At 49.0% G+C, this 57671-nt stretch carries 54 protein-coding genes (2 of these 54 cut by a window edge); 23 read left to right on the forward strand and 31 right to left on the reverse strand.

The window, feature by feature from the left end; all coding sequences use genetic code 11:
• A protein-coding gene (locus tag NST33_RS29300; protein WP_339306047.1) for an ATP-dependent DNA helicase crosses the window boundary here: on the reverse strand, positions 1–1269 show its 5' portion. Its footprint begins 1044 nt before the window's first position; only the first 1269 of its 2313 coding nucleotides appear in the window; its start codon is at positions 1267–1269; its stop codon lies beyond the left edge, outside the window.
• A 169-nt stretch (positions 1270–1438) separates the two neighbouring features.
• On the opposite strand from NST33_RS29300, the gene NST33_RS29305 reads away from it, so the two are divergent.
• The 4 genes from NST33_RS29305 to NST33_RS29320 all read left to right on the forward strand — a co-directional run bounded on the left by NST33_RS29305 (position 1439) and on the right by NST33_RS29320 (position 4698).
• A complete protein-coding gene (locus tag NST33_RS29305) occupies positions 1439–1651 on the forward strand; it encodes a helix-turn-helix transcriptional regulator (RefSeq protein ID WP_036612923.1) in 213 nt (70 codons plus the stop codon).
• On the forward strand, positions 1641–1955 hold the full coding sequence (locus tag NST33_RS29310) for a hypothetical protein (RefSeq protein ID WP_051449528.1): 315 nt from the start codon (positions 1641–1643) through the stop codon (positions 1953–1955). Before NST33_RS29305 ends, NST33_RS29310 begins: the two co-directional genes overlap by 11 nt.
• 91 nt (positions 1956–2046) lie before the next feature.
• Positions 2047–2544, forward strand: a complete 498-nt coding sequence (locus tag NST33_RS29315) for an antibiotic biosynthesis monooxygenase (RefSeq protein WP_339306049.1) — start codon at positions 2047–2049, stop codon at positions 2542–2544.
• A gap of 171 nt (positions 2545–2715) precedes the next feature.
• Positions 2716–4698: an LTA synthase family protein gene (locus tag NST33_RS29320; RefSeq protein ID WP_339306051.1), complete on the forward strand. Its 1983-nt coding sequence runs from the start codon at positions 2716–2718 to the stop codon at positions 4696–4698.
• 93 nt (positions 4699–4791) lie between these two features.
• Here the strand turns inward: NST33_RS29320 and NST33_RS29325 are convergent, their stop codons facing one another.
• The 5 genes from NST33_RS29325 to NST33_RS29345 form a co-directional block, all read right to left on the reverse strand.
• A complete protein-coding gene (locus NST33_RS29325) occupies positions 4792–5352 on the reverse strand; it encodes a hypothetical protein (protein WP_339306053.1) in 561 nt (186 codons plus the stop codon).
• A 156-nt stretch (positions 5353–5508) separates the two neighbouring features.
• Positions 5509–6180 carry a GNAT family N-acetyltransferase gene (locus NST33_RS29330; RefSeq protein WP_339180273.1) on the reverse strand — a complete coding sequence of 224 codons (672 nt, stop codon included), beginning with the start codon at positions 6178–6180 and terminating at the stop codon, positions 5509–5511.
• 43 nt (positions 6181–6223) lie between these two features.
• Positions 6224–6898, reverse strand: coding sequence for a GNAT family N-acetyltransferase (locus tag NST33_RS29335; RefSeq protein ID WP_339306055.1), 675 nt, complete (start codon positions 6896–6898; stop codon positions 6224–6226).
• Positions 6899–6968: 70 nt separating this feature from the next.
• A complete protein-coding gene (locus NST33_RS29340; protein WP_339306057.1) occupies positions 6969–7826 on the reverse strand; it encodes a carbon-nitrogen hydrolase family protein in 858 nt (285 codons plus the stop codon).
• Positions 7827–7937: 111 nt separating this feature from the next.
• Positions 7938–8822 carry a LysR family transcriptional regulator gene (locus NST33_RS29345; protein WP_047840818.1) on the reverse strand — a complete coding sequence of 295 codons (885 nt, stop codon included), beginning with the start codon at positions 8820–8822 and terminating at the stop codon, positions 7938–7940.
• Positions 8823–8983: 161 nt separating this feature from the next.
• Here NST33_RS29345 and NST33_RS29350 point away from each other — a divergent pair, with 161 nt between their 5' ends.
• The 5 genes from NST33_RS29350 to NST33_RS29370 all read left to right on the forward strand — a co-directional run bounded on the left by NST33_RS29350 (position 8984) and on the right by NST33_RS29370 (position 12393).
• Positions 8984–9355: a CidA/LrgA family holin-like protein gene (locus NST33_RS29350; RefSeq protein WP_017691758.1), complete on the forward strand. Its 372-nt coding sequence runs from the start codon at positions 8984–8986 to the stop codon at positions 9353–9355.
• Entirely contained in the window at positions 9352–10032 is a 681-nt protein-coding gene (locus tag NST33_RS29355; RefSeq protein ID WP_076209664.1) for an LrgB family protein, read from the forward strand. Before NST33_RS29350 ends, NST33_RS29355 begins: the two co-directional genes overlap by 4 nt.
• A gap of 105 nt (positions 10033–10137) precedes the next feature.
• A complete protein-coding gene (locus NST33_RS29360) occupies positions 10138–10656 on the forward strand; it encodes an AbrB/MazE/SpoVT family DNA-binding domain-containing protein (protein WP_047840820.1) in 519 nt (172 codons plus the stop codon).
• Positions 10657–10782: 126 nt separating this feature from the next.
• Complete coding sequence (locus tag NST33_RS29365) at positions 10783–11478, forward strand: Crp/Fnr family transcriptional regulator (protein ID WP_221819718.1); 696 nt, start codon at positions 10783–10785, stop codon at positions 11476–11478.
• A 111-nt stretch (positions 11479–11589) separates the two neighbouring features.
• The gene (locus NST33_RS29370) at positions 11590–12393 is read left to right on the forward strand and encodes a DNA alkylation repair protein (RefSeq protein ID WP_313771429.1); all 804 of its coding nucleotides are present in this window, start codon (positions 11590–11592) and stop codon (positions 12391–12393) included.
• Between the two features lie 93 nt (positions 12394–12486).
• Here the strand turns inward: NST33_RS29370 and NST33_RS29375 are convergent, their stop codons facing one another.
• Positions 12487–12867 carry a DoxX family protein gene (locus NST33_RS29375; RefSeq protein ID WP_221819728.1) on the reverse strand — a complete coding sequence of 127 codons (381 nt, stop codon included), beginning with the start codon at positions 12865–12867 and terminating at the stop codon, positions 12487–12489.
• Between the two features lie 422 nt (positions 12868–13289).
• Here NST33_RS29375 and NST33_RS29380 point away from each other — a divergent pair, with 422 nt between their 5' ends.
• The gene (locus tag NST33_RS29380; protein ID WP_026081419.1) at positions 13290–13589 is read left to right on the forward strand and encodes a helix-turn-helix domain-containing protein; all 300 of its coding nucleotides are present in this window, start codon (positions 13290–13292) and stop codon (positions 13587–13589) included.
• 104 nt (positions 13590–13693) lie between these two features.
• Here the strand turns inward: NST33_RS29380 and NST33_RS29385 are convergent, their stop codons facing one another.
• The 5 genes from NST33_RS29385 to NST33_RS29405 all read right to left on the reverse strand — a co-directional run bounded on the left by NST33_RS29385 (position 13694) and on the right by NST33_RS29405 (position 19863).
• The gene (locus NST33_RS29385) at positions 13694–14698 is read right to left on the reverse strand and encodes a Gfo/Idh/MocA family oxidoreductase (RefSeq protein ID WP_221819730.1); all 1005 of its coding nucleotides are present in this window, start codon (positions 14696–14698) and stop codon (positions 13694–13696) included.
• Between the two features lie 68 nt (positions 14699–14766).
• A complete protein-coding gene (locus NST33_RS29390) occupies positions 14767–16425 on the reverse strand; it encodes an FAD-dependent oxidoreductase (protein ID WP_339306060.1) in 1659 nt (552 codons plus the stop codon).
• A gap of 400 nt (positions 16426–16825) precedes the next feature.
• Entirely contained in the window at positions 16826–18313 is a 1488-nt protein-coding gene (glpK, locus tag NST33_RS29395; protein ID WP_221819732.1) for a glycerol kinase GlpK, read from the reverse strand.
• A 28-nt stretch (positions 18314–18341) separates the two neighbouring features.
• The gene (locus tag NST33_RS29400; protein ID WP_221819734.1) at positions 18342–18911 is read right to left on the reverse strand and encodes a glycerol-3-phosphate responsive antiterminator; all 570 of its coding nucleotides are present in this window, start codon (positions 18909–18911) and stop codon (positions 18342–18344) included.
• A gap of 184 nt (positions 18912–19095) precedes the next feature.
• Positions 19096–19863 (reverse strand): GTP cyclohydrolase II, encoded by a 768-nt coding sequence (locus NST33_RS29405; RefSeq protein WP_339180347.1) that lies wholly within the window; start codon positions 19861–19863, stop codon positions 19096–19098.
• A gap of 362 nt (positions 19864–20225) precedes the next feature.
• On the opposite strand from NST33_RS29405, the gene NST33_RS29410 reads away from it, so the two are divergent.
• From NST33_RS29410 to gntK, 4 genes are all read left to right on the forward strand, one after another.
• Entirely contained in the window at positions 20226–21461 is a 1236-nt protein-coding gene (locus tag NST33_RS29410) for an ABC transporter substrate-binding protein (protein WP_313771430.1), read from the forward strand.
• Between the two features lie 116 nt (positions 21462–21577).
• Positions 21578–22456, forward strand: a complete 879-nt coding sequence (locus NST33_RS29415) for a sugar ABC transporter permease (RefSeq protein WP_215078816.1) — start codon at positions 21578–21580, stop codon at positions 22454–22456.
• Between the two features lie 20 nt (positions 22457–22476).
• Complete coding sequence (locus tag NST33_RS29420) at positions 22477–23304, forward strand: carbohydrate ABC transporter permease (RefSeq protein ID WP_036612996.1); 828 nt, start codon at positions 22477–22479, stop codon at positions 23302–23304.
• 265 nt (positions 23305–23569) lie between these two features.
• Positions 23570–25120, forward strand: a complete 1551-nt coding sequence (gene gntK, locus NST33_RS29425) for a gluconokinase (RefSeq protein WP_339306063.1) — start codon at positions 23570–23572, stop codon at positions 25118–25120.
• 227 nt (positions 25121–25347) lie between these two features.
• Here gntK and NST33_RS29430 read toward each other — a convergent pair whose 3' ends face one another.
• A complete protein-coding gene (locus NST33_RS29430) occupies positions 25348–25737 on the reverse strand; it encodes a nuclear transport factor 2 family protein (RefSeq protein WP_339306065.1) in 390 nt (129 codons plus the stop codon).
• 354 nt (positions 25738–26091) lie between these two features.
• On the opposite strand from NST33_RS29430, the gene NST33_RS29435 reads away from it, so the two are divergent.
• The 3 genes from NST33_RS29435 (at position 26092) to NST33_RS29445 (ending at position 28368) form a co-directional block, all read left to right on the forward strand.
• Positions 26092–26409 (forward strand): metalloregulator ArsR/SmtB family transcription factor, encoded by a 318-nt coding sequence (locus NST33_RS29435; RefSeq protein WP_260632655.1) that lies wholly within the window; start codon positions 26092–26094, stop codon positions 26407–26409.
• A gap of 65 nt (positions 26410–26474) precedes the next feature.
• Positions 26475–27290: a hypothetical protein gene (locus NST33_RS29440; protein ID WP_221819743.1), complete on the forward strand. Its 816-nt coding sequence runs from the start codon at positions 26475–26477 to the stop codon at positions 27288–27290.
• 118 nt (positions 27291–27408) lie between these two features.
• Positions 27409–28368: an MraY family glycosyltransferase gene (locus NST33_RS29445; RefSeq protein ID WP_145325010.1), complete on the forward strand. Its 960-nt coding sequence runs from the start codon at positions 27409–27411 to the stop codon at positions 28366–28368.
• Between the two features lie 110 nt (positions 28369–28478).
• Here the strand turns inward: NST33_RS29445 and cydC are convergent, their stop codons facing one another.
• Genes cydC through NST33_RS29465 form a run of 4 tightly spaced genes read right to left on the reverse strand, consistent with a single transcriptional unit; the run spans position 28479 to position 34745 of the window.
• Positions 28479–30416 (reverse strand): thiol reductant ABC exporter subunit CydC, encoded by a 1938-nt coding sequence (gene cydC, locus NST33_RS29450; RefSeq protein ID WP_339306067.1) that lies wholly within the window; start codon positions 30414–30416, stop codon positions 28479–28481.
• Position 30417: 1 nt separating this feature from the next.
• Positions 30418–32328 (reverse strand): thiol reductant ABC exporter subunit CydD, encoded by a 1911-nt coding sequence (gene cydD, locus NST33_RS29455; RefSeq protein ID WP_339306069.1) that lies wholly within the window; start codon positions 32326–32328, stop codon positions 30418–30420.
• A 1-nt stretch (position 32329) separates the two neighbouring features.
• Positions 32330–33385, reverse strand: a complete 1056-nt coding sequence (gene cydB / locus NST33_RS29460; RefSeq protein WP_244898245.1) for a cytochrome d ubiquinol oxidase subunit II — start codon at positions 33383–33385, stop codon at positions 32330–32332.
• Positions 33330–34745, reverse strand: coding sequence for a cytochrome ubiquinol oxidase subunit I (locus NST33_RS29465; RefSeq protein ID WP_339306071.1), 1416 nt, complete (start codon positions 34743–34745; stop codon positions 33330–33332). The genes cydB and NST33_RS29465 overlap by 56 nt, the downstream gene beginning before the upstream one ends.
• A 383-nt stretch (positions 34746–35128) precedes the next feature.
• On the opposite strand from NST33_RS29465, the gene NST33_RS29470 reads away from it, so the two are divergent.
• The 4 genes from NST33_RS29470 to NST33_RS29485 are packed head-to-tail and all read left to right on the forward strand — an operon-like array spanning position 35129 to position 39624.
• On the forward strand, positions 35129–36421 hold the full coding sequence (locus NST33_RS29470; RefSeq protein WP_339306073.1) for a hypothetical protein: 1293 nt from the start codon (positions 35129–35131) through the stop codon (positions 36419–36421).
• Positions 36418–37413, forward strand: a complete 996-nt coding sequence (locus NST33_RS29475) for a glycosyltransferase (protein ID WP_339306075.1) — start codon at positions 36418–36420, stop codon at positions 37411–37413. The genes NST33_RS29470 and NST33_RS29475 overlap by 4 nt, the downstream gene beginning before the upstream one ends.
• Before the next feature lies 1 nt (position 37414).
• The gene (locus NST33_RS29480) at positions 37415–38956 is read left to right on the forward strand and encodes a glycosyltransferase (RefSeq protein ID WP_339306077.1); all 1542 of its coding nucleotides are present in this window, start codon (positions 37415–37417) and stop codon (positions 38954–38956) included.
• Positions 38953–39624, forward strand: coding sequence for a class I SAM-dependent methyltransferase (locus NST33_RS29485; protein WP_339306079.1), 672 nt, complete (start codon positions 38953–38955; stop codon positions 39622–39624). Before NST33_RS29480 ends, NST33_RS29485 begins: the two co-directional genes overlap by 4 nt.
• Before the next feature lie 230 nt (positions 39625–39854).
• Here NST33_RS29485 and NST33_RS29490 read toward each other — a convergent pair whose 3' ends face one another.
• The 5 genes from NST33_RS29490 to NST33_RS29510 form a co-directional block, all read right to left on the reverse strand.
• Entirely contained in the window at positions 39855–41861 is a 2007-nt protein-coding gene (locus tag NST33_RS29490; RefSeq protein ID WP_339306081.1) for a glycosyltransferase family 2 protein, read from the reverse strand.
• Positions 41862–41973: 112 nt separating this feature from the next.
• The gene (locus tag NST33_RS29495) at positions 41974–43944 is read right to left on the reverse strand and encodes a glycosyltransferase (protein WP_339306083.1); all 1971 of its coding nucleotides are present in this window, start codon (positions 43942–43944) and stop codon (positions 41974–41976) included.
• Complete coding sequence (locus tag NST33_RS29500; protein WP_339306085.1) at positions 43901–46183, reverse strand: glycosyltransferase; 2283 nt, start codon at positions 46181–46183, stop codon at positions 43901–43903. Before NST33_RS29500 ends, NST33_RS29495 begins: the two co-directional genes overlap by 44 nt.
• Before the next feature lie 78 nt (positions 46184–46261).
• Positions 46262–47425 carry a DUF6385 domain-containing protein gene (locus NST33_RS29505; RefSeq protein WP_339306087.1) on the reverse strand — a complete coding sequence of 388 codons (1164 nt, stop codon included), beginning with the start codon at positions 47423–47425 and terminating at the stop codon, positions 46262–46264.
• 45 nt (positions 47426–47470) lie between these two features.
• Positions 47471–47968, reverse strand: a complete 498-nt coding sequence (locus NST33_RS29510) for a DUF6385 domain-containing protein (protein ID WP_221819759.1) — start codon at positions 47966–47968, stop codon at positions 47471–47473.
• A gap of 190 nt (positions 47969–48158) precedes the next feature.
• Here NST33_RS29510 and NST33_RS29515 point away from each other — a divergent pair, with 190 nt between their 5' ends.
• Both NST33_RS29515 and NST33_RS29520 read left to right on the forward strand, forming a co-directional pair.
• Positions 48159–48701, forward strand: coding sequence for a hypothetical protein (locus tag NST33_RS29515; protein WP_221819760.1), 543 nt, complete (start codon positions 48159–48161; stop codon positions 48699–48701).
• 31 nt (positions 48702–48732) lie between these two features.
• A complete protein-coding gene (locus NST33_RS29520) occupies positions 48733–49314 on the forward strand; it encodes a hypothetical protein (RefSeq protein WP_221819763.1) in 582 nt (193 codons plus the stop codon).
• A 427-nt stretch (positions 49315–49741) separates the two neighbouring features.
• Here NST33_RS29520 and NST33_RS29525 read toward each other — a convergent pair whose 3' ends face one another.
• From NST33_RS29525 to NST33_RS29565, 9 genes are all read right to left on the reverse strand, one after another.
• Positions 49742–49990 carry a hypothetical protein gene (locus NST33_RS29525; RefSeq protein WP_221819765.1) on the reverse strand — a complete coding sequence of 83 codons (249 nt, stop codon included), beginning with the start codon at positions 49988–49990 and terminating at the stop codon, positions 49742–49744.
• A 34-nt stretch (positions 49991–50024) separates the two neighbouring features.
• Positions 50025–50198, reverse strand: a complete 174-nt coding sequence (locus tag NST33_RS29530; protein WP_339306090.1) for a hypothetical protein — start codon at positions 50196–50198, stop codon at positions 50025–50027.
• A 277-nt stretch (positions 50199–50475) separates the two neighbouring features.
• Positions 50476–51813 carry an MFS transporter gene (locus NST33_RS29535; protein ID WP_339306091.1) on the reverse strand — a complete coding sequence of 446 codons (1338 nt, stop codon included), beginning with the start codon at positions 51811–51813 and terminating at the stop codon, positions 50476–50478.
• A 69-nt stretch (positions 51814–51882) separates the two neighbouring features.
• Positions 51883–53061 (reverse strand): winged helix-turn-helix domain-containing protein, encoded by a 1179-nt coding sequence (locus NST33_RS29540; RefSeq protein WP_221819770.1) that lies wholly within the window; start codon positions 53059–53061, stop codon positions 51883–51885.
• A 193-nt stretch (positions 53062–53254) separates the two neighbouring features.
• Positions 53255–54049 carry an ATP-binding cassette domain-containing protein gene (locus NST33_RS29545; RefSeq protein ID WP_036606660.1) on the reverse strand — a complete coding sequence of 265 codons (795 nt, stop codon included), beginning with the start codon at positions 54047–54049 and terminating at the stop codon, positions 53255–53257.
• Between the two features lie 2 nt (positions 54050–54051).
• The gene (locus tag NST33_RS29550; protein ID WP_221819777.1) at positions 54052–54972 is read right to left on the reverse strand and encodes an ABC transporter permease; all 921 of its coding nucleotides are present in this window, start codon (positions 54970–54972) and stop codon (positions 54052–54054) included.
• A gap of 90 nt (positions 54973–55062) precedes the next feature.
• Entirely contained in the window at positions 55063–56112 is a 1050-nt protein-coding gene (locus tag NST33_RS29555) for an ABC transporter substrate-binding protein (protein WP_221819778.1), read from the reverse strand.
• 338 nt (positions 56113–56450) lie between these two features.
• Positions 56451–56612 (reverse strand): hypothetical protein, encoded by a 162-nt coding sequence (locus NST33_RS29560; protein WP_221819780.1) that lies wholly within the window; start codon positions 56610–56612, stop codon positions 56451–56453.
• 256 nt (positions 56613–56868) lie between these two features.
• Positions 56869–57671, reverse strand: partial view of an Rpn family recombination-promoting nuclease/putative transposase gene (locus NST33_RS29565; protein WP_339306093.1) — the 3' portion only. Its footprint extends 127 nt past the window's final position; 803 of the gene's 930 nt are visible here — the last part of the coding sequence; the start codon falls outside the window, past its right edge; its stop codon occupies positions 56869–56871.

Below are 57671 nucleotides of genomic sequence, written 5' to 3' on the forward strand. Positions count from 1 at the left end.
CCCGGTGTAATCAACAATGGCTTTGGCAGCAGGCACACTGCTGTCCAGCGACTGGAACTCTCTTTTCACATCCAGGAACACAGCCTTCTCCAGCTCGGCGGAAAACATCATTCGGCCACGATCGACCAGATTATGAGCCTCGTCCACCAGTAACACCGTCTTGCGTTTCTGCTCCTCCAACATTCTTTTCAGAGAGATCCTCGGATCGAAAATATAGTTATAATCGCAGATCACCGCATCGGCTGCATACGCCGCATCCAGGGAAAACTCAAACGGACACACCCGATGTTTGCGCGCATACTGCTCGATGACCGGACGTGTCATCAACGTCTCATGTTCCAGCATGTCCAGCACGGCCCCGTTAATACGGTCATAATATCCTTCACACATCCCGCATTGTCCCGTATCACAAGCTTCCTCTTCCTTAAAACAAATCTTGTCCTTCGCGGTCAGACTGATCACATGCATCTTCAATCCTTCCGATTGCATCCGGGCAAAAGCTTCTTCTGCTGCCACCCGTGTTGTCGTCCTCGCGGTCAGATAGAACAATCGGCTTGCTTCGCCTTCGCCAATCGCTTTGACCGTGGGGAACAGTACGGACATCGTTTTACCAATGCCTGTTGGTGCTTTGGCCATCAATCCCTGACCCTCACGAATGGTCTTGTACACAGCTCCTGCCAGCTTCCGCTGTCCCTCCCGGTATTTGCGAAAAGGAAACGGCAGCTCTCGCACACTGACATCACGCTCTTCTTCATATGCAGCGATCATCTCTGCATATGGCGCATAACCAGCAATCACTTCTGCCGCAAACTGCTCCAGTTCCTGTCGCTCTGCCATTCGCCGAAACCGTCTTTCTTCATGGGTCACCGAATGCACATACGTCAACTGCACTTGCATGCGTGGTTCATCTTGCTGAACGGCGTACATGTAGGCATACATCATGGCCTGCGCCCAGTGCACGGGAAGACCTTCTCCCAGATCATCCAGATTGCCCGCAGTTGATTTGATCTCATCTACCGTTAACTGACCCTCCAACCGGATCAGGCCATCACATCGTCCCTCCACCACATAGGTCAGATCCCCATGTTGAATCTCAGCTTCGAGCACAATCTCTTTCAGATCCTCTTCCGTGTACTCCTTCTGTACCCGCTGATGAATTCGAGTTCCCTCCTGCATCGAGGCATTGGTCCGGAACCCTGGACGTATGCTGCCACTGCGGTACACATACTCCACCAAAGGTCTAACCGATATCCGAATTTTTGTTGTCATACGATCACCCGTTCTGTTTGTAGTGATTATACTTTATCATGAAATATGCTTTTGGACACAGCACCACCTCGAAGAAGTGGAAAATATTATAAAGAGAGATTGACATCACATCGTCGCATAAGTAAAGTTAACTTTACGTAAAGCGAACTTTACTTATGGGAGGATATACTTGCAAAATCTAATCAGAGACAAACGAATACATATGCACATCACACAGGAAGAACTGTCTCAACGGCTTAAGGTCTCCAGGCAGACCATCATATCGTTGGAATCCGGGAAGTACAAACCTTCTCTTGTGCTTGCTCACAAGCTTGCCCAATTATTTGGCTGTCAGATCGAGGAATTATTTATTTTTGAAGGAGATGAGAATATTGAGTTCTGAATTACTGAATCGGATGATCGGGATCGGTGGAATTGTAGCTGGTTTGTTATTTGCAATACTCATTATTTTTTTCACAAGGTTGATTGCAAAAAAGCACAACGGACTGGATGAGCGGTACCTCTATTGTATCACGAGAGCAAAAGCCTTCTCCTGGAATGCGACAACCATCAGTCTTGCTCTGGCATGGATCCTCGTAGTTATGCTAGACGGGATATCGCTTTCCTTTTTCATTATTACTGCAGTGTTTGTCATTCATTGTTTATCTTCTATTGCGGCAAACCTATACTACTCTGCTCGGAATTAGCCCACCTGTCCGATACATGTGAACCGATTGGACTCGCACAAACCCATATGCTATCTTGAGATAGAATGTACTTAATGAGGAGGCAGCTTCTATGTATATCTATTTGGTTCCTTCACCGATTCCGGATGCACTTGCTGCATACCCGCATCTGACTTTGCGAAGCGAAGAGCACGTGCATCTGGCTATTGAATCTGCAGAACGCCTGATGAATATTGAGTCTGATGATAAAATAGCCGCATATGAAGCTTTCGATGCCGCAGGCTCCTGGACTGGCGGTGGTTACGTTGTTCTCAACAATATCCCTGTTACAGAGGATGGTCGTAACGATTTTGAAGAACGGTTTAAGAACCGTGCCCGCAAGGTAGAAGAAGAGCCTGGCTTTGTCGGTATTCGTGTGCTTCGTCCTCTGAAGGATGACACATATGTTGTACTTACACTCTGGCAGTCGGAAGAACATTTCAAAGGCTGGCAGGAATCCCAAGCTTATAGTCACGCTCACCGTAACCGCAGTACAAGCGAAGGGCTGACCGCACAGAAGCCCACCATGTTCCCCAGACCTTCTTACGTTACAACGTACACTATAGAATAACGAAATTGGGTCGCATCTGTCTTTTATCGCAGTAGCCCATGTTTTTTCAAACCTCTTCCTGCATGGAAGAGGTTTTTTGCCGTCAATTGTTGAAGGCTCTCATTTTTGACACAGCCATGCTGAGATAGGATAATACTTGTTAAATGAAACTTCGGAAGGGAAGGCGGTACCTTGTCACGCAGTTCACTCACCCGATTTCTAAGCGGACCGTTTATATTCTTTACCATTATCATGATGATCAAAAGTTCACTGGCCTGGATTGTTATCTTCGATGACATCCCTGTCTGGAAACCACTGCTGACCGAATTGCCGCTCATCTGGATCGGCTTCTGTCTAATTGAGTGGTTTGCTGCCAAGCGGCGGATGTGGATATACCTTGCCATGAATTTGCTGCTCTCAGGGATTTTCTTTGCAGCCATCATGTACTACAAATACTATGGCGTAATCGTTAACTATCACGCGTTGGCACAGGTGAATCAGGTGACCTCGGTCAAGAGCAGCATGTTCTCTTTGCTTGATCCCTATTATTTGTTTATTTTTGCAGACGTTCTGATCATTGGGGGGATACTCATTCGTCGCCGGATCAAGCTCGGGAGTACAGAACGCCCGAACTGCATTCCGCTTGAACGACGTGCCAGAAGACGGGTTGCCTCGGTCATTCTGACCTTGTCCATGATCCTGTGCATGCTCAACATCTATCCCAATCGGGCCAGCATGAGTGAGCTTACACAAGCAGAACAGATGGGCATCCTCGGTTACGAGGCGTATACCATCCTGGATCGACCTGATGAACTTATACCCATTGCTCACATCGATCAGACTGACATCGACCAACTGAAACAAACGACCGAACTTCCTTCGATTGTGGAGCAGGGTGCCGCGAGTGGACGCAATGTGATTATGCTCCAGTTGGAATCGTTCCAGAACTTTCTGATTGGATTAGAGGTAGATGGACAGGAGATCACGCCTAATCTGAATCAATTGGCTAGACAGAGCCTGTATTTTCCGAACTTCTATCAGCAAGTGGGACAGGGAAATACATCGGATGCAGAATTTGTTGTGAACACATCGTTCTACACCCCGCCAAACGGGGCAGCAACAACCGTATATGCGGATAAAGCTCTGCCAAGTCTACCCAAGTTGATGTCGGCAAACGGGTATCAGACAGCTACATTCCATACAAATGATGTTCGTTTTTGGAATCGGGATCAGTTATACAAGGCACTTGGATTCGACCAGTATTATGATATTGATTATTTCGGCACACAGGACTCTATCGCTTTTTCGGCCTCGGATGAAGTACTGTATTCCAAAACACTGGATAAGCTGGAATCCATGCAGTCTTCGGGTGATCCCTTCTATGCCCATATCATCTCCATGTCAGCCCACCACCCGTACACTTTGCCTAAAAACAAGGTGAAGCTGACGTTGCCAGATCGTTACAAGGATACGTTGCCCGGTGATTATCTGATATCACAGCATTATGCGGATCAGGCAGTTGGACAGTTGATTGCTGGATTGAAGGAACGGGGATTATGGGAAAATAGCGTGTTCGTCTTGTACGGGGATCACCTGGGACTTCCCATCTACTCACTGGATCGGGATGACAAAGTCCTTATGAAAGAGTTGTACGGTCGGGAATACACATCAGCAGATATGATTAATATTCCACTCATTATCTCGGCTCCGGGCATTACCCCAGGTGTACAACTGGAACAGATCGGAGGCCAGGTGGACATTCTGCCAACGATTGCCGGGCTCACCGGGGTATCGCTGAAGGACCAATTACACTTCGGACAGGATTTGTTACACGAAGGTGGAAATCTCTTACCCGAACGCTATTACCTTCCCTCCGGGTCGGTGCTAAACGACGCATCTCTCTTCATTCCGGCGAAAGGATACGGGGATGGGACGCATTATTCCCTAGCTGATGCGGACAGACAAGATGCCGAGCAACAGCAGATGAATGTTCCTTCAGAAGAGATGCCGAAGAATTCAGGAGAAGAGGAATCTCCAACTATCGCCACACCCAATAACAGTGGGCAGTCTTCTTCACGGTTTATAACAAAGGAACAATATGATCGGGCATTGGATCTTGCACACTTGTCCAACAGTTATTTGAGCCAGTTACCGGATCGAAAGGCTACACAATAATTGAATCTTTTCACTCGAACTTATCCATGCGGCGACCTTCCTCTTAACATAGAGAGGACGGTCGCTATTTATTTTCAGAACCAGACAAGTGACCTATCCATTCGTGAGCAGACCATCAAAGAGCCAGTTTCCTTCCTCAGAACGAATGAAATAGAAATCCAATGCACCGTTTCCATCAGACCATACTGTAGCCATATGTAAAATGACACGATCTGAATCAAGAGGATTAAATCCACGGTACTCCAAACTATTCAGACTAACGCTATGCAGAAAAGGGACTTCATAATCCCCCTGTTCCAGTTTCGAAATAATGATATTGTTCTGCTGCGATATTTCTATGTTCGGTGAAGACACCGATTCAAGATATGTATAGTTATTGGATTGCATCGCCGCCATCAGTTTAAACGTTATGTTCAGCGTTTCTCTTAAACTTTCTACTTCTTCCTGCTCTTTGATGTCTTTTTCATCTTTTTCCTTCTGGTTGTTCCGTAACTGCTCTTTCAGCTGTACATTTTCCTTCTGCATTTGTTCGGTATTTATGGCATCCTTGCGTTCCCTTTCCTGTACATCTGGTAGTGAAGTATCGTCACTTGAACTGCAGGCTGTTAAAAATAAAGCGAGCATCCATATCAACAAGATTCTGCTTTTTCTCATCTAATCCCCTCCTTAATAATAATGATTAGAAACATATATCTACCATGTTTATGGTAACATATCCCATACGGAAGAAAAGAGTATCTTGTTCGTTCTGAAAAATAAAACAAAAAAAGACCCGAACCCTGTTAGTCCGGGCTCGGGTCTTTCATATGTTTACAACGGCAGTAGCGCAACCGACTTGCGAGCAGTCAATTGCTCTACCATGGCAAGCCATTCTTGTGGTTTGTTAGGAAGCACAGCATAATATCGATTTAGGAAATCAGCCACTAGGCTTGCTGGCAGTTCACCAAGCGACTCATCGCCTGGCATAAAGCACAGATCCAATCCGCCAACTGCTTCACCGTCACCTTGCCAGGATGGATGAACATACGGGAAGTCCAGACGCTGATATCCCAGATGGGACAGCACTTCGCGACGCACGTACGGGTCCATTGGCTTGATGCCGCCGAACTCGTGATCCTGACTCAGATAAGGATTATAGATTTCGGCAAACATGCCGAACAATTCTTTCCCGTTTGCCGCAGCCAGCTTTTGCAGATCACGCTTGCGGTGATTCGCCAGGAAACTGCCAATTCCCAGACCTTCGCGCCCAATAATCGTGAAGTCCGTCATGGCTACGTTCCAATCCTCGTAATAACGGTACTCTGTCGCTCCAACGACCTGTCCCTCATGCACAGCCACGAACACCCGAATACCCGGATCTTCCAACGGTTCTTCCCACAAGGGGAAGTCCAACACTTCTTCCCTCGGGAAAATCTCCTGCATCAACTTGTGCATTTGGGCAAACAATGGATCTTTAATAGATATAATACGCGTGAATTCCATGAATAAATACCCCCTCGATTGATGATGTATTTCATTTGAATTTTTATTTGAACGGATTCCGCCACTCCATCAGGGCAGCATAATTGCAGGATTCCTCATCGTCCAGATAGTCTGCGGTCACACCAACAGGCATGCGGCCACAGCGAAGCAGGAACGAGATCACCGGGTCACGTCTCTCTCCCGCTGCTACCTGATCCAGATATTCCTGCGCAGACACTTGGTCTGCAACCAGATGATAACCGGGCATTCTACCCGCACCTAATAACCTATCCATCCCCTGAGCGATGACAAGGTGGTACAGCGCCTGCATCATAAGCTGAGCCAGTCCCCATTTGCGGTACTTAGGACGAACACAGAGATCGACAATATACAGCGTGCTGCCATCCGGCTGGTGGTTACGAATATAGCCGTCATCCGTTACTTCGGCCCAAGTATGACTTGCTAGATGTGCAGGGTCCCACTGCATCCGTAGCGAGGTCATTGAGCCAGCCAACTCTCCATCGACTTCAATACAGATGGCACCCTCTGGGTAATGCTGCACATGACTGGTGAGCTGCTCGTGACTCCAGAGCAACTCTCCCGGATAAGGAGGAGGGAAACTCTCCGTCTGAATGCGAATGAGCTCCTCAAAGTCGGATGCAACGTAATTACGAACGACTGCTTTTACCCTTTTACCATTTCGCTCCGGGTCGGTGATCAGCATTTCTTTGGTATACATGTTGCCGGGTCACCCCTTTCCACTGACAAATGAATTTCCTGCTCTGTTTTGCTACTTTATGGGGTTAGCTCTACTCCCAATCGGTATACAGATCAGTACGGCGGTCACGCCAGGTCGTTACCGATCCTCGTTCACGCACCTCATACAACAAGTCCAGATCCAGATCGGCGGTCACGATCATATCGTTGTTAATCTCACCCTCGGCCAGAATGCCACGTGGCGGGAACGGGATATCATTCGGCGTAATAATGGCAGCCTGTCCATAGTTGGCACGCATGAAATCTACTGTTGGCAGGTTACCCACTGTTCCGGTTAACACAACATACACCTGATTCTCCACCGCGCGGGCATGACTCGTATAACGTACACGGTAGAATCCGTGACGATCGTCCGTACAGGAAGGACAGAAAATCACATCAGCGCCTTTGGCTTTGGCCATCCGTACAATTTCCGGGAATTCAATATCGTAACAGGTCAGCATCGCAATACGGCCTTTATCGGTGTCGAACACCTCAAGTCCGTCTCCGGGAGCCATATTCCATTCCTCTACTTCGGTTGGCGTAATGTGAATCTTGTCCTGGCGCGCGATGCGACCATCCGGGTAGAACATGTGGGCTGTATTATACAGCTTCCCTTCACGGCGAATAACGTGGGTTCCCCCGATGACGTGCATGCCGTACTTGGCAGCAAGTGACGTGAACAGTTGTTCATATTGTTCCGTAAAGTTCGGCAGATCCTCAATTGTCAGCGCATTGCCTTGTTTGTTCCCAATGGACATTAACTGTGTTGTGAAAAATTCCGGGAACAGCACAAATTCAGTTCCGTATTCGCTCGCTGTCCGTATGTAATGCTCAGCCTGAGCGGCGAACTGCTCAAACGAACTGATTGTGTGCAATTGGTATTGTACAGCGGATACCCGCAGTTTCATGTTCGTACACCTCCACCATGATTATGCTTCCATTGTAACAACGATCCGGGGTCAACAAAAGAGTATTTACACTGGCTACTACAATGACAAAACAACCCTCCGATCTCTTCCCTACTCACCCAGCATCGACTGCGTGAATCCGATCCACTCTCTCGTGGCAAATGAAAGATAACGATCCTTCCGCCAAATCATACCGAGCTGCCATGGAATCACCGGTTCCACCACCGGTATAATGCGCACGCGCATATGGTCCACCTCACGACAGATCGTCTCCGGTAGTAATGCCACCCCCAGATTAGCGGCAACCATCGCGCTGAGCAGATCCCACTGAGAGCTCTCATATACCACCCGGGGCTGGAACCCAGCATGCTGACAGGCCACAATAATCCGGTCATGCAGCGCAAAATCCTCCCGAAACAGCACAAAGGCGTCGTTTTCCAGTTCATGCAGCGCAACTGACTCTTTCCCCGCAAGTGGATGTGAAGGGTGTACAAGCAGGTTCAGCTTCTCTTTGACAAACACAAAATGATCCAACAGCTCATCCACGGTTGGCAATACGGCAACGCCAATATCCAGTGCACCACTGATCACATCGGCCTCCACTTTTTTGGCACCATCCTCAAACAGCTGAATGGTCACCTGCGGGTAGGCTTTGTGAAATTCACCAATGATCATGGGGAAAAAGCTTGATCCTACCATCGGTGGCAAGCCGATCCGCAGATGTCCTTTCTTCAAGTTCATTAGATCGTCCAATTCGGACGACAGACTGCGGAATGATTTTTCAATCTCCAGTGCCTGCCGAAAAAACACATGACCTGCATCGGTTAGTTCCACTTTCTTACCATAACGGTCCAACAACGTGATACCCAACTCCTCTTCAAGACTCTTGACCGTCTTGCTGATCGTGGGCTGAGTGATATACAGGACTTCGGCGGCTTTAGTGAAGCTCTGCTGCCGGGCAACTTCCAGAAAATATTGCAAATGGCGGATATCCATCGGTTGATTCCCACCTCTCATAGATAAATGGAATAGTAAACATTCTTAATATGCATTTTACTCATGAAAGAATGCCATGTAAAATTTATGATATCAAATGAATCATTTTCATTTTCATATTAACTCAAAGGATTACGTTGATTATACAAGGAGGGATTGAAGTGAAAAAATGGGGCCTTGGTATTGCACAAGTTGCGCTCTTAATGGTTTTTTCACTGCTCATGGACCTGCTGGCCCGTACTCTCCATCTTCCTGTACCAGGTTCAATACTCGGTATGGTCGTGTTATTCATTCTGCTTCAGACTCGTGTCGTGAAGCTGCGCTGGATTGAAGTTGGAGCTGCCTGGCTGCTCGGTGAACTATTGTTATTTTTTATCCCGTCAGCCGTTGGCATTATGAACTATATGCCCATGCTGGAGCATGACGGTCTGCAGATTTTATTCATCGTACTGCTTAGTACATTTCTGGTCATGTCCTGCACAGGCCTGGTGGCTACACGAATCGCGAAACGAAAGGAGCGTCACACCGGATGATTGGATTTCTCTGCCTGCTGTTAACCGTCGGTATCTATGCGGTCGCCAAACGAATGTATCGTAGTCTGCCAAAAGTATATCTGTCTCCACTGCTCATTACGCCGCTGCTTGTCGTTGGCATATTGCTCGCAACGGGAACGGATTATACCACGTATAGCAGTGGCGGCAAATGGCTGAGTCTGCTTCTCCAACCGGCCACCGTGGCGTTTGCCGTACCGCTTTATACCTTTTTCCATGTACTCAAAAAACATATTTCCGAGATTGTCTTCAGTGTCATGACCGGCTCGGTGGTTGCTGTACTTTCTTCTGCCCTGCTCGCCAAATGGTTGCGCCTGGATTCCGGTCTCATTCATAGTCTGATCCCAAGATCGATCACCACCCCGATTGCCATGAACGTTTCGGCTACCATCGGTGGCATTCCCGCAGTGACAGCTGTTTTTGTTATTATGACTGGTCTGCTCGGAGTGATTATGGGCCCTTCGATCGTTAAGATGCTGCGCATCGATGGGGAGATTGCACGAGGCACACTGTTTGGAACCGGTGCCCATGGCACAGGGACATCCAAGGCGTTTGAACTGAGTTCCCTGACGGGTACCATCTCCAGCATCTCCATGGTGCTCGCTGCCTTGTTCACTTTAGCCGTTGCACCCGTGCTTTCTAAACTTATTTTCCCATAATGGATGGAATTATCCACTTTTTTGAAATATTATTGTTGTATTAAAGCCCTTTCTTCCTTACAATAAGGACAGGTTTTTAATTGTGAATATTGCGGGGGAGATGCGATGAAAAGAACCGGAATGAAGAGATCTCTGGACCGTCTTGGACGAATTGTCCTTCCCAAAGAAATGCGGGATACGATGGAAATCCATATCGGCGATCCGCTTGAGTTTTTCATTGAAGGGAAAGAGTTAATTTTAAGAAAGTACAAATCAACATTATGTATTTTTTGCGGTGATGTAGATACGGAAATGTATTTCAAAGAACAATTCATCTGCCGGACTTGTGCAATTCAATTAAAACACCCGGATGACTCTCCCGACTGGTTCGTACCTCAGAACAAACAGGCTCCTGCACCCGTGGAGCGTCCTGCTTCCAAATCCGCCCCAGTCTCATCTCCCGCTAGGGAAGAAGGGACCACAGCTGACAACCAAGAATACCCGGACCTGCGGCCGAAGACGGCACGTATGCTGCAACAGATGAAAGAGATTGTTGAACAGAATCCCGGTTTGGCTCAACAGCAAATTGCGGAAAAGCTTGGCATCAGCCAAGGACGCGTCTCTCAATTAAAAAAGTTACTATAATTAAAATGGCATTTGATCATTTATAGTCAGAAGACCTTCCGATCAGGAAGTCCCGCTGCAAGAGAACCCGTTGTTTTTCGTGGGTTCTTCTTTTTTTATATTCATATTGTCATGGAAAGGAGTTCTATGGATAAAATTCTGTATTTATCACAATTCGACCTCATGTCCTCCTTGTCCGAGGCAGACCTGATTGAAATGGATGGGATGACTTCTATTACGACCATACCCAAAAACAGACAGATCCAGACACCGGATACGTTTACAGAAGGTTTCTATTTTGTAAAAAGGGGAAAGGTTCGTTTATATACTTTAAATCCGGAGGGCAAGCAGTTCACTCTCGATATTTTGACGGAAGGTAACGTGTTTGGAGAAATGAACGGAATCTCACTCGGAACACGTGCTGTTTATATCGAAACGATGGAGGAGTGTGACATTTGCCTGATGAACAAACAACGTTTTGAACAGTTTCTGATTGAACATCCACAGTTTATGATGAGACTGATGAACGTACTAAGCGAGCGGATCAAACGAATGAGCGAGTTGACACAGACGCTCGCACTCGGAAACCTGCATGAAAAGGTGATACATAATCTCTTCCGGCTGGCTGAACAGATGGGATGGATCGAAGAAGATGAGTACTGCCGGATTCAACTTGGGCTTACCCATCAGGAGATTGCCTGGATGGCAGGAGCCACACGGGAATCGGTTACGATTGTCATGCAAGAGTTAGCAAGAGCAGGCCGTATTCGTACCGGATTCAAATCAGTCTCCCTTCATCGTGACGAAATCACTACCCTCCGGAAAATCACTGCCCACTTGTAAGATGTCTTACATCCCTGTTCTCCAGCAAGTTGTACTATATAACTCATGATGTTATACAACCAAGGAGGAATACTGTTGGATGCTAAGCCAGATCTATTTATCCCTGAAGACATTCTTCTTCGCAAAGGTGCCCGTAAAGCAACGGAAATCCCAGAGCATATCCGCAATGGGCTGCAAGCAGGACATATTGAATCGGTTAATTTGACCGAATGGCTGGCTGTAGATCATGTTTCTCTTTTTCAGAAGGTTACCCATGAATGGGGAATGGATGCCAAAACCAGAGCAATTACAGAGCAGTTAACACAGATGGATGAGCAGCGGATCATGAAAATCATCCCGACCATAGCCTTGCAATGGCTTGATCTGTTGAAACGTCCATCAGTCAATGAACAAACGAATCTCTTTCGTTCCATTGCAGAGCATCGTTCAGACAGTGTTCGCTGCTGGGCGGCTTATATCATTGGGCTGGATTCCGGTCTGAACCTGACTGAAAAGTTGGAGCATATTCGGCCCTTTGCAGCAGATCATCACTTTGGTGTGAGAGAAATTGCCTGGATGGCTGTACGGGAGTCCATCTCTGCCGAATTAGCCTCAGCCTTGCAACAATTAATCCCATGGAGCGTTGACCCTGATCCACTGATCCGTCGCTTTGCCATAGAATCAATCAGACCTCGCGGCGTCTGGGCCAAGCATATTCAGGAGTTAAAAGAAAATCCGGCCATGGCCCTTCCCTTGCTTGACGCGGTGAAATCCGATGCCCATAAGTATGTGCAGGATTCGGTAAGTAACTGGCTGAACGATGCCAGCAAGACCAATCCAGAGTGGGTGCGGCAGGTCTGTGCCACTTGGACTCAGCAGTCGGATACCCAACATACGCGGCGAATCGTTACACGTGCCACGCGAAGTATTACATAAAAAAGATGACCACCGCTCACTGGCAGTGGTCATCTTCTGTATAGCCATCCGCGTTGGTGAACAGCCCAATAACGTTCCCTCTTAACCTTTCACTTACGCCTGAATCGCGTCCATCTGTCCTTCTTCTTCCGCTTCCAATCTGCGCATGCCTAACACCAGGACAATGATGTTAGCTACCAACAACACAGCCGGGAACGGAACAGCAGCGTATTGTGCATAGATCAGATGACTTCCCACGGCCCCAATCAGAATGAATGTCAGTATGCCAGAAGCCAGGATGCGAGTCCGTGGAATCAGCAGTCCTACAGCACTAAGCAACTCCACGGCACCCAGCAGATACATGGTCCATGTCGGATAAGAGAAACTCTCGAAGGTCTGAATCATCATGTCTGCTCCACTAATCTTGTTAAACCCCGTCATGACGAAGACACCTGCTAACACAACCAAAAAAACGTAACCCAAAATCTTGTTCATATGTAGATCCTCCTAAAGCGAATTGAATGTTCCCACTATGTAATGATTATTTTTGCGATAAATAGTAAAAAAAGAATCTATGTAAAAGCTCCCAAAGGTCACTCTGTTTTCAACCGTTCAGCCCAGTTCAATTTTCAGAATAGTACGCGTTCATATTATACGTATTATTTATCAGCAACTTACTTTTATGAAGTTAGTATATAATAATAATATAATTTCTTCAAGTAATTTTTCACTGTATGATGTATAATACATACAAAAGGTATGTTACAGTATATTTTGTAGTAACCCTCATTTACTTGGATGTCCTATATTCTTAAAGCGGCAGAAATCATGTCCTTTCATATACAACTTGAAAAAAATACTTATGAATCGAGGTGAACACGTTGAAGCTGAAAAAAGTAAAAGCACCAAGTCCCTGTATGATCACTCAAGCCATAGACATCATAGGCAAGAAGTGGGTACTGTTAATCATGTACCAACTGTTGTCCGGACCCAAGCGGTTTACGGAGCTTGAAGCAGAGATGGCGATCAGTGGACGACTTTTATCGGAGCGACTGAAGGAAATGGAGACGGAAGGTATCGTAACCCGGCACATGTTTCCCGAGATACCTCCCCGTGTAGAGTATGAATTGACACCGAAAGGCAGAGCCATTGAACCTGTCATTGATCAGATCTACAGTTGGTCATCCGACTGGTTGAAACAGCAGAAATCCGAGTAGTTGAATTGCTACTTAATAATCTCTACTCAACATAAATACGCCTGAATCAGGCTGATCTGCGGATCATTCCCTGATTCAGGCGTATTTATATTACCTTCAACCTTTTAATGAGAGAGATGTTTTGAAGGCTGAAGCTGTACCGGCAGACCGGAATCTGCCGATGCCAGCGCCGCCGTCGTAATCTCCTGTGTACGGCAGGCATCCGCATAATCGGACAGAATTCGTGAACGGTCTCCCGTACGCAGGGCGTGAATGAACGCTTCATTCTCACGCTCGTATGGGTTATGTCCTGCCGGAATCTCCAGACCTGCCATCGCATGTTTTGCCGCACTTGGCAGAAGCAAACGTTCCGGCGTCCAATCCCACACACCTGCATCCGTGTAGAACTGGAGCCCAGCACCGCCCTCTCCATCTGGCAACAGACATGTATTGGCGATACTTGCAATTGCTCCACTTTCCAGCTTGAGCGTCACATTTGCCACATCGGCAACGGTGACATGCTCATGCTTCTCATGCATGCTTCGCTGAGCTGCTACAGCATATACCTCCGTAACTTCTCCTGCACAATACCGAAGCAAATCTACAATATGTGTAGTCTGCTCTACGAATTGTCCTCCTGAACCTTCCTGACGCCGCCACCAGGAAACTCCGGGCATTCCGCCCATCCAGCGGCCAAGTGCCATGCCAACCGTCTGTTCTTTCATCGCTTGCTGCAGGACCTGCGCAGCCTCCTGATAACGGAAATGGTAACCTACAGAGGTTAACAAACCGCTCTTCTGTACCTGATCCAATACCTGACGCGGAACATCCATTCCAGTGCTCAAAGGTTTCTCCACCAGGAATGGAATACCGCGGCGGATTAATTCGGACTCAATCAATCCGTGAGACATCGGAGGCACACAGATATACACCGCATCCAGCTTCTCACCATCCAGCATATGTTCAAGTTCCCCGTAACCAACAGCATCATATACGGAGGCCATAGCCTCTGCCTTTTCGAGCGATGTTCCACAGACACTCGCAACACGAACACCTTCCATCCGTGCGAGAATATCCGCGTGTACCTTACTGAACCAGCCTGTTCCAATGATTCCGATCTGTAATGTCATGGATGTAATCCCCTCTCTATGTTACACGCTTACATGTTCCATTCGACTCTCGGCCTTGAAATCCTGCCTCAGATTTTGCCGGATGCTTCCAGCAACAGCTGATCCAGATCCTGTGTATGTTTAATCGCTTGCTCTTCAGACCAGTCCAGACGACCAGCCATATACGAGATAACTGCTGCTTTATAGCGACGAACTTCATCAATACGGAAGAATAAATCACCTGTTCTTCGTACCAAAAAGTCAGATGGGGTTACAGCCATCTCTTCATCAATCGCGTAATGTAGCATAAGCAATAGCTCCTGTGGCATGCCATGAAGTTCTGACTTGGTTCGTGGATCGGGCATTCGCTCATATAATGCTTCCACGTTGGAACCATACGTACGGACCAGCCGCTCCGCAGCAGGTCGAGCAAGCCCCAGGGCAACACCATCCTTGATCTTGCGCTCCGCATACGATACAAATCCAGCCGATCCCCCTACATCACCGCCGGAGATGGGCATCTTCTTCGTTACACAAGGGCCTATGGAATGCCCACTCTCCTGCTCCATCTGGCGTGCGACCAGATCAACAACCATCTCGGCCATTTTACGGTATCCGGTTAATTTGCCCCCGGCAATCGTAATCAGGTTGGAATCGGATACCCAGACTTCGTCCTTACGTGAAATTTCGGAAGGATTCTTGCCTTCCTCATGAATTAGTGGTCGTACACCCGCCCATCCAGATTCCACGTCCTCGGTACCAATGTGTACATCTGGAAACATGCCATTAACTGCATCAATCACATAATCGCGGTCCGAGTCGGAGATTAGCGGGTGTGCAGGATCGTCCTGATACACGGTGTCGGTTGTGCCTACATAGGTTTTGCCATCACGTGGGACAGCAAACACCATTCGACCATCTGGTGTATCAAAATAGACGGCCTGTCTTAATGGGAATCGTTCACCATCAAAGACCAAATGAATGCCTTTGGTCATCTGTAGTGTTTTCCCTTGGCGTGAACCATCCAATTCCCGCAGACCGTCCACCCATGGACCGGAGGCGTTGATCACCTTGCTTGCTTTTAGCGTATAGATCTGCCCATCGATCTGATCCGTGGCTTCAATACCTGTAATCTTGCCATTCTCCTTCAGGAAACCCTTCGCCTTGACGTAGTTCACTGCCTGTGCCCCATGTTTGACAGCTTCTTTCATAACTTCTATGGTGAGCCTGGCATCATCAGTCCGGTACTCCACATAGAGTCCACCACCCAACAACCCCTGTTTGCGTAATAAAGGTTCACTATCTGACACCGCTCCAGCATTCAACATTTGGCGCCGTTCACTGCGCTTCACCCCGGCGAGCCGATCATACACCATCAGTCCAATGGATGTGCTGAAGCGGCCGAACGTGCCAGCCGTATAGATCGGTAACAACATCGGTTCCGGTGTTGTCACATGCGGCCCATTTTCATAAACTACAGCCCGCTCCCGTCCTACCTCAGCAACCATCTTTACTTCATATTGCTTCAAATAACGTAATCCGCCATGGACAAGTTTGGTCGAACGACTGGATGTACCTGCTGCAAAATCCTGCATTTCTACAAGTGCTGTCTTCAATCCACGGGAAGCCGCGTCCAATGCAATCCCTGCGCCTGTAATCCCGCCGCCAATAATTAATACGTCAAAATGTGCATTCGCCATATTTTGCAAATATTCGGTCCGGTGTGCTGACGAGAACGTTTCTGTCATTCTTGAACCTCCCACTGATTTCCTTAATCTTTCTGTAAAAAAACAAAAAAAGGACCACGTCATTCGCTCAGCAATTGCTGAGCGGCACGTGGTCCCTCCCGATCTCCAGACATCATTTTTTAACTTGTGCCTTTATCCTATCACAGATTTTTGACGGCGTGAAGTCCTGAAATGACACATTATTCAAAAAAAATTCAAAAAGTTGTTCTGCCAAAGGATGGAATTTCAAATGAATCCACTAACCTTGTTTTTTTCCTTATAGTGGGTATATATTTTGCCTTCTCCAGGAAGAATAACCCTGTAAATCATGCATCATTTTCCACCAGTAAATATCATTTATAACATATGTTTAGTTAAAAAGTACAAATACCCACACCAAGAGATATTCATTTCATTCCTTTTATTTAAAAGCCATTGCTGCATTCACTGCACGCTTCCAGCCTGTATACAGTTCTGTCCGTTGTTCCTCAGCCATAACAGGATGGAAGACACGCTCCGTATTCTCATGATCGGCCAATTCATCCGCGTTCGTCCAATACCCAACCGCCAAACCTGCCAGATAAGCCGCACCCAATGCAGTCGTTTCGTTCACCGTTGGGCGTTCGACAGGAATGCCCAGAATATCACTCTGGAACTGCATGAGAAAATCATTAGCCGCCGCCCCGCCATCGACACGCAGAGCATGCACAGGAATACCCGAGTCGGATTCCATAGCCTCCAGTACATCTTTGGTCTGATACGCCAATGCTTCCAGTGTAGCGCGGATAAAGTGTTCCTTCGTCGTGCCGCGGGTCAGGCCAAACACTGCACCCTTGACCTCACTATCCCAATACGGACTGCCCAGTCCCACAAATGCAGGTACCATATACACGCCATCTGTCGAAGGCACGCGTGAGGCGTAGTCCTCACTATCTTTTGAAGAGCGAAGCATTCTTAATCCGTCACGCAGCCATTGAACCGCTGAGCCTGCAACAAAAATGCTGCCTTCAAGCGCATATTCAACCTTGCCATTCATCCCCCAGGCAATGGTCGTAATCAGTCCGTGATCCGATTGTACCGGGTTCTCTCCCGTATTCATAAGCATGAAACAACCGGTACCATATGTATTTTTCATACTGCCCTTGGTATAACAGCCCTGACCAAACATCGCTGCCTGTTGATCACCTGCCGCTCCCGCAATCGGAATCCGATGACCGAAGAAATGATAGTCTGTTGTGTGTGCATACACCTCGGATGAACCTCGCACTTCTGGCAGCATGACCTTAGGAATGTCGAGAATACCCAACAATTCGTCATCCCATTGCAGATCATAGATGTTATACATCAGTGTACGTGAAGCATTGGATATATCCGTGACGTGTGTGCCCCCGCTTAGTTTCCAGATCAGCCAGCTATCAATCGTGCCAAACAACAGTTCCCCCTTCTCTGCCCGCTCTCGGGCACCAGGGACATGATCCAGAATCCACTTTACCTTTGTTCCCGAGAAGTAGGGATCGATCAGTAATCCTGTTTTACGGCGGAAAAGGTCCCCGAGACCCTGCGTCTTCAATTCTTCACAGATATCTGCGGTCTGTCTGGATTGCCATACCACTGCATTATAGATGGGTCTGCCTGTTTCTTTGTCCCATACCACAACGGTCTCACGTTGATTCGTAATTCCAATTCCGGCAATCTGGACAGGCTTAATTCCGCTCTCTGCCAGACATGAAGCCATCACGGCAAGAATAGAACTCCAGATTTCGTTGGCATTCTGCTCTACCCAACCCGGCTTGGGGAAATATTGGGGGAATTCCTGCTGAGCAATGTGCACAATCTCCCCGCCGTGGTTAAATAGAATGGCCCGGGAGCTCGTCGTTCCTTGATCCAGAGCCAAAATATATTTTTCCATACAGACAACCTCCAGTTGTGGGTTCTTTTTACGATGTAAGCGATTTCTCGAAGTGTCGGATCAGATCTGCGTTGGATGTGGTCACTGCCGTAGCCCCGACGCCAAGCGCAAGTTCAACCTCTTCCGGTGAACGGATCAATCCCCCTGCAATAATGGGTATCCCTGTACGCACAGATACTTCCGCAATAATATGCGGAATGACGCCAGGTAATACTTCAATATAATCCGGTTGGGTTTTGGCCAGCAGCAGATAACTTTTCTCCAGTGCATGGGTATCGAGCAGAAAAATACGTTGAATCGCTGTAATGCCTTTCTGCTTTGCCTTCTGAATGACACTCGCTCGCGTAGAGATCAGTCCTGCCGGGCGAATGTGCTGACACAGATACTCTGCCGCATACTCATCATTCTTCAATCCTTGGACCAGATCTGCATGCAAAAGTATCTTTTTGTCGTACCGCCGAGCCTCGTCCATTACACTCTGAAGCTGTGCAATATGCGTTTCCAGCATCACCCCATAGGTATAAGGGCCTTCAATCATCGCTTCAAACTGCCTCATGCTCTTCGCAGCCGGCAATATACGTTGTCCCTCAAATGGCACCTTCGTTCCTCCCGCATTCATCAGATGCCTATATTGTATAATCCGCACTGCGGGAACGGCAAGCCATTCCGTGAATCAGGAAACCCTGATCGCTACCCTATCATCCATAGCAAAAAGCCGCTGCTGTACTTCTCCAGAACGAAGAGTACTACAACGACTAATCAATTACGTCTATTAATAATGATTAAGCCTGCGCATGCGGAAGTAGCGTCTCTGCCCCAGCCCAGCCATCATTTTCTGACAAGTGACCGGAACGATTCACTTTTGTTTGCAGATATTTCTCGTTGAAAGCAGAGCGATCTCCCCAGAGTGGGACACGTCCGCCCACATTCAATCCCGCTTCCTGCAAGGCAGCCAGCTTCCGTGGATTGTTGGTGATCAGTGTAACTGGTGCAGAGCGAAGCGCACGCAACACAGCAATTGCATCATCATAATTACGAGCATCGTCCGTGAATCCGAGCTGCAAGTTCGCATCTACCGTATCCAGACCTTCTTCTTGCAAAATGTACGCCATCGCTTTGCTGAACAGACCAATGCCACGTCCCTCATGGTTCGCAAGATAAAACAGTGCACCCGCTCCATGAGCGGCGATCATTTTCATGGATTGCTCCAATTGGAAGCCGCAATCACAGCGTTTGCTGCCAAAGATGTCGCCTGTATGACAGATGCTATGCATCCGGATCAGCGCTTCTTGTGCGTTGGCAAAGTCACCATACACCAGAACACTGGATTGTTGACGCTCTGCCAGTTCAGCTTCAGCAAGAGATTCAATTAACTCGCCGCTCTCCATCGCTTTTTCCGATTTCATCCAGCTGTACCACTGGAATGTCTTGGTCTCTCCATCGAGGTTTACGGGGAGCTTAATCGGCCCCACGAGGTATATAAACTCTTTTCCACTCGGAAAAGTCTGAATTTTGGGGGCAAGTAGTTGAATAATATGTGCATTGATCATTGTCGTTCCTCCTGTTTAGGCCAACTTGTATGTTGATTGATTCGCATCCAGAGCGAAAATGGATCACTTGGATGTTATATAGTACGTATCTATATTATTCTCATCATCATTAGTTACTTTATGTAAGTTAGTTTAGAATAAAAATTATAAAGTGTCAAGTAACTTTTATTTTTAAAGTAACTACTAAAATTATGTTACGCAACCGACACAAATATGTGTTTCATTTCGGGAATATTGGGTATGAGTTTATAAACTGCTCATACACTAATGTTGTAGTCCAAAGCACTTCATGCCTCGAACTTAACGATGAGGGGGTAATACACATGATCCGCCGGAAAAGAACATGCTGGACAGCCATACTGATGGTCTGCGTCCTGCTCATAAGCGGATGCTCCATCTGGCCCGGACAGGACGATTCAGCGAACAACGAAAAGGTAGCGCTTACATTATGGTACTGGAATCGTTCCATCGATGATAAGTTGATTGCCAGGGCTAAGGAAAAGTTCCCCAATATCGAACTGACAGCTCAGAAAATCGGCGGTGATTTCAAAGCAAAGCTCAAAACAACACTCGCTGCACGCTCAGGTGAACCAGACATTGTAGCATTGAATGACTGGATCATGGAGCTATTCCCCAGTGAGGACCGTTTCTATAATCTGTATGATCTCGGTGCTGGAGATATTGAAGACCAGTATCTGCCGTGGAAATGGAAGCAAGGCGTTACGCCAAGCGGACAGATGATCGGTTTCCCGATGGATACAGGGCCAACAGCCCTCTTCTACCGAGAAGATCTGTTCAAGGAAGCCGGATTGCCATCTGATCCCGAGGACGTTACACGCCAGATCAACAGCTGGGATGCATATGCTGCTGCCGGAGAACAGCTCAAAGAAAAATTCGGAGGCAAGGTTTTTCTAACCGATAATATTGCAACCGTTTACAACCAAGTCATATCGCAGTCTGCGGAGCGTTATTTCCGGCCGGACGGGTCCTTTATCGGCATGGATTCCCCTATTGTGGGCAAGAGCTGGGATACGGCCGTTGCTTTCAAAGAGAAGGGACTACTTGCCAATGCAGATGGCTGGACTCCGGGCTGGAACGCCGCGATGAATAATGGTGAAATCGCCTCTTTTGTAGGTGCTGTCTGGATGAAACAAGTTCTTCAGGAAGCCGCTCCGGATACATCCGGGAAGTGGCGGGTCGCTCGGGCACCTGGGGGAGATGGCAACAACGGAGGATCATTCCTGTCCATCCTGAAGTCGAGTGAACATCCTCAGGAAGCCTTCGAACTGGTTCGCTGGCTGCAAAGTCCCGAGAACCAGCTCGAGCAATATCAGACATTGAACCTGTTCCCTTCTGCTCCAGGTGTATTTGATGACCCTGCCATGAAAGAAGAGGAACCTTTCTTTGGCGGACAGGCGACAGGACCAGTATTTGCCGAATCGGCACAGCAAGTGCCGGATGCTTTTTTTGGAGAAAGATACCCTTCCGTACACAACATTATTACTCGAAGGCTGAATGATGTCGCGAAGCAAAATGCCGATCCTCAGCAGGTCTGGACGGATACGGTGCACCGCGTCGAGCGGGAATTACAGCGTTAACCTGAAGAACGTGTGGTTTCGTTATCCGCAAAGGAGGAATTCATATGGCTGTAACTGAACCTCGTCTTACTCCCGATCCCGGAAATGCAAGACCTGATCTGGATCGGCAGAAGTCACTGTGGTCCAGGATGTGGGAGCATCGTGCACTTTATGTTGCGATATCGCCGTTTTATATTCTGTTTGCGGTATTTGGCCTGTTCCCGATCGGGTTCTCACTCTATCTGGCTTTTCATAAATGGGATGGCATCGGTGTCATGACGTACAACGGACTCAACAATTTCAAATACATGCTGACCGATGCCGAGTTCTGGCAAGCCGTGGGCAACACGTTCATGATCTGGATCTATTCGACGATTCCGATGCTCTTCTTCGCCCTGATTATTGCCTTTTTGCTACATGCACCATTTGTGAAGTTCCGTACCCTGTTTCGGGTCGGTTATTTTCTGCCAAACGTCACATCCATCGTGGCGGTAGCCATTATCTTCGGTGCTTTATTTGCCAACAATTATGGCTTTCTCAATTATCTGTTGCAGTCGGTCGGGCTACCGGTTGTGGAGTGGCTTAATGCACCATGGGGCATTAAAGTCGCAATCTCCTCCATGGTGGTCTGGCGCTGGACCGGATATAACGCCGTCATCTATCTGGCCGGACTTCAGAGTATTCCGCAGACATTATACGAAGCGGCCAAGATTGATGGCGCATCAGCGATACAGTCCTTTTTCCGAATTACAATTCCGATGCTGCGTCCTGTGATCCTGTTTACGGTCATTACATCAACGATTGGTGGTATGCAGCTGTTCACCGAGCCACAAGTATTGGTAGGTAATGACGGTGGCGCAGGTGCAGCAGGCATGACGATTGTACTGTACCTCTACCGTGAATCCTTCATTAACAATTACTTCGGATATGGGGCTGCTGTTGGCTGGGGTATGTTCCTCATTATCGCCCTGTTCTCGATTGTGAACTGGAAGCTTGTTCAAGGCAAATCATCCTGATGTGATAAGGGGGAGCGCACATGGCGACCAAACACCTCAAATCGCTGGTGTTGTATACCGGTCTTATCGGGGGCATGCTCATATCCATGTTCCCGTTCTATTGGCTGATTGTAATGTCTACCCGGACAACGTCCGATATCTACAAGTTCCCGCCCCAGCTCTGGTTCGGGGGTGAACTGTGGAATAACATCACGCGGGTGTTGCAGCAGATTGATTTCTGGGGAGCTTTTCTGAATACGTTGTTTGTGTCAGGCCTCGTAACGATCCTGGTGCTGTTTTTTGACTCACTGGCGGGGTTTGCGTTTGCGAAGTTTGAATTTCCCGGCAAAAAGTGGCTCTTCATCCTGCTACTCGCCACCATGATGGTACCTTCGCAGCTGTCGCTGGTGCCTTCCTTCGTGCTGATGGCTACGTTCGGCTGGGTCGGTTCCTTCAAGGCCCTGATTATTCCGGGCATGGTGAACGCCTTCGGCATCTTCTGGATTCGCCAATATGCTACGGAGTCCATTCCGAACGATCTGCTGGATGCAGGCCGCATCGACGGCTGTAATTTCTTCCGACTCTATTGGAACGTGGCACTGCCAATCTTGCGACCTGCCTTTGCTTTCCTCGGCGCATTCACCTTTATCGGGGTATGGAATGACTACCTGTGGCCTTTGATCGTCCTGACAGATGAACGCAAGTATACGTTGCAGATTGCGTTGTCTCAATTGAACGGACTGTATAATACAGACTATGCCATGGTTATCGCGGGTACATTGCTCGCCGTTATTCCGCTTATCGTCATGTTCCTGTTCATTAGCCGTCAGTTTATTTCGGATATCGCCGCAGGAGCAGTGAAGGACTAAGATTGTGGCATTTTGATCCATCCCTCAAGTCTGATATTCTTATCTATAGATGAAATAACAGATGCCATATAAGTTGGATGAATGGCGCCACGTTGGCGGAGGGGACAGAAAGAGCCTGAAGAAATGGAGTAAAAAGCTTTCCAGAGGAAAGCTACTTCGAAAGCATATGCTTCGCATTTACGCGATCGGAAGGCTTTCTGTACCCGAAGTGTTAACGTGTAACAGCATTCATTCACTTATATATTTAAGAAAGAGGGATGACAAAATGGCTTCTTCACCCTATATGATCGGCGTAGATATCGGCACGACCTCCACCAAGGCCGTCTTGTTCGAACAGAACGGAACCATTGTGGCTCAAGGCAGTGCCGATTATCCGCTACACACCCCCACACCTGCGATTGCGGAGCAGGATGCGGAAGATATTTTCAAAGCAGTCATCGAATCCGTTAAACAGGCCACGTCCAAAGCGGGAGTGAAGCCAGAGGACATCCTGTTTGTATCCTTCAGTTCGGCCATGCACAGCATTCTGCCTGTCGATCAACACGGCAAACCGCTAATGCGGGCCATGACTTGGGCAGATAATCGCAGTGCCGAGTGGACCGAAGCACTCAAATTGGAGATGAATGGTCACGAAATCTATCTGAGAACAGGTACGCCGATTCACCCGATGTCCCCTCTCACCAAAATCATGTGGCTCACCCGGGATCAACCGGAACTGTTCAGACAGACGTACAAATTCATATCCATGAAAGAATATGTTTTCTATAAATTATTTTCTGAATACGTCATTGATCACTCGATGGCCTCCGCCACCGGGCTCATGAATCTGGAGAAACTCGACTGGGATGCAGAAGCGCTACATGTGGCGGGCATTACGCCGGAACACCTATCCCGATTGGTCCCAACCACACATGTGTTGAAACATGGACTGCACCCGGAATACGCCAAGGAGATGGGCATTGCGGTCACCACACCATTTGTCATCGGAGCCAGTGATGGTGTGCTCTCCAACTTGGGCGTGAATGCCATTGACCCAGGCGTCGTGGCCGTAACCATTGGTACTAGCGGAGCGATTCGTACGGTCGTGGATAAACCAGTGACCGATCCAAAAGGACGTTTCTTCTGTTATGCGCTCACGGAGGATGCCTGGGTCATTGGCGGACCGGTTAACAATGGCGGTGTTATTTTCCGCTGGATTCGGGACGAGTTTGCGGCTTCCGAGGTGGAAACGGCGAAGCGACTTGGCATCGATCCGTATGAAGTGCTCACTCGTGTTGCTGAGAACGTACCTCCCGGTTCGGAAGGTCTCTTGTTCCATCCGTACATGACAGGTGAGCGGGCTCCGCTCTGGAATCCGAACGCACGGGGTTCGTTCTTCGGCCTGACGCTGCATCATAAGAAAGAACATATGATTCGCGCTGCGCTCGAAGGTGTGTTGTTCAACCTTTATACCGTCATGCTGGCAATTGAAGAAAAGATCGGTCGTCCGAAGAAAATTCAGGCGACAGGCGGCTTCGCCCGCTCTGAGTTGTGGCGTCAGATGATGGCAGATATTTTCGATCAGGATGTCATCATTCCTGAAAGTATCGAAAGCTCCTGCCTCGGCGCAGCTGTACTGGGCTTGTACGCCCTTGGCCGCATCGATTCCCTGAGTGCCGTCTCCGGCATGATCGGATCAACACATCGGCACCAGCCTGACCCGGAAAGTGTCCGCGTGTACCGTGAACTGCTGCCGATCTTCATCCGCATCTCCCGCAAATTCGAAGAAGAGTATGCAGATATCGCTGCCTTTCAGAATAAGACGATGCAGGGGTAGGGAAGGCGTGCATGTACGTTTATGAGGACCCTCCCGCCATGTTTTAGACATGCGGGAGGGTCTTTTTCATTTACATATCTTCATGTACAGTTTTTATGTACCAATTTTCTTGCAGAAACTGTGTTATTGGATAGATGAAGCCTTCGTCCTCAGTGTCTATCAAATTAGCTAAATATGCCACACAAAAAAAGCCCCACAGTTCGAAAGACTGTGGGGCTTCTGCACTATTACTGATTATACTTGCTGAACGCATTCTGATCGGCCTGTACATTCTCCAGATACACAATCTGGCCCGTATCATTCACTCGCGCGATATCAATGCCTGCTTTGGCATATACCGATCCGTCTGCCGTTTGTCCGCATACTGCCCAGTTCGTTTGGTAGCTGCCGTCAGGCTGTTGCACCCACGCGTCCCACATATGTTTTACGTCTTTATTGTATTCGTAGAAAGCCTTCATGAAACCATCGAATCCTGTTCGACTGGTGCCGTTAAGCACAATCTCTGCGTCCGGTGTAAACAGGGACAATAAGTCCTCCATGGCGCGCTCGTCTGTGCGTGAAGCATCAAATAAACGGAAATAGTTGTTCAACAGTGTAGTGGTATTTATAGTACTCATTCATATTCCTCCTAGAATAAAAAATCCGATTTCCAATCTTTAAGTTCGAATATTTTCGAACTATTGAAAAGAAATGTATCATACTTCTTATACTGCCTGCAAGAAATATATAAGTTGAGACCGACTTTTACACTAACACGGAGAGTGCAGAACCAATCTGAAGAAGCGAAGCGTGCGCATTTATCACCGGATTTTTCCCTTGGAGCAAGGGAATAAAGAAAATCTGGGGATAAGAGCGATCGAAAGATGGTACTGCAATCGGAGTAAACAAGTGTAATAGTTACAGTTCAACTTCTATAGTTCGAAATTTTTCAAACATTGAAAGGTACAGCCGAATATGCTAACGTCATAGATATGAGAACTCCAACGATACCTATGGCTTCGGAATTCAAGCTGACCACGGTCTGCAATGCATTGGGTGATCCAATACGCATGAAAATTGCACACTGTCTGGCCAGCTCTGGCGAGAAAAACTGTTCCGCCTTCGAAGTAGACCATATTTCCAAATCCACGTTGTCCCATCACATCAAAATTTTGCGTGAAGCTGGCGTGATCCAGCCGCGTATTGTAGGTAAACAGCACTTTTATTCCCTACGAAAGGAAGAACTAAATACACGTTTTCCAGGACTAGTCGAGATGATTCTGAATACATCCGCGGAATACGCACATTAAGCAGGTCTGAGATAGAATAATCACAATGATCATGATCGCAATTCCCATATAAGGAGGCTAACCATATGGACAAAAAAGCGGCAAAGATACTGCTGAGCACATTCTGGGGAGGCGGCGGCTGGAAAACAACTTCCGCACCCTTCTCTGGAGATGAATTTGAATATGCCAAGAGCAAAGGCGTTATGTTCGACCCACTCACGATCACGCATGATGAGATTGTCCAGCGTCTGTACGCCATGCATCAGGATGACTCCTTCAAGGAACGCGTGATTTCGGCCTTTCTACATAGTCTGTCCACCAAAAAAGTCTACCTGCGCAGCGCATTATCCAGCTGGGCTTTAACATCGAACATGCCTTTACACACCTACGCGGAACGCCCTGCCCTTCACGCTAATACCAGTGCCTGTGGAGATTGCAATTTCCTGCGTTTGCAGTCAGACAAGGAATATTCCAACGTCGACCTAAACGTCCTGAACTTTGAACGGATCAAGTGGGGCGGCGTACGGCATGGCTGGCTTATCTACTGCCTGATGGATCTGGAATTACTGCTTCAGGACAACGATGCAAGTTATGAAGTAACTCCTGAAGACCAAGCCATCCTGGTCAACCTGCTTAAAGCAGCTCAGACGGAAGACCCTAAAGACAGTGCTCGCTCACTGGAGAAAAAGTGGAAGGATCTCTTCCCTTCCAGCAAACAGGAGCGAGATGCCCTGCTGGAAATCTGGGCGGCAGCAGGCATACTGGTTCCTGGAGATAAACCAAGAAAACGCAAAGGTGGTTCCAGCGATTTTGTCTTTGCAGCAACCTGGCAAGGTGATGATGGATATCATGCTGAAGCCGTAAAACATTATTTTGGCTCCTATCTTCCTCAAATGCGATAAAACCTGAACTTTTGCTCACCTTTACGTACGTCTGGTTACAATAATGACATCGACAGATTTCCTGTTTAACTCGTATAATAAGGGGAAATTGGTAGATGGGAGTGAAACAAGCGAGTTTATGGTATACATACTGGCTTTTATAGTGTCTTTTGCTGTCGTGGTTCTGCTTATTCCGCCGCTTGGTCGACTGGCTCATCGGCTCGATTTTGTGGACAAGCCTCGAGAAGATGTGGAGCGTAAGCTGCACAGGCAACCTATCCCGCTCACGGCGAGTTACGCGATATTTACTGGATTTTTCCTGACATACATTGCTCTGACGAAAGAAATCACATGGGAAACGGCGGCCCTGGTCGCTGGTGGTATGCTTTTGCTAACGATTGGTACCGTCGACGACTGGTACAAAACAAAAGGCAAAGATTTCCCTGCCCTGCCCAAGATGCTCGTACAGGTCTCTGCGGCAGTACTCGTATTTGCTTCAGGTATTGCGTTCACCGGATTCGTGAATCCCTTCAACGCGGAATATGTCATGCTTCCAATCTGGCTGCAATTCATTCTAACGATCCTGTGGATCTTCGGGGTGACAACAGTCATCAACTTCTCGGACGGCATGGACGGACTGGCTGGCGGATTATCGGCCATCTCGGCGATTACCCTGTTCATCGTGGCCCTTGCCAAAGGCCAAAGTGATTCTGCACTCATGTCGATCATTCTGGTCGGTGTGACGATCGGTTATCTGAAGTACAACAAAGCTCCTGCCAAAGTGTTCATGGGCGATGCAGGTGCTACGTTCCTCGGCTTCATTCTGGCGGTTATTGCTCTGGATGGTGCATTCAAACAAGCAACCATGTTGTCCATTTTCATTCCGATTCTGGCGCTGGGTGTACCGATCTTTGATAACATCTTTGTCGTTATTAAACGCTTCATTCAAGGTAAAGCGATCTATCAGGCCGATGCAAGTCAAGCTCATTATCGACTGCTGCGTGCCGGATTGAATCATAAACAGGTTGTTGCTGTGCTCTATCTCGTCAGCACTTGTCTGTGTCTGTCCTCCATTATTTTAATGTTGGTGGAAATGTAATTATCCGCAACCAAAAGCGGTCATATCGAAATGTAAAAAGAGACGAGTCCAAGATTTCTTGGCTCGTCTCTTTGTTATGCTTATATGGTTCGGCGCTAACAGGCTCCCACTTATCTCGAAGCTACGGGTGGCAACGATTGTGTCTGTTGCTGCCGACCTGTCCATCCGGGTCGATCAAGTTCGATAAGACGGCGGTATCGCTCTTCTCCAGACAGCAATTGTTCGTGAGAACCCTGCATGGCAATCTGTCCATTTTCCATAAAAATAAGTTCATCCATCTGTTCAGCACCAATCAGGTGATGGGTGACCCAGATCATCGTTTTGCCTTGCAAGCTGTCCAGAATGGTGCGCATCAGTTCGCGTTCCGTCACCGGATCAAGCCCTACGGTTGGTTCATCCAATATAATAACAGGTGTCTCCCGAAGCAGTACCCGGGCCAGAGCGATCCGTTGCCTTTCCCCACCGGAGAAACGCAGGCCCGTCTCCAGCATTGGCGTATCATATCCCTGCGGCAAAGATTCGATCAGACCGGATAACCCTACTTGCGCGGCCACCTGACGAATCTCCTCATTCGTTGCATGTGGACGACCAATCCGCAAATTATTGGCTACCGTGGTGTCGAACAGGTGAGGACTCTGATTCAGCACCGCGACAACATCAGTGACACTCTCACCCAAGGTCTGCACAGACATATTATTGATCAGAACTTTCCCCGCAGACGGAATTAATGCCCCCTGAATCAGCTTCAACAATGTCGATTTGCCGCCGCCGCTTCGTCCAAGAATAGCTAATCGTTTGCCTTGTGGCAGATGAAGGGATACATCCTGTACGGCGTAGGAATCATCCGCTGCATAACGGTAACTTACGCGATTAATCTCGATGTCTGCTCTGAGTTTGGGTGGAATGCGAAGACGAATTCGTCTGTCCGGGGTATCATTCGCAGCTGGCACGGACTCAGATGGCTGACCGGCCATTGTTTTTCTGCTTTTTACTACAGAGATTGATTCGCCCGTCCCGTCAACATCGTCCGCTCCATTCTTCCACGAAAGATGCTCTTTCCCTTCCAGCTGTTTCAAGCGGTCCAGTGATTCCCGGTATCTCGGAAGATGCTCCACCGCATCCCCTACGGGCAGAAGCGTTTCCGTGAGCGGAAATAACACCAGCACAAAAGCAGCAATCATTACGGCAGGTAATTGCCCGACAGAAGCGGCGTTTTCAGCCCATAACGTAACCGATAATACCATTAGGCCAATGACACACTGGGCCATCAGATCACGCCAGCGTGTCCAACGCCGCAACTTGCGACGAACCGCGTCGACCTGTTCTTCCGCCTCTTCCTGCTGCTGAACAAATTCCGCGGCTCGTCCACTTGCAAGCCAATCTCCCAGTCCAAGCACACCGTCAGTCAGACGGGTATACAACCTGCTGTTATCCTTTTTCAGCCGCACACGCCATTTCCAAGTCACTTTCAGCGAGATCGCAGGTAACACGGCAACGAGAAATAACATATACAAGCCCATCCACACCGCAAATCCAAGATCCACACTGCCAAAAGCAATCACAGCCCCACCGTACATCACGAGCGCCGTAACCGCAGGGAAGACTGTACGCAGATAAATATCCTGCAGCCGCTCCACATCATCGGCGAGTGCTCCAAGCACATCTCCGGTCTGCATACGAGAGCGCAGGAACAGGGCCTGTGGCTCCAGAATGCGATATAACTTCACCCGTTGATCAGCCAACACACGCAGTACGGCATCATGTCCTGCCAATCGTTCAATATATCGAAAGACGGCACGGAATATCCCAAATGCACGTACCCCAACAATAGGTACATACACCATCAAAATATTTTCAGGATGCAGCGCAGACTTGGAGATCAGAAATCCGGAGGTGAACAGCAGCAGTACCGCACACAAGGCAGCGCATGTACCCAGCGCAATGACTGCAATGAATCTCCAGCGGTACTGTGCCACGTACGGAGCGATCCAGCTATTTTTTTCTTTTCCGTTACGGACGGTCTCCATATGTTCATATCCGGACTTCATTTTATATCGCCTCCATCTGGGCCTGAATCATCTGATAATATACGCCTTGTCGTGCCAGCAATTCCTGATGTGTTCCCGTCTCTGCCACTGTGCCGCCATCCATGACAATAATTCGATCCATATGCGGCATCCAGTGCAGACGATGGGTAGCCAAAAATACAAGTTTTCCTTCAAACAGCGGCAGCATCGTCTGTTTCAGTTCATACTCTGTTTCCACATCCAGATGTGCTGTCGGTTCATCAAGCAACAGGATGTTTCGTTTACTAAGCAAGGCCCTTGCCAGCGCCACGCGTTGCTCCTGCCCACCACTGAGCTGTCTGCCTCCAGCCCCAATTAGCTCATGCAGCCCACTGGATAATGAAGACAGTAGCTTGGTTAATCCAGCTGCGCTAATGGCCTTCGCCACTTCCGCATCCGATGCCTCCGGCATGTAGAAACGAACGTTATCGGCCAGGCTTCCACTAAAGATATACGGATGCTGCGGGATAGCTGCCGTCTGTCTTCGCCAGGATTCAAGCATATCCTGTGTCACAGGCTGTCCGTTGGCTAATACTTGGCCTGAAGTAGGAAGCTGAAATCCAGCCAATACGTCAATCAACGTGGATTTGCCTGCTCCGCTGGCACCAATAATACCGATTTTGCCAAGACCCGTGATCTGAAATGTGACATCCTTTAGCGAATAAGGACCTTCATCATCATGCCGTACCTGTACATCCGTTAGAGCCAATCTGCTACTCTCATTCCAAGAGAACACTGAGGAAGAGGAAGAAACAAGCTCAGGAGTAGTAGAAACAGAAGCAGAATCAAGATGCCCCGCAGCCATTTTATCATTCAACACGACACGTATGGTCGAAGTGCCTGCTTTCCTTTTACCCGAAGATAACGATGATGCAGATCCCGTCCCATCCTCTGCCATGTCCGCATGCGCAACAACGTTTGCATAAGCTTCTTTTTGTTTCCGTTCAGCAGCTTTCCCCCGTTCAATCACTTGGTTGATAGCCGCTCCAGCTTCCTTACCGTCCAATGTGGCATGATAATCAGCGCCGAGCATACGTACAGGCAGGAAATATTCGGGTGCCAAGATCAGTACCGTCAGCGCAGGGCAAAGTAGCATATGCCCTTCTGTCAGACGTAATCCCAGACCAACCGCTACGGAAGCAACGGACAACATCGTAAAGAAATCGAGTGCAAACGAAGAAAGAAAAGCCATGCGCAGCGTAGACATCGTTGCTTTCCGATACCGCTGACTGACCCGCAAAATGGACCCTTCATGTGTTTTGCTCTGTCCCAATGTTTTTAGCGTTTCCAGCCCCCGCAGGGTATCGACAAAATGGTTAGCGAGTGCTTTGTAAGATCTGAATTGTCCGTCTATCTTACGCTGAGCTGCGAGGCCAATCAGAATCATGAATACGATCAGGATTGGGAGTGTCAGCATCAGAATAACCCCGGACATCAGATCCAGCTTGAACACATACAGCAGAATGACGATGGGTGTGAATCCTATGCCCAGCATGCGAGGAATAAATAGTTCCAGATACGTCTTGTATTGAGCTGTTCCCTCACGTGCCAGTGTAACCAGATGGCCTGTGCCCTCTGTCTTGGCATAACGCGGCCCGAGCCTGAACCACTGCTCCACCATCTGTCTGCGCAGATCAGTCCCTGTCCTCTCCCCATATCGTGAAGTCAAGAGTTGTAACCAGAAGGATAGGGCGTAACGGGTGGCAAAAGCAGCCAGGAACAGCAGCAGTACAGGATACTGCTCCGTTACGGATGAACCTTCAAATAATGCCGTTATGGCCTGTGCTAGCCATTTAGCCTGCATAATGATCGTCATCGCCTGTAGCATCACCAGCGCTGAGGCCAGCGCAAGTACCGGCCGGATGCCCGGCAGCTTCATCAGCCCCCGTCCCATATCAGTACTCCAGGTGGTGCTGCTCGTTCAGACGTTTGCGGAAGATATAATAACTCCAGATCTGATAACCAAGAACAAACGGCAGCAATGTGCAAGCTACAATGGTCATTACTTTCAATGAATACGCACCCGATGCGGCATTGTATACAGTCAGGTCATACGCCGCCCCAAAGGAACTCACCATCACTCTTGGGAAAAGTCCGATAAATACCGAGGCAAAGGCAATGGCAATCACTGCCCCAGTCATACCAAAAGCCCAGCCTTCACGCTTCTGACGAACAAAGTATGCCGCAAGTGCAAGCGAAACTGCGCCAAGTACAACCATGATCCAAAGAGCCCAGCCGCGTACGGCGAATACATCGGTCATGAAATACGTCATTAACGCGTAAACGGCGAGCAGTGCAGCTAGCGGCAACATCAATTTTTGCGCTGTCTTCAAGGCACGCTCTCTGAGATCACCTACTGTTCGTAATGATGCAAACAGCAATCCATGAACCAGACACAGCAGGGTTACGCTCAAGCCACCAATCACGGTGTACGGATTAACAATATCGAGGAATCCTGCACGCAACTGCATCTCCCCATCAATGGGCAGACCTTTCATCAAAGTGGCAAAGACCACTCCGAACAGGAACGGTAAAAGCGCGCTGGAGACCACAATGATGATGTCCCATGTTTTGCGCCAGCGCTGCTGTTTCATTTTACTGCGGAATTCGAAAGCAACTCCGCGGCCAATCAAGGCGAGTAACACCACCACAAGTGGCAGGTAAAAACCACTGAACAACGTGGCATACCAGTGCGGGAAGGCAGCAAACATCGCGCCCCCTGCCGTAATCAGCCATACTTCATTACCATCCCAGAACGGACCGATTGAGTTAATCAGGGTCCGGCGTTCACGATCTGTTTTGGCAATAATGCCTGTAGACATCCCCACACCAAAATCAAAACCTTCCAAAAAGAAGAAACCAACAAACAATACGGCAATCAGCAAAAACCACAACTCACTTAGTGACAACGGAATAACCTCCATCCACGCCGAACGGATCGGCCGATTCATCGTGATCTTCTGGCTTCTCGACCGCAAACGGTCCTGCTTTGATCTCACGTACGAACAGGTATACCATCACGATTCCGAGAACCGTATACGCAGCGGTAAAAGCGATGGTCGAGAACAGGATCGTTCCTGCGGATACGTTCGGCGAGACCCCGGCTTCGGTTGTCATATAGCCAAATACTGTCCATGGCTGTCTTCCTACCTCGGTCATAATCCAACCTGACGTATTGGCGATAAACGGCAGGGAGATGGCGAACACCATCAGACGCATAAACCACTTTCCAGCGACCTCCAGCTTCTTACGCATGGCTAGGAACGTACCGTATAGCGCCAATGCAATCATTAAACCACCCGCTGCGATCATAATGCGGAAACTCCAGAATGTTGTCCGTACCGGCGGGATGTAGTCCCCCGGTCCATACGTCTGTTCATACTCAGCTTGAAGCTCCTTCATACCTTTGACACTACCGGAGAACTTGCTGTAGGACAGATAACTGAGCAATCCAGGGATTTTGATCTCACCCGTACTCTCCTGTTTATCCGGGTCAATAAAAGCGACCACCGTCCATGGTGCCGGATCTTCTGTCGTTGTCCATGTGCCCTCACTGGCTGCCATCTTCATCGGCTGTGTCTCCACCAGATATTGCGCCTGGAAGTGTCCGGAGAAAGCTACACCAAATGAAGAAACAAGAGCGATAATGATCGCGATATTAAACGATTTGCGGAAGATCTCCACATCCTGCTTCTTCATCAATTTGTAGGCACTGATCCCGGTTACAATGAAGGCTCCTGTCATCAATGCCCCAAAGATTGTATGTGGGAACTCGACGAGCAACTGACCATTCGTGATGAGTGCAAAGAAATCATTCATCTCGGCTCGGCCGTTGTTAATCTCAAACCCAACAGGATGTTGCATAAATGAATTGGCTGCCAGAATCCACAGCGCGGACAGGAATGTGCCGACAAACACCAGCCAGATGCAGGCCAGATGCACTTTTTTGGACAAACGATCCCATCCGAATATCCACAACCCAATAAATGTAGACTCCATAAAAAACGCCAGTAGCGCTTCAATAGCCAGTGGCGCACCAAACACGTCTCCCACAAACCGAGAGTACTCGGACCAGTTCATGCCAAACTGGAATTCTTGCAGAATACCTGTGACAACCCCGACGGCAAAGTTAATCAGGAACAGTTTGCCCCAGAACTTGGCCATCGTTTTGTAGATCTCCTTACCCTTAACAACGTACAACGTCTCCATGATTGCAACCAACAGTACAAGACCGATGGATAGCGGGACAAAAAAGAAATGGAAAATCGTTGTAAGTGCATATTGGATACGCGATAACATAATCGGATCCATACCGTTACCCCTTCTTTCTGTTCACTTCGCAGTATGCGTATTTGGCATTGAAGCTGCACCTTCGCTGTCTGTCCGCCAAATACGTTGATGAACGTATTGTGCCAGATTACCTATTTTATACATGTGAGAATTATCACAATCTTCGTCTCTAGAGCAAAAAAAAGTGATCCTGGTCACACAAAAGATAAAATTCAGCCTATTATCACAGCATGCCAACTTCATCTATTCATGGAAGATACTCATGTTTGGGACGGAATGCCCATATGTTAGTCTCAGGCATATCATGCGAAGTACCGTGAGGGCTTTACATATGAAGTGAAAGCATGCAGTACATGCAGAGCGAATGACGCTCCATATTACAGTCAAGGTGAGGTGAACTATTCATGGAAAAACCTGCACCACTACCAGGTGAAGACACCGAAGCCAGCCAGGATAAGGCCAGTACAACACAGCCCCCTGTCCGATATGTTCTCTTCCCTCGCAAAGGGGGCTGGTCATCCTTTCCCTATCCCGATATTGCTGCACTGCTGTCGATCGAGGGAGAGGTCTACTATGTCAGCAGCCTGACGCAAACAGAAGATGTACCTCCGGTCATTACCACCATCTCCCTCCCTGAGGCTGAGCAGCTATTGCTGGAACCTCGCACCGTAGCCGTGGTCGCCCATCCCTACTGGCTTATGGCTACAGCCTCGCTGGAGCCGGAGCTATGTATCGTCCTGCTCCCTGAGCCTGCTGGGGAAGAATCATCTTCTCCCCTATGGGAGAGCAGTATTTCCAAACTGGTCGGCATCGCCGATCTGGTAGGCACATCCTCCGAGACACGTTATATGAAGCTGTTATTCCAAGGCGTACGTGCCATCTGGCTGGGCGGAGAAGACCCTGCACCTGCGGGTACGATGCAAAAGGATGATCTCGAAGTCCCTCTCCGGGACTACGAACTGCTCTTCTTGCATGCGCTACGGCAGATCCTGTCAGGCACTCCAGATAGCGTCACCCTGCTTCAATGCAGTGTACGTGCCGACTTCTACCGTCAGCTCCGTGCCAAAGCAGGTGCACATGAGACGATATCCTTTTTGCTGGCAGCCTATGAGTACTTGCTTGAAGATCCGCGGGCCGTCCATTCGTTGCAAGAGGCCTTCACCCATGCGGTCATGAATGGTCGCAGTGATTGTGTGGTCTCCCATTATCGATTCCTGTCTGCCATCCATGCCCGGGCTGGACAGTTGGAGGACGCCCTGCGGGTGTATGGAATTAGTGCAGCAGATGAACAAGAACGGCATCATTATGAACAGTTATGTCGCTGGCTTGAGGCAGGAGAAGATCAACTTGTACGAGCGGAACTACTCCGTATGAACGATGATTACGGAAACGCCCTGCGTATCCTGGACGAACTTGGCGGAGAAACGGCGAGACATTGGAAATTCCGCATCTACCAGGAGACTGGACGTGTGGAAGAAGCACTGGCTCTGGTGCATGCAGTCGATATTCAGGATGATGCCAGTCGCCGGGATTACCAGCAATTATCCGGCAGTGCGCTGGCACTGCGAGGGGAACGACACGGGGCAGTCCGACATTTTCTTGAGACAGCACTGGAGGATGAAGATGCGCTGGCCCGGATTGTGGAGCTGGAGCTGTTGGATCATGCTGTACAGCAATTGCTTGGGGAGGTGCCATGATGCTGGACCCGAAGAAGCGTAGACAGCAGTTGAATGGGCCAATGGTGCACAGGAATATCCGAACCGAAACCACTTTCACGCCAACGGAAACAGTGGATAGGACACATATAAACTTATTGGAAAATGGCGATCACACGCCGAATCATGCACAACCATCACATGACTCCCGAAGCCAAGTGCATCTCTGGACTGACGCACAAGGTCAATTCGAACAGGACACTACTTCCATAGAGGAGGAAACGAGCGTATTCAAAGAGCCCTTCTCCATTCGTCGGGTTCGCAAAAGCAAAGGCAACAAGCTGACCGCCATGCTCCAGGTTCGCAATGAACGTGGCCGATACCTTGAAGAAGTATTGCATGATCTGAGTGAGTTCGTAGATGAGATCGTCATTGTGGATGATGCCAGCACAGACGGAACACCGGACATATGCAAAGCCTATCCAAAGGTGGTCCGTCTGGAGGTATTGGAGAAACCACTGTTCGCCGAGGAATGGCGGCTTCGCAACACCTTGTGGCAAGCGGCAGCGGGAACATGTCCCGACTGGTTGATCTCGGTTGATGCGGATGAGCTATACAGCTCAGAGGCCAAGAAAGCCATACGCACTCTGATTAATCAGGAGTATGCGGACTGGTTTGCATTCCGATTCTACGATATGTGGGGTGGCCGGACCCACTACCGGGAAGATGATCTCTGGTGTCTGCATAAACGGCATACTGCTTCACTTGTACGGTATATGCCTGGATATCCTTATTTTTATCCACAACAGAATCATCATGTTCCCCGCCTTCCCTTGTCCTGCACGGTATTGCCTGGGGTCAGCACGGAATTGAAGGTTCAGCATCTCGGATGGGCAGGCAGTCTGGAGGACCGGGTTCGTAAATATTTGCGTTACAAGCGCATTGATCCTAGCGGTGAGTGGGGCAATCTTGCACATTACGAGTCTATTCTCGATCCGGAACCTCGGCTGATTCCCTGGAAGGAGGGACCGTGAGATGGGCGTGGTGAGTATTCTGACACATAGTTTCACCGACGGGTACAACCGGGAATTCGGTCGTGTATTTGGTGGTGGACTGGAACGCTACATTCTGGATCTGTGCAGTGTCATCCGGGGACTCGGGCATATTCCCGAAGTTCATCAACTGTCCTATTTTGAAGCATTCCAGACTCGGACGGAGCAGATTGACGTATTTGGTTATTCGTACGACATGGATAATGTACCGGAAGCCTTTGACCGGATGGCAGCCGCAGCGCGCGGTCCCGTGATCTATGCCAGCTGTCTGTGGCAACCCATCACCTACAAACCCGGCAGTCTTGGCATCTGTCACGGCATTAACTGGGATCGTCCCGGACTGCCACTGGAGACCAAACAACAAGTCGCGGAACATATTCAACTGGCTCTGGATGGACTCGTGCGCATTGTATCCGTGGATTCTCATTTCCAGACCTTTTGCCGGGCTGCGTGCACCTATACTGATCCAAGGCAGGTTATCCTGATTCCCAACGCAGTGGATACGTCCTATTTCACACCAGCCCCACCAACACGGACCTTGGAGCAGAAACAGGAAGACGAATGGCTTGTCGCATGGAAGCATGATCTGGCGAGTCATGAAGAGAATGTTGGTGCAGTTATATCAGGGGTGCAAGCTGTAGAAGGTAAGGGTGGAATGGGTCGTGATGGAGCGAACAATGGTAAGGCTAACGGAGACGGAGGTAGGGATACAGATAGCGATCAAGAACGAAAGGAGAAAGGAAAGGTAGATCTCCATTTGCAGTTATCGAAACGGGACGAAGCTGAGGCAGATGGCGAAACGTATAGGTTTGCTCATAACCACCGGAATTCAACGGATTGGGCTACGGAGATTCTGGTAGAAGCAGATGCTGAGTATCAGGTTAATGGTCCGATTCAGGGACAGGTTGAAAAGAAAACTGTGGATGCCCGTATGACCTCTCCCCGCCCGATTCGCATTATCTATCCGCGCCGCATCAGCATGGAACGGGGTATTATCCCAATGATGCTGGCGGCAGATAAACTTCTTGGAGCCTTTCCGGATCTGGAGATTGAATTTGCCGGGGAACTGGTCGAAGGCAGTACGGTCGGGAGAGTCTTTCGTTACTGGCATCGTACTCATCCACACGCGGAGCGAATTAACCAGCGTACGTATGATTTCCGTGATATTCGAGCGGCCTACCATCAGGCAGATATCGCCGTAATTCCCACCGTGTTCTCGGAAGGCACCTCCTATGCCTGTCTGGAAGCGATGAGCTGTGGACTTCCGGTAATTGCCTCCAATGTTGGCGGATTGAATGATCTGATTCAGGATGGTTTTAATGGGCTGCTGGTACCTCCTGGTGAGCAGGAACTAACCGCTGCACTGGTACGCCTTGTACAGGATCGGGCCGAGCGAGAACGACTGGGAATCTATGCGCGCGAGACTGCACTGTCCTATGATCTCGCCAGGTGGCGGAGCCGGTGGAGCACGGTGTTGGAATCTTTTTTGGCAGAGACAGGATTGAAGGAGGGAATTCGGGGATGAGGGATATGCCCAAGGCAACGGAATTCATGGAATCAAGATACATTCGGCAAAGTGATCCTAAAACGGACACATTGGTCTTCCCGCTGCATCCGGCATGGTGGAGCCGTCCCTACGAATATGAATGGGCCCGGCGGTTTGCACGTCCGGACGATGTGGTCCTTGATGCAGCCTGCGGCATCTCCCATCCGTTCAAATTCTGGCTTGCCGAACACTGCCGCGAGGTTCACGCTTGTGACTGGGATGAACGTATTTTGTCTGAAGAGGCGATAAGACTGGATATCGTTTCTGATTTTGGTGAGCAAGCGGCCCAGGATCTGCCGGAATCAACTCTCATCCGATTGCACCGTGCAAAGGCTAATCTGGCCCAGCTTCCGTACGAGTCAGGTAAGTTTGATCGGGTGTTCTGTATCTCTGTACTGGAACATCTGGATACGGGCACGATGCTGCGGGCGTTTCGTGAATTCGCTCGGGTGCTGAAACCAAACGGACAGTTAATCGCTACCTTCGATGTGCCCGAGATGCGGCCGGATCTGCTGGAGACGATCATGGCTGTCACCGGATTAACCATTGAAGATAAACTGAATGTGGATGAGCCGGACGATGCCATCTGGTCTGACATGTACGGCACGCCGATCCGCTGTTTTCGAGCGGTGATATGCAAAGGCTGAGACGAATTGGCTTACGTTGAGTTAAGTGCAGATTGGAAAATTGAGGGCTCGAGGGCTCGACCCATTAGCAACGGAACAATACACGGTTCGGGCAATCCTCCGATTACCGGTAGCTCCGTTACTTTTACAATTTCAATCGGATGGGCTAGTGCGGGAATATATGGGGATGGAGGTTGGGGACTAGAGACTAGAAATTAATAATTAGTGATTAAAGATATAAAGATTAAAGATTAAAGGTGTACCAGTAACATGTTGCACTGGTTGGTGTATTCATCAGCAGAGGCTGCGCCGGGTGCTGTCAGGCGCAGCAGGGTGTGCAGGCCCGGCGGGATTGTCGTCGCCGGGCGACCTGTGGCGGCAGGTTGCCGCGCAGTAAGTTGGGCCGATTCGGCCCATTCACGCGCCAGGTTCTGCCGCCCGGCGAGCAGCGCGAGCGTGCCCGCGAGGAGCGCGTGAGCGGTGCGCTCCGAGGCGGGCACTTCGTCCGCGTGGGGCTGCTGCGTGCCGTCAGGCGTGCCGCATAGCGCAAGCAGCCCTTCGCGGACGCTCGCGGGTGCGCGCAGCAACCCGCAGCGTGCCGCAGGCGGAAGCGCTGCAAGCAACGCCAGCGCGCCGCGGGGCGGCAGGGCTTGCAGCAGGCGCAGCCATGCGGCCCAGGCGCCTACGCCGGCGAGCGCTTGCGCAGCGGCGAGCACGTCGCCTGGCGTTGGCGTGGCCGGACCGCCGGCCGTTGCGCCGCGGGGCGGGCTGCCGCTGCTGCTGAGGCTGCCGGCCGTGGCCCCACGCTGCAGCAGCGCCTCAGCGACGTGGGCCGCGGCGGGCAGCGTTGCCGCATGGCGAGCCGCCGCTTGGGCGTTCCGCCCGCCGGGCTGCTTGTGGCCCAGCGCCCACAGCGCCAGGGCCGCCTCTGGCCCGTGCTGCGCATGCGCCGCCCAGGGCTGCAAAGCCGCCCGAGCTGCGGCGTCCTCGCCCAGCTGGGCCAGCGCAAGCCCGGCGGCCAGCGGCTGTGCCCGCAGCGGGGCAGCAAGCGCCGTCGCATGGCGCAGAAGCCACTCCAGCCGATGCGCGGCCAGCGCGGCCGGGATCAACGCTTGCCATGCCGCAGGCGGCAAGCTTACCCGAGCGGCAACGCTGGCAATGGCATGCGGCCGCCCTGTGGCTGCGGCCAGCAACAACAGCCGCTGCCATGCAGCCATGCTGCCGGGTTGCATGCCCAGCGCCGCTATGTACGCGGCTTCTGCCTCTGCCCAGCGGCCAGCCCGCTCATATGCCATGCCTTCCAGCGTCAGGCTGCGGTAGGTTCCAGCACCAGAGACTGATGTATACCTGCTGGCTGTGGAAGCAGCTGATTTAGCCTGTTTTAACCAATCCAAGGCTACGTCCTCTCGCCCTTGATCCAGTTCAAGTACAGCACCAAGCTCCAACAAATCCGGAAAATCCTCATACACGTGCGCCCATGCTTCCACGACAGCAAGCGCCCGTTCTGGGCTGCCAATCTCTCGCCAGGAGTAAGCCGATTTCAGCACCAGATCCGAGTGATATCCACACTCCGGCGTAAGCTGTGCCAATAACGGCTGCAACAACCGGAGTGCTTCATCATACTTCGCTAGCTGAAACCATTCGGCAGCCAGAGCATATAACAACTCCGGTTGGTTTCCCTCCTGATTCAACGCAGAGCGAATCAACTGCATGTTCCGTGCGCCTTTATTTTTGGCGGTAATCACCTGCTCCAGATATCCATAATGAATGACTTCAAGTCCAGAATGAAGCACACCTTGCGGAGCCAGTGCCATAATGGAAGAAGCAATCTCTTCATGAATTCTGCCCTGAAAAACAATTCGGGGATCATTTCGGAACAAACGACATACCGCATCCGTCACATGCTCTTCACCGGACACACCCAGCAGACTTGTGACCTGTATCCAGTATCCCCACACGTCATCCCTACTTGCCGCTAACAACCGCATGAGTTCTGTCTTCATCTGAGGGGTCTGTACCCATACCTCATCCGCATCAAGCACCAGAATCCACGGTTTCGTAGCAGCGGCCAGCGACAGATTACGGGCTTCACTGAAATCTCCGTTCCATTCCGTCCGAATTACAACGGCCCCATGGAGACACGCAATTTCAGTTGTATCATCTACCGAGCCTGTGTCTACAATGATGATCTCATCCACAACATCCCTGACTGCATTCAAGCACCGCTGGAGTGAACCGGCTTCATCCTTCACGATCATACACAAACTAATCCCTATGCCCATATTCGTCACCACCCCTCACCAACGGAGTTCAGTCCCATCCATTAGCCCACTGAATTAAGTTGCACCCCCGGACCTGCCTGATCCCCTCTCAGCTCTCAAACCCGTCCGCTCCCGGTAACTCCAGCCGAATATGCTGAACGACAGGCCAACAACGGTGCCGCTGTCCATCTGCATGTTGGGCGAATACCTCCAGATGATGATCCGCAGCACTAATTAATCCTTTCACCAGCCAGCTTGTTCCCGTCAGGGTATCCGAAGCCCCAGGGAACGAATCAATGTCACTCACCTTCCCGTTTTCCTTTTTCCCTTCCATCTCTTTCTCCTTCTCTCCCATTCGAACGCTCTGTTCCACCGATAATCCTGCTCCAGCCAATTGCTGTCGACACATCTGAATCAGGCTATGCAGCTCTTTCCATCTCCCTGACTGTACACATCCTTCCATCATCAGTCCAAGCGCCTGCCAGCCATCATACTCTCTTCCTGCAACCGTTCCGTCTATGCTGGAGTCCATGTCCTTCTTCTTTATCGCTCTCAGACCAACCGTTCTCCCTGTCTGCACAGCAGATTCCTCATTCGTTCCTTCACCCACCTGCGAACTACGCTTTAACCACAAGGTCAATGGATCATCTCCGTTGACTTTCTTCCCCTCGATCCACTCCAAACGTTCGAGCCATCGGGCAGACGAGATTGCGAGCAGCCCTTTTTTCCGCTGCACAGGTTCCAGTTTCAGACGCGCCTTATTCCATCTTCCCTGTTGGATTTGGAGCATCGCCTCCGCCACAGATAAACGCTCCCTCATCTCTGCGGAAGGTTGTGAGGATATACCCGATAACAATTGCAAAGCCGCATCATAACAACGACTTTGCTCCAGAATGCCCAATACTTTGTGTGTAGCCCCTTCCGAACTGAGTGCAAAGCGCTCCCTCACCAGCTCTGGAATCTGATGTTCCTGCCCGGAGACTCGCATAATCCGGAATATCCGATAGAGCGGCGGTAACAGACTCGATTTGGCACGCACCGCCTCGACGTAAGCATCTACCGCACCCTCCAGATCCGCCCTTCCTTCCAGCAATCGCCCTAGTGTATGCCACGTCTGATAGGTGCCGATGCCTTCTTCCGTATGATATATGGGCGGAGGTGGTCCCATGCGAACAGCTTCACGGAGCGAATATTCTGCCCGATCTGCATCACCCAATGCGTCTGCACATACCCCGCGATGGTGCATCAGATCCGTGTACTCTGGAAAGAGTTCAAGCGCAGCATCAATGCGATCTAATGCCTCCTGCCAGCGATTCAGATGCTGGAGACAACGAACTTCATATTTGAACAGCAAATGCGCGTAACTGGTCACCGCAGGATCAATCCCCATCCGAGCCATACCAAACGTCTCCAAGGCCCGCTCCGCTTCCCCCACACGCAGATACTCGACACCCAGATTATAGTGATGGAACGGCTGATCCGGTTCTTCCTCCACTGCCTGTTGCAGCAGGCGAACATTACGGTTCACCTTATCTTTGCGCTCCACAATCGCCGTCTGATACCCATAATGATGGATGACCATGTCCGTCACATGAAAAGCAGCCTCTGGGTTCCTACGGCAAATCGCCGCGGCAATCTGCTCATGAATCCGACCTTCGAACCGATGCTCCGGGGCATTACGGAAGAGACGCAAAACCGGATTCACGGTAACCCCCTGCTGACCCGAGCCTGTATAGTTATGAATGTTTAAAAACAATCCGTCACATCCGCTGACCGTCGTCCAGCTCCTGATCTGCTCCCGCGCAGCCCTATCGAGCGCCTCGTCCGCATCAAGAAAGAGAATCCAGTCGCCGGAAGCGCGCTCCAGGCCAGCATTCCGTGCTGCGGCAAAATCTTCGCACCACTCAAATCGCACAACCAACGCGCCATATTGCTGCGCAATCTCCGCGCTGCGATCCGATGAATCGGTGTCCACCACAATAATTTCGTCCACCGCTCCCTGGACACTGGCAAGGCAATGAGGCAGCAACTCTTCCTCATCCTTCACGATCATGCATAGGGAAATTCGTTCCGCTCGCAAGCTGATTCCTCCTTTCCTTTGCATGGAAAAGCGTACGCCACGGGATGCCTTCGGTCGTTTGTAGCCTTTGTTCCAATGCGGTAAGTTGTGCAGCGAGTTCCCCTGAAGACGGAGAACGAACCAATTCCTGCCGAATTGCCTCCATTGCCAATTGCATGTAACATACCGCTGCTCCAACTCGAGCCTGCCACATAGCAGGCTCCCGCTCCAGAGCCTGCTCAAACAGAGAGAGCGCTTGATCATTGTGGCCTTTGGTATACAGCGTTTCACCCAGCCAGAATAACCCTTCGGCATCCAGCTCACTCTCGGTCATGCACTGAATCAGGATGTTCGCGGCTACCATGGTGTACCCGTGACAATATAGCAGGCTTGCCAACTCCCGCCGTACCGTTACGGATGTTCCCCGATGCTCACTCATCATGATTGCCCGCAGCTCATGCAGTTGCTCAGCAAGCGTAAGCTGCCCTGTCTTTATGGCCTGCTGCACAATTTTCTCTGCCACCAGCTGTGCCTGCCGACCCCATTGTAGAAGCTTCTGTTCTCCTGACTCAGGTTCCATGTAGCGTGGCTCTTTGGGCAACTGATGCAGCAAACGGTCAATGACCTTCCATACATCCTTTTCCTCTGGATACGCAGTTGCGAAGAATGTCTCGGTTAATCGTAATCCATTGGCCCAACAAGCCAGTGCCCAATTCATTCTGTGTTCTGCCTGTATGCTAACCCCATTCATACCCTCAGCTTCCCAGTGTTCTTCCACCAGTTGCAAGGCATCCGAAACCCTGTTCGCACATAACAACCAATGTATTCGATCTGCTACATGGATACGAGCACTACGCGTAATGGAATCCAGCATATTCAATGACTGCCCATATGCCCCGCAGCCTGCGAGAACATGAATCACATGCACCAGATGATCCTCATTCGTCACGGCGTATGGATGGGACAATTCACCACGAACCAAGTCACCATGCCCTGACTCTCCGATCTCTCTGCATCTGACGAGCAATGTTTCTGCTATGTTCTCATCCGTTTCTCCGGACTGTTGCAGCACATCTGCCAACCCCATCCATGCCGGAGCATACACAGACATACTATCCAGAGCCAGCCCGTACAGATGTGCGGACTCATTCAGGAAGCCCCGTTTCTGTGCAAGTCTGGCCATGGCGGTATACGCTCTGTAACTGTCAGAACCCGCTTCCGTTACATATGACGCGTCTAACGTGCTACCGCTATTCCTCTGTCCATCACTATCCAGCGCCACCCGGCAATCGGTCGCTCGCGCATAGGATTGGTATGCACGTTCCTCCAAACCTTGCTGCTCCAACGTCTCCCCATACAACAGGTGCAGATCAGCATAAGATGGGTAACGATGCCTTTCCACAGCCAGAAGTGAATGCGCCTCTTCATATCGTTCCAATCCCACAAGGACTTTCCCATAATCTCTAACCAATGTAGGACGATATGGCGCGTGCAACTCTGTCAGGCGTAATGATTCACTGAACGCTTCAATTGCCTGTTCATTCTGACCAAGCTGGCAATAGGTCACGCCCAGATTATACAGTTGAAAGGGCTGTTTCGGATCATCCTGTAATTCACGCTTAATCAGCTTCAAATTACGTCTTGGCTTATGCTCCTGAGCAATCGCGGAAGCCAGATACCCATCATGAATGAGACATAGTGGAGCAAGCGGTTCATTCTCAACCAACAAATGTTCTTCATCTATACAGTTCTCGCTCTTATCCATATCACCAGCCTCATACCGGACAGGCTCGCATGGGCCACTACGAACCAATTGCTCATGAATACGCCCCTTGTATCGATATCCCTGATGAGCACGGAACAGTCTCACTGGCTGAGAGATAACGCTCTCTTCTACCCCTTCTCCGTATCGGTTCTCTATAGTTATACGCAATCTTGTAATGCTTTTATGGACTTTAGGTAAATAAGTCAGCAGTTCTTCCAATCCCTGCGTAACGTACTCATCAGCATCCAAATACAGGACCCATTCCGTGTTCGCCAGAGGCAGACTGATATTTCGTGCTTGTGCAAAGTCATCCTCCCAACGGGCGTGCAGCACCGTTGCTCCGTATGATCTGGCGATCTCGGCTGTACGGTCGGACGAGCCTGTATCGGTGATATAGCATTCCGTGCCGATATGCTTCAAACTGTCGAGACAGCGGGGCAGGTGATGTTCTCCATTTTGCACAATCATATGGATTCCAAGTAAACGGTTCTGCAAATGCAACCACCTCCAATACAAAAAAGTACATGAAGTCCACCAAAGGAACTCCATGTACCTATATGACAAATAAATGGGTTATGTGCCTTGTCCATTGAAGAACACATCAATCGTACTTGGTGCACCAACTAGGCTGGAGCGGTAGGATAGACGTGTATATTTGAGAAAACGCTGCGGAACCAATACATCCACTGACCCGGACAAAATGCCCGTCACCGTCGTCACATCCGTGTACCAGTTCGAACCGTTCGCACTGATCTCAACGCGAGCATCTACCCGGTTTACACCCGGTCCCCTATTGTATACAAAGAAAGAATACGTACCAAATACACTAGTGGTCACTGCTGGAAGCGGTGTAAAGGTGTTAGCCGTCGGGGTGCTAATGAGCTGCGACTCCTGAAAACTCTTCTGTGAAATGGACGTCACACTGCTGAGTGTCCCTGCCGTAATCGTAGCGCCGAGCACGCTGGTGATCGTTCCGTTTAACAAGTTCGTCAGTGTTCCTGCTGTAATCGTTGCTCCAAGTACGCTTGTAATCGTTCCGTTCAGCAGATTGGTCAGCGTACCTGCAGTGATTGTTGCTCCAAGCACACTCGTAATCGTACCATTCAGCAAGTTCGTTAAAGTTCCCGCTGTTACTGTTGCTCCGAGCACACTGGTGATGGTTCCGTTTAATAAGTTCGTCAGTGTCCCTGCGGTCACTGTGGCCCCAAGCACACTGGTGATGGTTCCGGCTGTGATCGTCGCTCCCAATACACTGGTGATCGTACCATTCAGCAAGTTCGTCAGTGTCCCTGCAGTCACCGTGGCTCCGAGCACGCTGGTAAGTGTACCATCAAGCAAGTTCGTGAGTGTTCCTGCTGTTACGGTTGCCCCGAGTACACTTGTAATGGTTCCGGCTGTGATCGTTGCTCCCAATACACTGGTAATCGTACCATTCAACAAGTTCGTCAACGTACCTGCGGTCACTGTAGCTCCAAGCACACTGTTGATCGTACCTGCCGTGATCGTCGTTCCAAGTACACTCGTAATCGTTCCGTTCAGAATGTTGGTAATGGTTCCGGCGTTAATTGTAACCGTGGTCAGACCTGAGATGTTACTGATGGTTCCGTCCAAAATAATACCAACCACGTTCCCGCTCGTATCCGTTCTGACAGGCTGGGCTGTGCCTGTACTATCCTGACCAAAAATCAACGTTCTCAGATTATCCGGATTCGTATTAAACGTTGTAAAGTTAGGCATGTGTCTCGTCCTCCTCCCTGGTCAAATCTGTGAGATCATACTCCCTTACGGCATACGCTGTGCCTGAAAGTAAACATCGAGCCGGGTCGGCTGATTCGGTTCAACGGATCGAATGGCAAGCCGGGTATAATGCAAAAAACGCAAGGGTACCAGCGCTTTGGTCTGTCCTCCCGCGACCACCTCCTGGCTGTCCACAGCATAATCCACGGCATTGGGGCTGATCTGGATCTGTACAAGAGCCGGATGTTTCCCCCGATTCACAACGCCATAGGTATACATGCTGAGTGATGAGGTGTCTTGTGCCGGGAGTGAATCCATGCTGTTACTGGTTTCGGCTCCGACATACGTATGCTCTGTAAAACATTGAAAAGCACCAGGGAGTTTCGTACGTGAGGAAGCACCCTGCTTGAACCGGGGACGAGTGATCCGGGAACAAGGAGGTTTCAGCAATTTAGCGCGGCAGGAAAGACGGGAGCGGCGGCGACTGACATATTTAGTTGGTTGCTTCTTTCTCTTCTTGCTTCGCTTCGCTGTTCGACTCATCTCGATTTCCCCTTAAAAAATGTGCTTACGCATCGTATGCCCGGATTGGAAATACGGGCACGGCAACCGCCGTTATTTCCAGATATACGGTTCAGTCCCCAATCCCTTCTTCTTCATTACACATACACTGCAAGTACAATGAAATGCGATTCAAACGGATTATTTCTCAAAATGAACTGGTTTATGGGAGGTGGATGAGATAACCAACTATAATGTATTCAACCAATCCAATGGTCCTCTGTTTACTCAACTGACCAATACCTTCTCGGCACCTGGAATTGAAGCTTCACCAGACAGCGGTGCAGCTGCTGCAGGCAGCTTTTTTGCCCTAACGACCAACAATTCCTCGATTCCTTCCAACCAGAACCTTCTACTACAAGTCGTGAATGCAGCAGGTAGCGGAAGAACTTTGCGAATCTCCGGCCTCACCGGGGGAACTACAGCAGCAGCTACCCTGGTCATCTACTCTGGTGGAACGGTGACTGGTGGGAGTACACCTGTACCCGTCAATACACTACTTGGAAACACGAACACCAGTGTAGTTTCCACAAGGCAGAATACAGGTACATTGGGTGGTGCCTTCACGAGCCTAACCAGTATCCCGCTGACAGCAGGTATGTATTTACTCAATCTGAACGGCTCAATTATTGTTCCACCAGGACAAACATTATCCATAAGCGTAGGTACGGGGAATCAGACTGCAGCCATTAACCTGTTCTGGTGGGAATTCTGAGTGTGATTATATGTAGAAGGTGGTGTAACCAGTGCCAAACAATAATGTATTTAACCCGTTAAGCCAGCCCGTCTATACGTCGAATACCAACACATATACCTCTCCCGGCATTGTTGCCCCACCGGAGAACGATGCCGGCAATACAGGCAATCTGTACAATGCAGGTTCCACCAATTCCACAACACTGGGGTTGCTGGGAGGAACGGTGATCGCCACCGTACAATTGGCCAATCCCGCAGGGAGTGGGAAAACCCTATACGTATCACGGCTCTCCGGCGGAATCACGGTATCACTCAATCTATTATCTTCCTTCAGTGGTTCCATGAGTCTGAGCGCGAATGGAACACTGACATCGCCCACCACACTAACATCAGTAAACAGCAATCTTTCCAGCAGCAATACCAGCGTAGCCACGGTACGGTTCTCTGCTGCTACACCTTCAGGAGCGACCCCATTGATGGCTATGCCCCTTCAAGCAGGGCCGTTTCTGTCCAATGAATATGGCCGTTACGTGGTTCCTCCGGGTCAAGCCATTAATCTCTCTGTCAGCGGATCACTTTCGGTTGGAGGACTGATGGCCTCCACTGCTTATTTTGCTTGGTGGGAAGTATGATTCGTTCAATATATAACATTCTAGGATAGCAAACGGCCGACACACATTAAAAAGAACCGGCATATGCCAGTTCTCGCCATGTTTTAATCTCTTTAGTGTCTATCTTTCTTATTTCCCTAAAAGCATATGGATTTGTACTTCGAAGATCGAACCATCAAAAAAGCACTCTATCATAATCCGTTACCTCTACCGATTGTTCAGCACAGAGCATAATGAATTGCTCCCACTCCGGTTTTAATAAGTTATCTACACTTATACCTTCTAAGTAGTTACGAGAATGTAATGGCCACCTAATGTGGCGGCGACACGTAAAAATTCATGCTTGCAGTGTGTTATATTCTCACGGACATAAAATCGATTCATTTAAGATCAAAAAGAGCACCCGTATGGATGCTCTCTAAGAATGAGTAAAACGATGATTTATTATTCAATGCACTTCTTTCTTTTTGTCCATTTCAGCCCATACTAGATAAATAATTCCTAGACATAGTGCAATTATTTCTGGGACAAAAGAAAAGGATCTAGTAACTGACAAAGCGTACTCAAACATACCCTCACCTAAAACATTATCTTTGCGGCCCATAATTGCCGCAACAATAAAATGTGTACTATTTCTCGAAATAAACAATATGGCAGAGATGACAAGGAGGGTAATACCAGCTGCCCGTTTATTCATATAATCATTCCTCCTTGGTATCAATAGATTGGTTTTAATTCGGAACTGTATCAGTTTCCATTATTACATAGAGCCCATCAGGCAATCCTGCATTTCCTTTTTTCGCGATATAAACGTCTAGAAAATATGTCTCATCAGTTATTTTCACATTGGTCTTACCATCGAAGTTCCATAGTTCTTCATACATTGTACCAAAAGAATTACTCATGTTGGGAGTATATTGCATCCATGAGTATTTTTTTGGAGGTATTGGTTGAGCAATTGAATCAGTGTTAGAGTATGAGTTGCTCCACGATGCCCCATGCTTGTCGTATCTTATTTACATGTAAGTTCGCTTCTCTCGGCTTTGGTAAAACCATGATTATCTCCTCACTCTTTTATGGTAGGAACAGCTAGCTATTAAGAGAGTCCCAAGTTTCAATATGGCTAGTTGTCTGACTGTGGATACAATGATGTTAGGAATCGGGTCAAAGCTGTCAGACCGATTACTGCGGAATAGTCTCTTTTGCTTCAGACACGAGAGGCTGATTCCCCTCCCACAAGATGCGTTGCAGTAGTATACCTGCAAGACCAATCACCAGCGTAGCGAGACCGATATATTGAAAGGTGGGGCTCGGCCCTGCAACTCGAATGAGCGCTCCACCTGCAAGTGGAGCTACAACCAGTACAACACTGGACAGTGAATTTTGAATGCCAAAGACGCGCCCTACATAGGCAGGAGGGGTCTCCTTTTGCAGCAAATAATTCAGAGTTACCATAAAGAGTCCATTACCCAGCCCAATGCAGAGGCCCCAGATAATGACCCAAATTTCAGGTGTTTGTGGGCCGATCCACCCCAGCGCAGCAATTCCGGCACCCACGAACAGATATCCTCCACCCAGCCCCCACCCATACCCAATTCTCGGCAAGCGATTTAACAACAAAATGATAACAACTGCCCCGGCTCCTGCCGAAGACCCCAACCAGCCGAGCAGTGATTCATTACCCGGCTTGATCTCCCGAAACAGGGTCGTAAACTGATAATCAATCATGAGAATGGCCATGAGTCCAAAACAGCCGAACAGAATCGTGCTCAGCACGGTGCGACTGCTCTGAATAAAAAGCCAACCTTGCTTCCACTGGGAGAACAAGGATTCAGTTCCATCCTTTTCACTAGCAGCACTTCCGTCTGATTCAACGGACTCCGACTTCTCCACCAAACGCCGCAAGGGCCATAATACTGCGCCTGACAACAGGCGGGTACAGGCATTAATGACAATACAGATTTGTGGTGAAAAGAAGGCCAAAATGACTGCACCCAGAAGTGGTCCCGCCACTTTCGAACACTGGCTCACAAAGCCGTTAAGAGACGATGCCTGAAACAGATGCTCCTCTGCCACCACCTGGCGGGTTAACGCCTGCTGAGCTGGAACGTGAAAAACTCCCATCATGGCCCGCAGGACAAGCAGTGGAAGCAACCATATCGGGCTTGGTGCGAATAAAATAGCAACGGTTAATCCCACGGTGATCACATCACACAAGATCATGATCTTTACTTTGTGCAGTCGATCAGCCAGGGCGCCTGCAAAGGAGCCCAGCAGTATGCCTGGGACAGCCATACATACAGGAATCAGCGCAATGATCAGTGGATCGGCGCCCCAGCGGTAGGCCACCATCACCTGGATGGCGAGTGCATCGAACCAATCTCCAAACGTAGCCAACGAGTATGCGATAAACATGCGGACAAACCGGAGATTAGTCCATAAGCTTTTGGAAGATTCCGCAGATAAGGCGGTTAATTCGGTGGACTCATTGGATGTGGATTCATTAGAAATGACGGTCATACATGTACTTCCTCCCTTGATTACAGCCAATTGTGGTCTGTATGTTCCTTGGCTGTAATCATAAAGGAGTTATATCAGAGGAAGATCAGAGGATGGGGAGGTAGGAGATAAAAAGTTACGTATTTCATCTACAATTTGTGGTCCATATGCGGGTACACCGTAACTTTTGCCGATCTCTGCATACACTTGACGATACTTACTGCGAAGTCTGCCTTCAATTCGATGATGACCCAGGAATAGGAGAATCTGATATGCAGCATTCAGATATAGCGGTGCGTTCAGCGACATCTTCAATACGTCTAGGCCATCATCCATTCTAAGTTCCGCTTCACGAACTCGTCCTTGCCGAAGCAACCATAACCCCTCCATCACCTGAAAACGTCCGATCTCTCGCAGATAGGGTGCATCCTTCAATCCTGACCGCAGGACTGCCATCTGGGCCTCAACAGCTTCACCGCTGCCACCCCACAGTTCCACATATAACGCTGCAAGTGCTACAGGCAGTCTGAAATTCTTGAGTTCGTCTGTCTCTATTACACGATATGTTTCTTCCAGTTGCTCTTTGGCACGTTGATATTGGCCCACCTCTACATAGACTTCGATGATGTTCAGAATGCGGAGTTCGCGAAGCTGATCGACAGATAATGCCGATGAATTCAGCGCTTGTTCATACAACTGAATACTATCCGCTGGCTCGATCAGGGGGTGCACGAAAATCAGTAGCCAATATAGTCGCTCCTCAAAGGGAATTTCCTTTGTTGTAATCAACCATTCCAGATCTCCCTGTATAAAACGGATATACAACTGATAATAAGGGGCAATCTGAATGCCGAGTGCTTCCTGCTGTTGAACCAGGGTCTGTATGGCGTTTCCCTGCCCAAACACGTGATATTTACGAAGTAAATTATGAATGGCATCCTGCATTTCTGGGTCCTGAACAGAAGGGCTAGGAGGTAGAACGGACTTGTTCTCTTGCACAGCAAGCCGATAACCGTATCCCCTTACCGTATCCAGACTGATCTCGTTCCAGTGCTTCAGTTTCTTGCGCAGGCGATAGATATGATCGTCCACGGTGCGTTCAACCGGATATTCAAGCGGCCATACCCGATCCAGCAATTGGCTGCGAGTGAAGGCTTTTTCCTTGTTTTCATACAGAAAATGCAGTAGTGCAAATTCCTTGGCGAGCAGGCGAATGGACTCTGTACGCCGCGTGACCGTATATGTTCCTTCATCCAATTGCAAAGACATGCCTGGTTCCTCCTATTATGTATAATTCGCTAATCCGAAATCGTATAGATTCATTCCACTTTCTTCAACGTGTTCAACATACCATAAAAACCCTTTGCGAGAACGCAAAAGGTTTTTATGGTCTAATTTATAGATGGCTTAGATTGTGGATTACGGTAAGTATATCTGTTCTTCCAACAAGTGTTCCCTTGCCTTACCCCAGCACGACACGATCATCTGCCATTTTTTTGCCGCTAATCCGTTCGAATTCACCAAGCAATTCAGGTACAGTCAACGTACGCTTCCGCTCTTCGCTGACATCCAGAATAATTCGGCCTTTGTCCATCATGATCAGACGGTTACCCAGACGAATGGCCTGCTCCATATTGTGCGTTACCATCAAAGTAGTCAATCTCATCTCTCGCACAAGTGTCTCCGTTAGTTCCGTGATCAGTTCAGCACGTGAAGGGTCAAGGGCCGCCGTATGTTCATCCAATAGCAGAATTTGTGGCTGGGTAAACGTAGCCATTAACAGGCTGAGTGCCTGCCGCTCCCCGCCAGACAAGAGACCCACTTTTGCATTCGGACGCTTCTCCAGTCCAATTCCCAGCTTCTCCAGTTGGGTGTTGAAAATCTCCCGTCTGGCACGGGTAACTCCGAAGCCCAGTCCGCGTCCTTTGCCACGTTTATATGCCATCGCCATATTTTCTTCAATGGACATATGTGGTGCTGTTCCTGCCATTGGGTCCTGAAACACCCGACCAATCCAGCTACTGCGTTTATGCTCCGGCAGGTTTTTAATGGAGCGGTCATTGATCAGCACATCACCCATATCCGGCTTCATCACACCCGAAATGATGTTCATCAGCGTGGATTTACCCGCTCCGTTACTGCCAATCACCGTCACAAAGTCTCCCGGATTCATCGTCAGATTCACACCAACCAGCGCGGTCTTCTCGTCCGTTGTGCCTGGATTGAACAGCTTGGTTACTTGCGTAATCTCCAGCATGATCACATACCTCCCTTCGCCTGTTGACCACCGGATCGCATCAACTCTTCCGTTCGTTTGCGAGCTAGACTACGCTGCTTCATGGAGCGCTGCATAGTAGGGAATACCAATGCAATAATGACAATTACAGCGGTGATCAACTTCAGATCAGATGTATCAAACCATTCCACTTGAAGGGCAAGCGCGACCACAATCCGATAAATGATTGAACCAACGATCGCTGCAAGTGTAGCCCAGAATACCGTTCTTGCTCCAAGAATAGCTTCACCGATAATCACGGAAGCCAGTCCGATAACGATCATGCCAATGCCCATCGTAATGTCCGCAAAGCCTGATTGCTGTGCAATGAATGCACCAGACAGGGCAACCAACCCATTGGATAAGCTGACTCCTACAATCGTAGTCACATCCGTGTTTGCACCAAAGCTGCGAATCATGCGTTTGTTATCACCTGTCGCACGAAGGGCCAGTCCAACATCTGTTTTCATGAACAGATCGAGCATGATTTTAAACACCAGCACAACGATGATAATTAGCACCATGACATGCTCACCTGAGAATGGATTATCCATACCCATAATGGATTTATTCGGTGCACCAAGGATACGCATATTAATGGAGTAGAGCGCGATCATCATCAAAATCCCGGATAATAATCCGTTGATTTTTCCTTTGGTATGAAGCAGACCTGTACAAGCCCCAGCCACCATGCCGCCAGCCATTGCCGCCAAACAGGCGAGCCAAGGAGAGAAGTCATTGGAGATCATAACCGCCGCGATTGCGCCTCCTGTTGTAAAACTTCCGTCTACGGTAAGGTCAGGAAAATCGAGTACGCGGAACGTAATATATACACCAAGTGCCATCAGTGCATATAAAAGCCCCAGCTCGATCGCCCCTTCAATTGAATTCCAGCTTATACTCACACTACTTCCTCCCTGTCTATCGAAAAGAATGAGGCGAACCCGTTGCACGTCCGCCTCGCATCCATACTGCCGGATTACACTCCAGTCAGATTATTGAATAATGTTGTTTTCCTGGTCTTTAACTTCCGCTTTCATCTCATCCGTAACCGTGATACCTTGGGCTTCAGCCGCTTTCAGGTTCAGGATCAGATCCAGTTTGTCCGGAACGGTGACTTTCATATCACCAGGTTTTGTACCATTTTTCAGAATGTCCGCAGCCATCTCACCCACCTGATATCCATGGTCATAATATTTGAAGCCAACGGTTGCGAAAGCTCCTTTTTCAACGGTATCCCGATCACTGGAGAAGAACGGAATTTTATTACTGTTTGCCGTTTGGATGATCGTATCAACCGCACTCACGACAGAATTATCAAGTGTAATGTAGAAGGCATCTACTTTGCCAACCAGAGAGTCCGTTGCCTGTTTTACTTCAGATGTATTCGTAACTGGTGCTTTCACCAGCTTGATATTATGTGTTGCCAGCGCTTTTTCAGCGTTATCTGCCATAACCACCGCATTTGGTTCGCCTTCGTTAATGACCAAGCCTACCGTTTTCACATCCGGCAGATTTTTGGCGATAAAGTCAGCCAATTGTACGATAGCCTCCGGATTCGTATCCGATGCACCTGTAACATTACCGCCCGGCTTGTCCATATCGGTCACCAGTTTGGCACCCAGTGGGTCTGTTACTGCTGCGAACAACAATGGCTTGTCCTTCACTTGTTGAGCCAGAGCCAGCGCAGATGGTGTTGCTATTCCGAGTACGAGATCATTTTTGGAATCACCCGAGATTTTCTGTGCAATGGACAGGTTGTTCGTCGAATCACCTTGCGCATTATTGTAATCGATTTTGAGGTTCTTGTTCTCTTCAATACCCGCATCCTTCAGGGCCGCGATGAAACCTTCACGTGTAGCATCCAGGGATGGATGTTCAACAATCTGCGAGATGGCAATCTGGTATGATTTTTCCTCGCTGCCTCCACCTGTTGTAGTCCCTGATCCTTCGGATTCCGAGCCTGTACCGCTGTTATTTCCGCAACCTGCTGCAACGATCATTGAAGCAACCATCATCAGTGACATCCAAAATTTCTTTTTCATGTGTGAGAACCCCTCTCCATCTTATAAAATATAGTCACCCTTATCGAGACTTCATTGGCACGATAGGGCGGGACAAAACAAACGCTTCAACGCATTGTTGCTTTGATCGACAAAAGCAGACAAATATAGACTTTTCTCATGCGACTGAAGTCCATGACCCGTGTTGGTGTTTTATTGTTCCTCTAATATTAAGGGGCGTCCCGATATCCGTCAATGGTTGAACCGCTTCCAATTTACTTTCATCGTATGGTTGTGATAGAAAACATTACATAAAACATAAAAACCACCCACATTGTTCTGTAGATGGTCGCCATGGGTAAAACAAAATAAGGTCCTACTCATGAAAGTGGAGTATGAAGTCTTCTTCTAATCTCGTCCACAAGTATTGTTTTCTCCGCTTCCGATATGGCATCCGCGATCAATTTTCGTGCTACAACAGGCGCAATCCAAGGTTCGATATCTGCATAGCCAATACCGGACAACTTCTCATACTCCTCCATAAAGATGCGAATGCTGGAATAAAGGTATCATGCTCTCGAAGGAGTATGTTACCCGGGTTGGGATTACCGTGACATAGTTGCTGCTTCATGGGTAATTGATAACTGGGCAATCACGGCAGCTTTCTCCGCTCCAGACAAGTATTGTGCTTCATCATGAGATTTTTCATATTTAAAATTTTCAAAAAAAAGAGGCATCCCTCCCAATGTACTTTGGGTATGGTCGCCTTATATCAATCAAAGGATAGCTCCAGAGTGCTTATTCCTTTTCTTTTTGCAGTTCCTCTAATTCAGATGAAGTTAGTCCGGTAGCCTTAATAATTGTAGCCTGATCAAGACCTAAAGTGAGCATATTCATTGCGATTTTTCGCTTGCTCTCAGCTTCACCTTCTTTGATCCCTTCTTTGATTCCTTCTTTGATCCCTTCTTCGATTCCTTTTTGAATTCCTTCCTCCATGCCTTTCTTGAGACCCTCTTCTCGTGCGCCCTCAATCATGGAAGCTTCGTCCCATAGAAATTTCTGACGGTCGATATATCGTTGACGTGCTTGCTCATCCTGGCTCAGAAACTCCAATACACTCATGGCTTTTTTCAAAGCCGGTTCGGGTTCGTGCATCATTAACGCCTCCCAGCTTGATTTAGTCATTCCTTTCAGAAATAACAGCCAACGTACCAATCCATCCTTTATTTGAATATTTTCATCATTGAGCTTTGGTATTTCCATAAAATGAATCTCTATAACATCCGTTAACGGAATATCAGTTTGGTCTTCTCTTAAATGAAATACGTTGTGGTACTGATCATTAGCGAGCATTTTGAAATTAACAATGTTGATCGCTACGCATTTTTTGAGTTGACTATATCTCTGTCCTTCAAGTAATTGTCCGGAATATTGTTTACCCCAATAGAACAAAGTCCTCTTCTCTAAATCATACTGATTAAACAACTGCATTTCAACATTAATTAGCTCACCTTGATCTGTTTTGGCCCGTATGTCCAGTATGGACTGTTTATCTCTCGGTGTATCCTTGTCCAGATAAGGGTTGATTAACACAATCTCGG

The sequence above is a fragment of the Paenibacillus sp. FSL L8-0435 genome, from assembly GCF_037965655.1.
Taxonomy (GTDB): Bacteria; Bacillota; Bacilli; order Paenibacillales; family Paenibacillaceae; genus Paenibacillus.

Coding starts and splice junctions, on each gene's coding strand:
- NST33_RS29510 (WP_221819759.1), bottom strand. CDS start 47,968: ATGAGTCGAACAGCGAAGCGAAGCAAGAAGAGAAAGAAGCAACCAACT.
- NST33_RS29480 (WP_339306077.1), top strand. CDS start 37,415: ATGGGCGTGGTGAGTATTCTGACACATAGTTTCACCGACGGGTACAAC.
- NST33_RS29330 (WP_339180273.1), bottom strand. CDS start 6,180: ATGGAATTCACGCGTATTATATCTATTAAAGATCCATTGTTTGCCCAA.
- NST33_RS29470 (WP_339306073.1), top strand. CDS start 35,129: ATGGAAAAACCTGCACCACTACCAGGTGAAGACACCGAAGCCAGCCAG.
- NST33_RS29325 (WP_339306053.1), bottom strand. CDS start 5,352: ATGAGAAAAAGCAGAATCTTGTTGATATGGATGCTCGCTTTATTTTTA.
- NST33_RS29315 (WP_339306049.1), top strand. CDS start 2,047: ATGTATATCTATTTGGTTCCTTCACCGATTCCGGATGCACTTGCTGCA.
- NST33_RS29340 (WP_339306057.1), bottom strand. CDS start 7,826: ATGAAACTGCGGGTATCCGCTGTACAATACCAATTGCACACAATCAGT.
- NST33_RS29355 (WP_076209664.1), top strand. CDS start 9,352: ATGATTGGATTTCTCTGCCTGCTGTTAACCGTCGGTATCTATGCGGTC.
- NST33_RS29410 (WP_313771430.1), top strand. CDS start 20,226: ATGGTCTGCGTCCTGCTCATAAGCGGATGCTCCATCTGGCCCGGACAG.
- NST33_RS29475 (WP_339306075.1), top strand. CDS start 36,418: ATGATGCTGGACCCGAAGAAGCGTAGACAGCAGTTGAATGGGCCAATG.
- cydD (WP_339306069.1), bottom strand. CDS start 32,328: ATGGGACGGGGGCTGATGAAGCTGCCGGGCATCCGGCCGGTACTTGCG.
- NST33_RS29445 (WP_145325010.1), top strand. CDS start 27,409: ATGGTATACATACTGGCTTTTATAGTGTCTTTTGCTGTCGTGGTTCTG.
- NST33_RS29560 (WP_221819780.1), bottom strand. CDS start 56,612: ATGGAGGAGTATGAGAAGTTGTCCGGTATTGGCTATGCAGATATCGAA.
- NST33_RS29375 (WP_221819728.1), bottom strand. CDS start 12,867: ATGAACAAGATTTTGGGTTACGTTTTTTTGGTTGTGTTAGCAGGTGTC.
- glpK (WP_221819732.1), bottom strand. CDS start 18,313: ATGGAAAAATATATTTTGGCTCTGGATCAAGGAACGACGAGCTCCCGG.
- NST33_RS29390 (WP_339306060.1), bottom strand. CDS start 16,425: ATGACAGAAACGTTCTCGTCAGCACACCGGACCGAATATTTGCAAAAT.
- NST33_RS29490 (WP_339306081.1), bottom strand. CDS start 41,861: ATGATCGTGAAGGATGAAGCCGGTTCACTCCAGCGGTGCTTGAATGCA.
- NST33_RS29360 (WP_047840820.1), top strand. CDS start 10,138: ATGAAAAGAACCGGAATGAAGAGATCTCTGGACCGTCTTGGACGAATT.
- cydB (WP_244898245.1), bottom strand. CDS start 33,385: ATGAATCGGCCGATCCGTTCGGCGTGGATGGAGGTTATTCCGTTGTCA.
- NST33_RS29530 (WP_339306090.1), bottom strand. CDS start 50,198: ATGAGTAATTCTTTTGGTACAATGTATGAAGAACTATGGAACTTCGAT.
- NST33_RS29405 (WP_339180347.1), bottom strand. CDS start 19,863: ATGATCAATGCACATATTATTCAACTACTTGCCCCCAAAATTCAGACT.
- NST33_RS29345 (WP_047840818.1), bottom strand. CDS start 8,822: ATGGATATCCGCCATTTGCAATATTTTCTGGAAGTTGCCCGGCAGCAG.
- NST33_RS29365 (WP_221819718.1), top strand. CDS start 10,783: ATGGATAAAATTCTGTATTTATCACAATTCGACCTCATGTCCTCCTTG.
- NST33_RS29555 (WP_221819778.1), bottom strand. CDS start 56,112: ATGAAAAAGAAATTTTGGATGTCACTGATGATGGTTGCTTCAATGATC.
- cydC (WP_339306067.1), bottom strand. CDS start 30,416: ATGAAGTCCGGATATGAACATATGGAGACCGTCCGTAACGGAAAAGAA.
- NST33_RS29385 (WP_221819730.1), bottom strand. CDS start 14,698: ATGACATTACAGATCGGAATCATTGGAACAGGCTGGTTCAGTAAGGTA.
- NST33_RS29440 (WP_221819743.1), top strand. CDS start 26,475: ATGGACAAAAAAGCGGCAAAGATACTGCTGAGCACATTCTGGGGAGGC.
- NST33_RS29545 (WP_036606660.1), bottom strand. CDS start 54,049: ATGCTGGAGATTACGCAAGTAACCAAGCTGTTCAATCCAGGCACAACG.
- NST33_RS29485 (WP_339306079.1), top strand. CDS start 38,953: ATGAGGGATATGCCCAAGGCAACGGAATTCATGGAATCAAGATACATT.
- NST33_RS29430 (WP_339306065.1), bottom strand. CDS start 25,737: ATGAGTACTATAAATACCACTACACTGTTGAACAACTATTTCCGTTTA.
- gntK (WP_339306063.1), top strand. CDS start 23,570: ATGGCTTCTTCACCCTATATGATCGGCGTAGATATCGGCACGACCTCC.
- NST33_RS29540 (WP_221819770.1), bottom strand. CDS start 53,061: ATGTCTTTGCAATTGGATGAAGGAACATATACGGTCACGCGGCGTACA.
- NST33_RS29335 (WP_339306055.1), bottom strand. CDS start 6,898: ATGTATACCAAAGAAATGCTGATCACCGACCCGGAGCGAAATGGTAAA.
- NST33_RS29535 (WP_339306091.1), bottom strand. CDS start 51,813: ATGACCGTCATTTCTAATGAATCCACATCCAATGAGTCCACCGAATTA.
- NST33_RS29435 (WP_260632655.1), top strand. CDS start 26,092: ATGAGAACTCCAACGATACCTATGGCTTCGGAATTCAAGCTGACCACG.
- NST33_RS29525 (WP_221819765.1), bottom strand. CDS start 49,990: ATGAATAAACGGGCAGCTGGTATTACCCTCCTTGTCATCTCTGCCATA.
- NST33_RS29420 (WP_036612996.1), top strand. CDS start 22,477: ATGGCGACCAAACACCTCAAATCGCTGGTGTTGTATACCGGTCTTATC.
- NST33_RS29505 (WP_339306087.1), bottom strand. CDS start 47,425: ATGCCTAACTTTACAACGTTTAATACGAATCCGGATAATCTGAGAACG.
- NST33_RS29380 (WP_026081419.1), top strand. CDS start 13,290: ATGATCACTCAAGCCATAGACATCATAGGCAAGAAGTGGGTACTGTTA.
- NST33_RS29465 (WP_339306071.1), bottom strand. CDS start 34,745: ATGGATCCGATTATGTTATCGCGTATCCAATATGCACTTACAACGATT.